This is a genomic window from Brachymonas denitrificans, from assembly GCF_907163135.1.
GTDB lineage: Bacteria > Pseudomonadota > Gammaproteobacteria > Burkholderiales > Burkholderiaceae_C > Brachymonas > Brachymonas denitrificans_A.
Window position 1 is genome coordinate 2,155,049 of sequence record NZ_CAJQUA010000001.1, and the last position, 57,671, is coordinate 2,212,719.

A 57,671-nucleotide genomic window follows, 5' to 3' on the forward strand; every position below is an offset into this window, starting at 1 on the left:
CGGTAGATGCGCATCATCTCCTGCTGCATCTTCTGCGGCTCTTCCTTGTAGCGCTCGCGCAGAGCCTGCACCTTGGGGTTGACGGCCTTCATCTTGGCCATGCTGGCGTAGGCCTTGTGGTTAAGCCAGTAGAAGGCGGCCTTGAGCAGCACCACCAGCGCCACGATCGCCCAGCCCCAGTTGTGCAGGAAGCCGTGCAGGAAAGTGAGCAGCCAGTACAGCGGGCGTGCCAGGATGGTGAGCCAGCCGTAGTCCTTGACCAGGTCCAGGTTGGGTGCCACAGCGTTCATCAGCTTTTCGTCCTGCGGGCCGACGAACAGGGTGCTGGTGAATGTCTTGGTGGCACCCGGAGCGATGCTGCCCAGGTTGAACACCTGTCCGGCCGCATACAGGTTGCCCACCTTGCGCACGAAATTCTCGCGCTGCTGGCCGACCGGCGGCAGCCAGGCGCTGGTGAAGTAGTGCTGGGCCATGGCCACGTAACCGTCCGGTGCATTGCGCTGGAACTTCAGCTCCTTGCCCTTGTCCACGTCGGCAAACTCGACCTTCTGGTACTTGCCTTCGTCACTGTAGAACGCAGGGCCGGTGAAGGTGGAATAGAACATGCTGCCGGCCTGCTTGCTGCCGTCGCGCACGAACTGCTGGTACAGCTGCGGCGTTACGGCCGTGCTGCCGGTGTTGACCACGTCATGCTGCACACCGATGGCATAGCTGCCGCGCGTCAGCGTGTAGGTCTTGACCAGCTTCACGCCACCCACGGGCTCGGATTCGAAGCGCACCTGCATGCTCTTCTGGCCGTCGGCCAGGGCACGTTCAGGAGTGGCGAGCTGCATGGGCGTCAGGTGGCTGGGCAGGTTGCCGCCGGCCAGGCCGGTCTGGGCCAGATACTGGTGGCTGGGCGTGTCCTGCAGCAGCACAATGGGCTGGCTCTTGGCGTTCTTGGAGTCTTCCGGGTACTTGAGCAGCTGCGCGCCCACCAGGGTGCCGCCATTGCTGTCGAAGGTCAGCTTGTAAACGTCGGTGCTGATCTCGGTGCGCTGGCCGGCCGTGACGGTGCCGGCGGGACTGGCTGCGGCAGAAGCTGCCGTGGCGGCGGCCGTGGCAGCCGGAACCGTGCCGCTGGCTGCGCCGGAAGCAGCCACCGCAGGGGCCTGGCTCGGGAAGAAGGTGGCGGGTCGGCCGTTGTGGACCTGCCACTGGTCCCACAGCAGGATCAGCGCAAAGCCAAAGATGACCCACAGAATGGAGCGGCGGATATCGTTCATGAAGAATGCTTGGTTGAAGACAGGGAGTCGTCGGAAGGGACGGCGTCCCCCGTCGCGGGCTTGCCCAGCAGGCTGCTGAACAGGCGCGGTTTGTCGGCGGGCACCGGGTCGCAGCCGCCGGCGCACCAGGGTTGGCAGCGGCCCAGCCGCTTGACGGTGAGGTAGCTGCCCGCCAGTGCGCCATGCTGCTCCAGCGCCTGCAGGGCGTAGGCCGAACAGGTCGGCTCGAAGCGGCACGACGAGCCCAGCCAGGGGCTGAGCAGCAGTCGGTAGGCCTTGACGCCGGAGATCAGGAGCTGTTTCATGGTGCAGCGCGCATTGTGCCAGAAGGCGTTGTCGCCGGTGGATTCGGCGCGCTGGCGGCAGCCGGAGCAGATGCGGCGTGGCCCGGAGCACCGGCCGCATCGGAGGCGGCAGTCCTGGCGCGCGCGCCGGCCGTGTGCAATGGCACCCGGGGCAATGGCCGCAGCTCCTGCCAGGCAACCCGCGCAAACAGCTGTTGCAGCTCGGTGCGCACGGCCACGCGCAGGGCGTCGGACGTGGCGCTGATGAAACGCTTGCGGTCGAACTCGCTGCGCAGGCGGATCACCAGGGCGGTCTGCTCGGGAATCTGCGCCACATGGGCAGCGGCCACGGCGCGCATCTGGCGCTTGATGGTGCTGCGCGTGACGGCGCGGCGCGCCCAGCGCTTGGGCACCAGCACGCCGCAATGGCGGCCCGGCGCAAACAGCGGGCGCTGTACCGGCGCAACAAGGCCGACCCCTTCCTCTGTGGCGGGGGCCGGCTGCCAGTGCAAGGCATGCAAAACAAAATGGGGCGTTCGCCCCACGATGTTGCCCTGCATCACGGCCTGGAACTGGGCGCTGGTCTGCAAGGATTGCATCAACGGCGGCGCAGTGGCGTGGCGGGCGTGGGGATTGCGCAACCGGCGAAGGCGGCAATCCGGCCGGCTGGGATCAGACAGCCAGGCGCTTGCGGCCCTTGGCGCGGCGTGCGTTGATGACGGCGCGGCCGCCCTTGGTCTTCATGCGGACCAGGAAACCGTGGGTACGGGCGCGGCGGGTTTTGGAAGGCTGGTAGGTGCGTTTCATGGGAAAAATCCTCGGGAAGTCGTGTTGTTATGTCGGGGCTGCGAGGCAGCTTGCCAAGTGCGCACAGCGCACCGGCCTGACTGCAGCAGCGCGGCTCACACCGCCTGCCCAGCCCCTGTTCTCCCGTAAAATTTCGGGAAAGCTCGTGATTATCACAAAAATTTCGCGCTTGATCAATCACTTACTGCCCCAGTCACGTATGTGGCGGCAAAAATACCACCCACGGGGCCGCCTGGCCTAGAATGGAAGGTCCCGCTGCCAGTTCCGAACAAGCGTGCAGTCCGGCCTTGCGCCCGGATGCCGATAGCAGCCTGCTTCCCCCCGTTTTTTGCCTTTCCGCGCCCCCATTGCCTCTGATGTCTGCCGAAGCCCTTGAACCCGCCAGTGTGCCTGATACGGCCTTGTGGCAGGCCTGCATGGATGTGCTGGCCCAGGATGTGCCTGCCCAGCAGTTCAACACCTGGATCCGCCCGCTGCAGGCGCGCGCGCAGGGCGAGGCGCTGGTGGTGGAGGTGGCCAACCGCTTCAAGCTGGACTGGATCCGTGCGCAGTACCTGCCGCGCATCCAGCAGATCCTGGACCAGCTGGCCGACCAGCCGGTGGCGCTGGAGCTGACGATTGCCGCGCGCCAGGCGCGCCCTGCCGTGGCCCGCACCGCGCTGCGTGCTGCCGCCATGGCTGCCGCGCCCGCCCCCACGGCCGAGTACCGCAATGGCGGCGCCCCGGCCGCAGCGCCGCAGGGCGCTTATGGCGGCAACGCCTACCAGCACGACATCTGGCAAAGCGTCGATCCCGTCGCCGCCTTGCAGCCGCCCCCCCAGGCCACCCGCCTCGATCCGGCCCGCACCTTCGAGAATCTGGTCGAGGGTAGCGCCAACCGCATGGCACGTGCCGCCGCCATGCACGTGGCCAGCACGCCGGGCCAGCTGTACAACCCGCTGTTCATCTACGGCGGCGTCGGTCTGGGCAAGACGCACCTGCTGCAGGCCGTGGGCAACAAGCTGCTGGAGCTCAAGCCCAACGCCCGCGTGCTCTACACCCACGCCGAACAGTTCGTGTCGGACGTGGTCAAGTCCTACCAGCGCAAGACCTTCGACGAATTCAAGTCGCGCTACCACTCGCTCGACCTGCTGATGATCGACGACGTGCAGTTCTTTGCCGGCAAGGACAAGACGCAGGAAGAATTCTTCAACGCCTTCGAGGCGCTGCTGTCCAAGCGCAGCCATATCGTGATGACCAGCGACACCTATCCCAAGGGCCTGGCCAACATCACCGAGCGTCTGGTGTCGCGTTTCGACTCCGGCCTGACGGTGGCGATCGAACCGCCCGAGCTGGAAATGCGCGTGGCGATCCTGATGAACAAGGCGCAGGCCGAGGGACGCGAGCTGCCCGAGGACGTGGCCTTCTTCGTCGCCAAGAACGTGCGCGCCAACGTGCGCGAGCTGGAAGGCGCGCTGCAGAACATCCTGGCCTATTCGCGCTTCAGCGGCCGCCCCATTGATATTCAATTGGTGCGCGAGGCGCTGCGCGACCTGCTGTCGATCAAGAACCGCCAGATCAGCGTGGAGAACATCCAGAAGACGGTGGCGGATTTCTACAAGATCAAGGTCGCCGACATGCACAGCAAGAAGCGCCCGGCCAACATCGCCCGCCCGCGCCAGATTGCCATGTATCTGGCCAAGGAAATGACTCAGAAGAGCCTGCCCGAAATCGGCGAGATGTTCGGCGGGCGCGACCATACCACGGTGCTGCATGCGGTGCGCAAGATCGGCGGCGAGCGCGCCAACGATCCGGATCTGAACCAGCAGCTGCACGTGCTGGAGCAGACCATCAAGGGCTGATCAGACCTTCGCGCGCCGCTGGCGCCTTCGCAAAGCGCCCATGCATGCGGCAGCCAGACGTGCCAACGCCACAGGTGCGCCCCGGCCGGGGCACATTCGGCTGTCAGGAGCCCCGCAGGGGATTGGGCATGCGCAGCACCACGTCGTCCGAACTGTTGTTCAGGCGCATGCGCAGGAAGGATTTGGCCGGCCAGGGATGGCGCAGGATGGCATCGCGCTCGTCCTGCCAGCGTCGGGGATCCACCCGTGGCTGCAGCCGCATGAACAGGCGCTCCAGGCCCTGCTGCAGCAGGGCCAGATAGGATTGCGCGGACTGCCCGTAGACAGCAGCCAGCGCGCGCGCCAGCTCGATGAGATGGCACAGCAGGAAGGCGTGCATGACCTTGTCGCGTACCGGATGCACCTCCTCGTACAAGGTCAAACCCGCCCGGTAAGGCTGCAGGCGCAAACCTTGAACCTGCAGCGTCGGCGCATGCACGCGTACATCACCGAAATCACGCACCAGCAGCCGACTCGGCTGGCCGCGCGCATCCAGCACGACAAAGCTGTTCTGCTGGTGCGCTTCTAGAGCAATGCCATAGATCAGATACAGCTGCAGTACTGCCTGCAGCGCCATCTCCACATAGGCCAGGTAAAAGGCCCGCGCGCCTTCTGCATGGTCGCCATAGCCCTGCGCCACGGCATCGGTCACCAGCAAGCGCCCGTCGAACGGCGACGGGGCAAACAATGCCCCCACTGGCACGGTCTGCTCGCCAGCGGCGGTCAACGTGACCGGATGACGACGATACAGCACGCTCAGGTGACGGGATACGTCGTCATTGCCCTCGGGGTGTCGGTAATGCAACCCCGCCAACTCATCGACACAGGCCAGGTGCCGGCGAATCTCCGGCTCACGCGCCAGCACATCGCGCAGCAACACGGTCAGGCGTGGCCCCATCACCGTCGACTTGGGTGAAACGGTGCGCTCAGCCGATGTCAGCCATAACGAGACCGGGAGCTTAATGTGCGGTACGGCTGCACCCTGCTCGCAGCTCACGGTACGAAAGGACATGGTCGGCGCCGCTGGCCAGTGCACTTCCTCCAGCAGTATCAAATCCCCTTCTTCCAGCAGGCGGGCAAAGCGCTGGGACACGCTGTACCTGGCTTGCCAGGGATGCAACGGCAAGGGCAGCCAGTCACCGGCACGCATCCCGCGCCGCGCCAGCGCATGCTGCCAGGCTAGGGCGACCTGCGGCCACTGCTGGCCAAACCAGTCCCGGTAATCGGCAATCTCCGGCACCTGTGTCACGTTGGCACGCTCAATGCGCAAGGCGGCCAGCACCAGCGCCAGCCGCGCTCCGAATTCGGGGGACCAAGCCAGCACCTGCTGGGCGGTCAGGCCCCCTTTGGCCTTGTAGGTGGGATGGGTCGGGTGGCCCTGCGTGCCCCACTGTTCCAGCAGCAGCAAGGCGCGGGCAGCATCGATCTCACGCAAGGCACCGAGAAAACGGCTTGACGTCGCCCCGGCATAGTCAGCCCTCAGCTTCCTGCCCCAGCACTTGCGGTGCGCCATCGCCAGCGCATCATTGGCAACACTGTTGTCCAGCTCCAGCTCCAGCCGATCGACGGCAGCTGGATCGATCTTGTCGTGCAAGGGCGCCACCAGCCGCAGCAGCGCGGCTGCGGTTTCCATCGTTACGGCATGTTCATGCCGACTGTGGCAGACCACGGCTTCAGGCGCTTGCCAGAGGTCGTCGCAGGCTGCATTCGGGCGCATGCGGGTCAACTGCAGCGTGCGTGCATCATCGAGCGGCAGCCAGGCTGAACCTTCCCGGTAGGTCAACCGGTCTTGCGGCAACATCCCTTCGCGCAGCATGGCCGCCAGCGTGCGTTGCAGGCAACGCCGGTGTGCCTGCGCCATCCATGCATCGTCCACCGTCGCCCCCTTGCCTGTTCGGCGCCCCCACGCGCCTGATCCACCTTTGTTGCAGAATCGTCGACCATCCTGCTTTGATCCAGGAGATCAACTATACATTCGTAATAATAATCATTATTACATCTTGTTTTATGCGCATTGCCTGTTAAGTAGGAACCTGTTTTGTAGCACGGCAATTCGACGAGCCTGTGTCGGACGCCACCGCGACCTGTGAGGATCTGGAAGGGGCGCCCCTCAGCGGCCGCCGAGAATATCGCCACGGGACAGCCCGTAACGTTCCATCTTCGCGTAGAGCGTGCTCTTGGCAATGCCCAAGCGCCGAGCCGCTTCGGTGAAGTTGCCGTGGCTCGCACGCACCGCGCGCGCGATAAGCACCTCCTCGCTCTCTGCCATGCTGGGTACGATGCGCTCATCTGCCGGCTCAGCGCCGCGGGAAGACGTATCCGTCACAATATCCAGGGAATGGTGGTCGATATCGACGTCGTAGTCGCCCACCGCATCCCGAAGATTCATCAGCACGCTGCCTTCGATCACATTGCGCAACTCACGGACATTGCCTGGCCAAGTGTAAGCCTGCAGTGTCTGCCTTGCACGTACCGACAACTGCCCCGGCACACGCCCATGTTGCTCCAGGCTGCGTTGCAGGAAGCGCTCTGCCAGCAGCACAATGTCGCGAGTCCGCGCCCGCAGTGGCGGGATGCGCAATGTGGTCACGGCAATGCGGTAGTACAGATCCATGCGGAAGCGCCCCGCTGCCACTTCCTGCCGCAAGTCGCGATGCGTAGCCGCAATCAGGCGGAAGCTCGCCTTGCGCGGCGTGGTTTCGCCGAGAGGATAGTATTCACCCTGCTCAAGCACGCGCAGCAGCTGGGGCTGCAGGTCGAGCGGCATTTCGCCAATCTCGTCCAGAAACAGCGTGCCTCCTGCTGCAGCCTCCACCTTGCCCGTCATGCCTCCCTTGCGCGCCCCGGTAAACGCGCCTTCGCCGTAGCCGAACAGCTCACTGACTAACAGCTCACGTGACAGGCCGCCGCAATTGAGCGCCACATAGGGACCATGGCTGGCATGAATGCCCTTGGCAAACTCCTCCTTGCCAACCCCGGTTTCGCCCAGGAGCAGCACTGCCGACCGGGAGCGCGCAAGCAGTTCGGCACGCTCGAGCACCTCCCGCATGCCTGCATCCTCGGTGAGAACATGGGCGAAGTTGTCCGAAGGTGGCGTTCGCCAGGAGTGCGCAGCGTCGGACTGCTGGCCGGTGACAACAGAGCCCCCCGCGGGCGGCAACCAGGACGATCTGGCCGCCGCTGCCTGCGGAATGATCACCAGAGTGCCGATCTTTTTGCCCCCGACCTGCAACGGCTCCAGCCATTCGGCTTTCAGCCAGTCCGGCAACGACGATCGGGCCTGAACCAGCCCCTGTCCAAGCGCCAATGCCGGCAAGCGACGCACGGCCGTCAGGTCCATGGTCCGCCCGCCTTCCAGCACCACGGACTGAGCAAGCTCGTTCGCCTTCACCAGTCCGCCGCGTCGGTCGAACAAGGCGATCGCCGTGCGTCCGTCGGAACGCCAGTGCCCCATCACCTGCTCCAGCAGGCGATAGCGGCGCTCCAGCTCGTTCAGGCGCATGCGGCTTTCGATGCGACTGGCAGTCGTCACCGCCAACGCCAGGCTTTGCGGGCTGTAGCTGCTGCTCAGACCGGAAACGTCCACCACCCCCACGATGTCTCCATCCAGCGGATGCCGCACCACGGTCGCCGAGCAGGTCCAGTTCTTGATGCCGGCGCAGAAGTGCTCCGACGAATGGATTTGCACAGGCTGTTCCACCGCTAGTGCCGTGCCGATGGCATTGGTGCCGCACAGCGCCTCGCTCCAGTTCGCACCGGGCATCAGGTGGATCGAAGCGGCTGCGTCCTGGGTGCGCAGATCCCCTTCGGCATTCAGAATGGTGCCGGAGGTATCCGCCAGCAGCATCATGGACCCGGTTTCCGCCAGAAGGTCGCGTGCCTGCGCCATGATGGGCGCGCTCGCTTCGAGCATGTCGCCCAGATTGGTGCGCAGCAACACCAGGTCGTCATCCGAGACTGGCGTCGGGCCAGATATGCGGTGCGGGTCCACATTGGCCTTGCGGCAGCCCTGCCAGGACATGTCCACCAGGCTGCGCAATTGCTTGCGCCCCTCGGGATCGCCACGTACAAAGGATTCCCAGGCGTTGCGCACCGCGCTTTCCAGTCGCGGGTCGGCAAACAACTGCTCGAACTGGATCACCATATCCTCTCTCCACTCGGCATGCGGGCTGGCCGCAAACCGCCTGCTTTCAAGTGCGTCTCCATACTTGCATGACAACCATAATGAATTGGTAGGGAGTCGATTCTTCAATGAACGTCCCTGCGGGACAATGCCAACTTTCCCTAGCGAAATCGGGCCCATCCGCCGTCAATTCTCGCAATCACTTACACCTCGTTCGATTTTCGGACGCTTCCAAAAAAAAACCGCCCGGGTCCGGGCGGTTGGCCAAGGCAATGCTGGCCCAGTGCGAAGGACGAAAAACTCCCTCAGGCGCGTGCCGGCAACGGCAAATTCACCCACTCCTTGTAGAAGGTTTCGATATCCGGCTCGAAGTCGTGGATCACTGGGTACCAGGGCGTGGGTGCCTCCACGTCGTGCATCGTACCGCACTCGGGACAGTAGTACTCGCGGTAGACCTGCCACTGGGTGTCAGGCGACATCAGTTCGGGGTAGATCTCGCCCATGGCATCCTTGGTCTCGCGCACGTAGACATTGGCCTGCAGCTTCCAGTTCTCGCGGTAGTCACCAAAGCTATGGCCGCAGTCACACTTGGTTTCCCACTTCCTGGTCTTGGCATCGCTGACGATATAAAGGTGCGGACCCAGCGGCAGCACGATCTGATCCTTCATGCCGGTTTTTTCCTGCAAGGCCTTCACATACATCTGAAAGCGCTCGCCATCCTTGGGCATGGAGAGCATGCGCATCGTGGTGTCCCAGTCCAGGCGACCGTCGACCATATTGCTAATTTGTTCCTGTGTGTACTGACTCATGGTTGTCTCCAGAAAATAAGGTGTACTCGAATCTCAGAGGGTGTCCCGGCAGCCGGCGCTGACCTGGAAGCAGGCCGTGCAGGGGATGCGCGACAGCCGGGGCGAGCTACGTGTCCAGCAGGGGCTTATTCCTCTACCAGCGTCACGACCGTCACGTCGGGCATCTTGCTCAGGTCCATGCGGAACTTGGAGCCATAGCTGGGAACATCCAGTTCGCTCTCGTCCAGCACCCACTCGGGCGGCAGCGTCCAGAAGCTGCGGAACTCATCCAGGAACTTGCTGGACAGGCCGAAGCTGGTGGCATACATGTGCTGCACCGGCGTGGCGGCATCTTTGCGCAGAATGCGTTCGCGCTCTGTCTTCATCCACTCCTTCACGGGCTTCGAGCGGGCCACACGCTCCTTGCGCATTTCGGTACGGCGGGCTTTTGTCGCTTCCGCGTCGACATGCCAGATGCCTTTCTCGTCCTGACTGCAGACAGCGCCGTAGACCTTTTCGGCATACTCGGGCAGCAGGCAATCACCATTCAGATCCTTCGCAATTGCATCCACTTCACGATCAATCGGATCGCCAAAACCCGGGCCACCGCGCAAATAGTTCAGGTACAGGTCGTAGTTGTCGTAGCAGTCCTCAGTCGTCATGCACTGGTTGTCGCGCTTGACCACGGCACCGCGGGACAGGTGCTTTTCGTACTCGCCATCGTCCGGATTGCTGTCGCCACCCAGGGGCAGGCTCAGGCCCTTGGCAATGCGGTCCTTCAGGCCGGTCTTGTGCGCTTCGAAGCGGTAGCCAGTGGCAGACGGGTAGCCGCCCATCATGCCCCAGTCGCTATTCATGTAGCCATTGCCCATGAAGAACATGGTCCAGTCCTGGGCGTTCCAAACCATGCGCAGCGTCTCGAAACCGTTGCCGCCACGGTATTTGCCGTAGCCCCCGGAGTTCTTCTTGATGTTGCGCCCCATGTACAGCAACGGTTCCGCCATTTCCCAAATCTCGATATCGCCCATATCGCCTTCGGGATTCCAGATGGCGGCAGCGTGGTTCAGGCCGTCCTTGATGGCACAGGCCCCGGTACCGCAGCTCGAGGCCTCGAAACTGTTTACGGCATGGATTTCGCCATCCTGGTTGATACCGCCGCCCTGCAGCCAGTTCGACGTATTGGCGTTGCCGGCGTTGACCTCTTCCAGATAGCCGCGGCTGAAGTAGGCTTGTCCCAGTCCGCGCCACAGCGCCGACCAGCCGGAAACCAAGAAGTGCCAGGCATAGGCGTGGCCGGTGCGGCGGTCATCCGGATTGCACCAAGCACCCTTGGGCAGGTGGAACTCGGTGCCATAGTAAGCGCCATCGTTGATGCGCTGCGTCGGCACCAGCGTCTGGCACATCATCACCCAGATGCCGGACGTGAAGGCCACCTGGTGCGCGTTGAAGGTATGCCAGCCCCAGCGGTTGGCGCCTTCAAAATCGAGCCGCCACTTGCCATCGCTTCTGATCGTCATCTCGCAGGGCGAGTGCATAATCGAATCCAGCTTGGCAAACGCGTTGGAAGTCTGCACGTCTTCATGCTTGTAGGGCACGTCCACGAACGACACCTTGCGGTACTTGCCCGGCAGCGTCATCGCCTTGATGCGTGTGCCCAGGCCCCGACGACCTTCCTCGCTTACCTCGTGGCTGAACTTCAGGTAGTCCTCCAGCCCTTCTTCCGCCACCACTTCCTCGATCAGGTCACGGATCATGTGGCAGCCGGCGATACGGGTTTTCTCGTCCAGGATCCAGTACTTGGGCGTACGCACCGAACGCTGGGATTCGTGTAGCCAGTCACGGAACGGCTGGTCGTTGGCACCGGTCTTGCGGCAAGTGATCATGTAGCCGTCACCAAAGCGCTGTGCCTGGCCGGTGGACATGGAACCCGGCGTTACAGCACCGGTATCGATCACGTGCGTCACGCCACCGACCCAACCAATCAGCTTGCCCTTGACGAAAATCGGCACGATGGTGGCGATATCGCAGGGGTGCACGTTGCCGATGGCGCAGTCGTTGTTGGTGAACATGTCGCCCGGGTTGATGCCGGGGTTGTTCTCCCAGTCATTCTCGATCATGTACTTGATCGCCGCGCCCATGGTGCCCACGTGGATGATGATGCCAGTGGACGTCAGCACGCAGTCGCCGGCGGCGTTGTAAAGCGTGAAGCACAGTTCGCCTTCCTGCTCCACGATCGGGCTCGCGGCAATCTTCTTGGCCGTTTCACGTGCATGCACCAAGCCACCACGCAGCTTGGAAAACAGTTTTTCGTACTTGATCGGATCGCTCTCGCGCAGTTCCAGCCTGCTCAGGCCATCGTAGTGCCCTGTGTTGGCAGTGCGCTCCAGGATGCCGTCGCGGAATTGCTTGAGGGTCTGGCCGTTGCCCAGCAGGTCGGCAAATTGGGGTTTGAGTACAGCATTCATGATGTGTTGTCTCCTTGTGTTCGATGGTGGGACTTAGTGGCGGGCCTTGCTGCCGGTTTCGCGCAGGTGGAACAGGCGGTGCTTGTCGAGCGTGGTGGCAAAGCCGTCCGGCACGACGAAAGTGGTGGCATCGGATTCGATGATGGCGGGGCCAGTGATTTCGTTGCCAGGCTTGAGGTCCTCCATCTTCCACAGCACGGCATCGACCCACTTCTTGTGGCGATAGAACTTGCGCGTGCCGAGCCTGGCGGCTGCCGGGGGCTCCTTGCCCTCTTCCGGATCTTCCGGCAGCACGGGTTTCTGCGTCACGACGGTGCCGCGCATGATCACGCCGGTCACCGAGAAACCCAGTTCCGGCGAACGCGCCGCACTGGCATACACGCGGGAGTAGGTGTCCTCGAAGGTCTCGACCATTTTGTCCCAGTCGCCTTCGCTGGCTGCCGTGTGGATCGGGGACACGATCTCCAGATCGTTCAACTGCCCCATGTACTGCATGCGGAAGCCCGGGCGCAGAATCACATCTTTGGCCTCGAAGCCATTGATCCTGAATTCCTCCACCACCTTGGCCGCCAGTTCCTCCCAGCCTTGCTGGATGGCACGGGCTGCTTCGCGCTTGTCTTCGGGCGAACCATCCTGTGGCACGGCCAGATCGACGGACTTGTCGTAGCGATACTCGAAATCGGCACAGGCACAGCCAAAGGCGGAGAAGCCCGCCGCCCAGGCCGGCACGATCACGTCCTTGAAGCCGAGCCCTTCGGTATAGCCATAGGTGTGCACAGGGCCGGCACCGCCATAGCTGAAGCAGACGAAGTCGGTCGGGCTATAGCCCTTGGCAGCCACGTTGGAGCGCAGGTACTCACGCAGTTGCAAATCCAGCAGTTCGATCACGCCCGCCGCTGCATCTTCCACGCTCAATCCCAGCGGATCGGCAATCTGCGCCTTGACGTGCTGACGCGCCCGCTCCACATCGAGCTTGATGGCGCCCCCGAGGAAGTTGTCCGGATTGAGGTAGCCCAGCACCACGTGGCAGTCGGACACGGACACGGTATCCAAACCACTATCCGCCCAGCAGGTACCGACACGATAGCCGGCAGAATCCGGGCCTAGCTTGATGGAGTTGCTGTACGGATCAATGCGCACAAACGATCCCGCACCCGCACCCACGGAGTCCATCGTCACCAGCGGCAGCGACAGCACCAGGCGTGCCATGTCCGGATCGGAGGCAATGGCGAAGTTTCCCTTGGTAATCAGCGCCATGTCGAACGACGTGCCGCCAATGTCGGAACAGGCAATGTTGTCGTAGCCCAGCGTCTCCCCGAGCAGCTTGGAGCCGATCACCCCGCCAATAGGGCCCGAAACGATGGTACGCGCCAGTTCGGATGCCTTCCAGGAAATGGTACCGCCATGCGTCGCCATCACGCGCAAGTCGAACTTGGCGCCATGCTTCTTGAAGCGGTCGCTCACCTTCTTCAGCGTCTGGCGCGAAGGCTCGGCCGCATATGCCTCCAGAATGGTGGTGTTCATGCGGTGGCTTTCCTTGCGCGCGGGGTAGTAATCCACGCTGGCAAACACTGGCACCTCAACGTCGAGCTTTTCCAGTTCGCTCTTGACGATGTCGCGCACCATTCGCTCGTTATCGCCATTCTTGTGCGATTGCAGCAGGCAGATCACGATCGCCTTGGCGCCTTCGTCAATCAACTCACGCGTCGCCTTGCGTACTTCGGCCTCGCGCACCGGAATAACCACGGTGCCTTGCACATCGGTGCGCTCGGTCACCCCACGCGTGCGTTTCAGCGGAACCAGTGGCTCGTCGTAGCGGTGCGTATTCAGGTGGATGCGCTCCTCCAGCGCATAGCCCAAATAGCTCTGGATGGCACGACCCATGGAGTGCACATGCTCGAAGCCCTTGTTGCAGATCAGGCCCACATCCAGGCCCTTGCGCTGCACCACCCGGTTGAGCATGGCGGTACCACTGAAAACGCAAGTCACCAGTTCGGGATACACATCATCCACGGTGCGCTTCCAGTGCGCCAGCGCGTCTTCGGACGAATTGAAAATGGCGAGCGATTCATCCTGCGGATTACTCTGCGCCTTGCCCACCACAAAGCGCCCGTCCCCGCGAACGAAGAACGTATCGGTCATCGTGCCCCCGGCATCGATGCCCATCACCTGAACCTTGGTCTCCATAGATGTCTCCTGACTGTTATGTGCGAACACCCCATGTGCTCGCCATTTATCCAGCAGGATGCGTGCCAGTTTTCGAGAACACGCCAAAACCTGTCGCAAGCCATTGATTTGATTGGCACACTAGTGGAAAACCAGAATAAGTCAAACCCCCGGCAGGTGCATGGACATGCGTAGCAAGATCGAACGTTTCGTCCGGGTTGTGCGTCGCAGTAACGACGGATTTATGGACGGACGGCCTGCGCACATCACGGCCGGCCTTCGCAACCGGACCGTCATCTGCAGCAATCTCCCGGACACACGCCCGCCTTTACAATAGCCCCCATGCTCCAAGTCAAACAGGAATTGCTCGCCGCCCTCGCCGCCGAGCTGGAACAACTCAGCCCTGGCGCCGGTGCCAAGGCTGCTTTCGAACAACCCAAGCAGGCCGCGCACGGCGACTGGGCCACCAACGCCGCCATGCAGCTGGCCAAGCCGCTCAAGCAGAACCCGCGCGCGCTGGGCGAACAGCTCAAGGCCGCGCTCGAGGCGCAACCCGCCTACCAGCAGTGGGTGTCTGCCATCGACATTGCCGGCCCCGGCTTCCTCAACATCCGCCTCAAGCCCGAGGCCAAGCAGCAGGTGGTGCGCGAAGTACTGGCCGCCGGCGAGTCCTTCGGCAGCAAGCCGCAGGGTGCCGAAAAGGTGCTGGTCGAATTCGTCAGCGCCAACCCCACCGGCCCGCTGCACGTGGGCCACGGCCGCCAGGCCGCGCTGGGTGACGCCATCTGCAAGCTGCTGGCCACCCAGGGCATACAGGTCTACCGCGAGTTCTACTACAACGATGCCGGCGTGCAGATCGACACGCTGACCAAGAGCACGCAGCTGCGCGCCAAGGGATTCAAGCCGGGCGACGCCTGCTGGCCGACCGACCCCGAGAACCCGGACAGCAAGGCCTTCTACAACGGCGACTACATCCAGGACATCGCCAACGACTTCCTGGCGAAGAAGACCGTACACGCCGATGACCGCGCATTCACCGCCAACGGCGACGCGGACGACTATGACAACATCCGCCAGTTCGCCGTGGCCTACCTGCGCAACGAGCAGGACAAGGACCTGCAAGCCTTCCGCCTGAAGTTCGACAACTACTACCTCGAAAGCAGCCTGTACACCAGCGGCCGCGTCGAATCTGCCGTACAGAAGCTGGTGGCCAACGGCCACACCTACGAGCAGGACGGCGCCTTGTGGCTGCGCACCACCGATTTCGGCGACGACAAGGACCGCGTCATGCGCAAGAGCGACGGCGGCTATACCTACTTCGTGCCGGACGTGGCCTACCACATCGCCAAGTTCGAGCGTGGCTACACCAGGGCCATCAACATCCAGGGCACCGACCACCACGGCACCATCGCCCGCGTGCGCGCCGGCCTGCAGGCCGCCAATGTCGGCATCCCGCAGGGCTATCCCGACTACGTGCTGCACACCATGGTGCGCGTGGTGCGCGGCGGCGAAGAGGTCAAGATCAGCAAGCGCGCCGGCAGCTACGTCACGCTGCGCGATCTGATCGAATGGACCAGCGCCGATGCCGTGCGCTTCTTCCTGCTCAGCCGCAAGCCCGACACCGAGTACACCTTCGATGTCGACCTGGCCGTGCAGAAGAACAACGAGAACCCGGTCTACTACGTGCAGTACGCCCATGCGCGCATCTGCTCGGTGCTGGCGCAGTGGCAGGAGAAGGACGGCGGCAAGCTCGCCGATCTGGCCGGCGCCAACCTGGCCGCCCTCGACACGCCCGCCGCCCAGGCCCTGCTGTTGAAGTTGTCACAGTATCCCGACATGCTTGCCGGCGCGGCTGCCGACTTTGCCCCGCATGATGTAACCTTTTACCTGCGCGAACTGGCGGCCAGCTATCACAGCTACTATGATGCCGAACGCATCCTGGTGGATGATGCCGCTGTGCGCCTGGCGCGTCTGGCGCTGGTGGCGGCCACCCGCCAGGTGCTGGCCAACGGCCTGTCCATGCTCGGCGTCTCCGCGCCCGAGAAAATGTAACGATTTCAAAGAGACCTATGGCTGCAGTCCGTCCCTCTGCCCGTCCCGTCCGCTCCACGCTGCCCGCACGCCAGCGCGGCATCGGTGTGCTTGGCTTCATCGTCGGCATCGTCGTCGGCCTGGCCGTGGCGCTCGCCGTGGCGGTATACGTCACCAAGGTGCCCACGCCCTTCACCGACAAGGCCGTCGGCCGCTCGGCCCAGCAGCAGGCGGAAGAGGATGCCCGCCTGAAGAACTGGGATCCCAACGCCGGCCTGCAGGGCAAGAAGGGCGCTGCGCCCCCGCCCGTGCAGGAATCGCCCAAGGAAGAGCCGGCACCCGAGCCGGACAAGGCACCCGTCGAAGAGCCCAAGGCCCAGCCTACCCCTGAAAAGACCGACAACCACCCTGAAGTACTGGGCGACCGCGAACAGGAGCTGGCCAAGGCGCGTGAAGACGCTGCTGCCAAGGCCCAGGCCGACCTGAAGGCCCAGGAAGAAGCCCGCGCCAAGGCCCGTGCCGAAGCCAGGGCCAAGGCCGATGCCGAGGCAAAAGCCAAGGCCGAGCGCGCCAACGCCTCCACCGACCCGATCGGCGCCCTGGTGGAATCGCGCACGGCCAAGCCGGCCGCGCCCGCCCCGGCACCCAAGCCTGCGGCCACCAGCGGCAGCGAGCCCTTCGTCTACTTCGTGCAGGCCGGCGCCTTCCGCAACCAGAACGAGGCCGACGCCCAGCGCGCCCGCCTGTCCCTGCTGGGCATGAACGCACGCATCACCGAGCGCGACCAGGCCGGCCGCACCATCTACCGCGTGCGCCTGGGCCCCTTCTCCAGCAAGGCCGACGCCGATTCTGCACGCAGCCGCGTGGAAGGCAACGGCATGGAAGCCGCACTGGTGCGCGTGCAGCGCTGAATTCCCTGCAAAGGCGCGCTGTTTGTTACAACCGGGCAGCGCAGCCCTGCAACTTTGCCCTAGCATCGTGGTCTGACTGACATCTGCGCCCCGGGCGCAGTCCGTATTCGACCCTGGAGCATCCGAATGAAACGACGCGAATTCGCTATCGCCGGCGCAGCCGGCACCGCCGCAGTGGCAGGCCTGGCCGGCATGGGCCTGCAGGCCAACGCCCAGCAAGCTCCGGCGCAGGCCGTGGCCGGCAAGGACTACATGGTCCTGAAAAAGCCCGCCAGCACGGATGCCCCCAAGGGCAAGGCCGAAGTCGCCGAATTCTTCGGCTACTGGTGCCCGCACTGCCACAGCTTCGAGCCCGAGTTCAACGCCTGGCTCAAGCAGGTGCCGCCGCAGGTGGTGGTGCGCCGCGTGCCCGTGGCCTTCCGTCCCGAAATGGCACCGCTGCAGCGCATGTTCTATGCGCTGGAAACGCTGGGCTATGTCGGCCTGATGCACGGCCGCGTGTTCGATGCCATCCACAAGCAGCGCATCAACCTGATGACGGACGCCAACATACTGGCCTGGGCGGCCCAGCAGCCCGAACTCAAGGGCCGCTTCGAACAGGCTTACAAATCCTTCGGCATGGACGCCAAGCTGCGCCGTGCCAACCAGCTGGCCATGGACTATGGCATCGAGGGCGTGCCCTCGCTGGGCGTGGCCGGCAAGTTCTACATCGATGGCGAAACCGCCAAGGGCCTGACCCGCGGCCTGCAGATCGCCACGACCCTGGCCCTCCAGGCGGCCAAGGGCTGACCGGCGCTGGCGGCCGCCCCGGCCGCCTCGCTACAATGGCTGCATCCCCTCTTGCCGGTGCCTGTGCACCGGCCCAACGACACTCCATGAAACAAGTCCTGCTTTCCAGCGTCGTCGCCCTGCTGTGCAGCACCATGCTGCTGCCCGCGCACGCCGAACTGGCCGACCGCAACAAGCCCATGAACGTGGAAGCGGACGCCATGCAGTACGACGACCTGAACAAGATCAGCACCTTCACCGGCCGCGTGGTGGCGACCAAGGGCACCATCATCCTGCGCGCCGGCAAAGTCGAGGTAAGACAGGATGCCCAGGGGAACCAGCATACGCTCGCCATCAGTGACGGGAAGCGACCCGTCTTCATGCGCCAGAAACGCGAAGGCCTGAACGAGTTCTTCGAGGGCGAAGGCGCACGTATCGAGCGTGATGAGCTGAGCCAGATCACCCGTCTTATCGGCAACGCCAAGCTGCGTCGCCTGGTCGGCAACACGCTGGCGGATGAAGTGGTGGGCGACACCATCGTCTACAACGAAGTGACCGAGACCTACAACGTGGTGGGCGGCCCGTCCACCGCGGCGGGCGGCGCGGCTGCCGGTGCCGTGCCGGCAGGCCGCGTGCGGGCCACCATCGTGCCAGTCGGCCCGGGTGGCAGCCGCGTCGTGCCCGGCGCCAAGCCGGCGGCCACCGCACCTGCCGCCCCTCGCACCGGCACCACGCTGCGCCCGAGCAGCGCCATCGGGAACCGCCAATGACCGCCGCCGCCGAACTCCGCGAGCCCGCTTTGGCCGCTGCCACCGGCGCGGCCGACGCTCTGACGGCCACCGATACCGGCAGCCAGCTCGTGGTGCGCCATTTGCAGAAGACCTACGGCCGGCGCAAGGTGGTCAAGGACGTCTCGCTCACCGTGCGCAAGGGCGAAGTGGTCGGCCTGCTCGGCCCCAACGGCGCCGGCAAGACCACGTCCTTCTACATGATCGTCGGCCTGATCCGCGCCGATGGCGGCACCATTTCCATCGACGGCGAGCCGATCGAGGACATGCCGATCCACCGCCGCTCGCGCATGGGCCTGTCCTACCTGCCGCAGGAAGCCTCCATCTTCCGCAAGCTCACGGTGGAGGAAAACATCCGCGCCGTGCTCGAACTGCAGGTGGACGAACGCGGCCGCAAGCTGGGCCGCAACGACATCGACAGCCAGCTCAACGCGCTGCTGGAAGACCTGCACATTGCACAACTGCGCGAATCGCCTGCGCTGGCGCTGTCCGGCGGCGAGCGCCGCCGCGTCGAGATCGCCCGCGCCCTGGCCACGCAGCCGCGCTTCATCCTGCTGGACGAACCCTTTGCCGGCATCGACCCGATCGCCGTGCTCGAGATCCAGCGCATCATCCAGTTCCTGAAGCAGCGCGGCATCGGCGTGCTCATCACCGACCACAACGTGCGGGAAACGCTGGGTATCTGCGATCATGCCTGCATCATCAGCGACGGCACCGTCCTGATGGAAGGCACGCCCGAAGAAATCGTCGCCAACCCCGAGGTGCGCCGCGTCTATCTGGGCGAACACTTCCGCATGTAGGACGGCATGAAGCCCGGCCTGCAGCTGCGCACCGCCCAGGGGCTGGCGCTCACGCCGCAACTGCAGCAGTCGATCCGGCTGCTGCAACTGTCCACGCAGGAGCTGCAGCAGGAATTGCAGCAGGCGCTGGCCGAGAACCCGTTTCTGGAGTTGCTGGAAGATGGGGAAGGCTCCCTTCCCGAGTCCGCTTCGGGCGACGATGACACCCAGGCTGAACCGGCCGACGCATTCGCGAGCGGGGATTTCCGCGCGGAAGCAGCGGCTGCTTCCGGGGCCGATGCCTACGACAATGAAACTACCGCCAGTTCCTCCGCGCTCAACGACGCCGCCAGCGTGCTGGCCGATGATGCCGCCCCAGGCAGCGCCGGCCCGGCCGAGGAGGGCGACGAGGCTCTGTGGCAACACGGACAGGATTCCGGCAGCGACGCCCCCGAAACCGGGGATGCAGCCGCCTCCGAATCGCGCGACAGCTGGGAAACCGACACTCCTTACCCCTCCGCCCCCGCCAGCGGCGACGACGACTGGCAGGACCGCCTGCAGGCCGCCACCAGCCTGACCGAGCACCTGGAACAGCAGGCCCACGCCCTACGTCTGGATCCGCAGGAGCAGGCCGCCCTGCAATGCCTGATCGATTCGCTCGACGAGCGCGGCTGGCTGGCCGATTCGCTGGACGAGCTGGCCGACTCCCTGCTGCCGCAGCTGGCGGACGACAGCAGCACCATCGAGGAACAGCGCGAGGAATTGCTGCACCTGCTCACCATGGCACTGCGCCTGCTGCAGGCCATGGAACCGGCCGGCGTGGGCGCACGCGACCTGGCCGAGTGCCTGCGCCTGCAGCTGGCGACGGACCGTCTGGCCGCCCACCCTGCCGCCAGCACCGCGCGCGCCGTGCTGGCGCAGCCGCTGGACCTGCTGGCACGCCGCGACATCCGCAGCCTGGCGCGCCAGACCGGCAGCCCGGCCGATTCCGTCAAGGCCGCCCTGCAGCTGATCGCCACGCTGGAGCCGCAACCGGCGCGCCGCTTCGCCCCGGCCGAGCGCGAATTCATCGTGCCCGATGCCGTGGTGCATCGCCTGCCCGCGCGCGCGGGCATGACAGGCTGGCAGGTGCAGCTCCACGCCGAAGCCCTGCCGCGCTTGCAGGTCCAGGAACGCTATGCCGCCCTGCTGCGCCAGCATCGCGACGGCAGCGCCGAGGCCCTGCAGCAGCAGCTCAACGAGGCGCGCTGGCTGGTGCGCAGCCTGCAACAGCGCCAGGACACGCTGCTACGCGTGAGCGAGGCCATCGTGCAGCGGCAGGCCCGCTTCCTGGCCGAAGGCCCGCTGGCCATGCAACCGCTGGTGATGCGCGAGATTGCCGACACGCTGGGCCTGCACGAATCCACCATCAGCCGCGTCTGCAGCGGCAAGTACCTGTCCACGCCGTGGGGCACCTTCGAGCTGAAGCACTTCTTCGGCTCCGGCCTGGCCAGCGAGGACGGCAGCAGCACCAGCAGCACCGCGGTGCGCACGCTGATCGCGCAATGGATCGCCGAGGAGCCAGCGCGCAAGCCGCTCAGCGACAGCCGCCTGTGCGAGCTGCTGCAGGAGCGCGGCATCCAGTGCGCGCGCCGCACCGTCGCCAAGTACCGCGAGCAGCTGCGCATCCCCCCGGCGCACCTGCGCAAGAGCCTCGATTAAGGTCGCCTGCGGCCTACTCCTGCGTCGTCCGCGGGCTGACAGCGCCTCGCCCTGCTCTCCCACGAAGCGCCCCCGGCTGTGTTTCCACAATGGAGCCCATGCAGCCGGAAAGAGCTGCATGCCCCCCAACCCGACAGGAGATACGCATGAACACCCCCAACAACCCCCATAACGTTCCCGAAACCCCGCAGGACGCCCGGGAAGAAGCCAGCACCGTCGGCATGGCCGGTGGCGCCTTGGCTGGTGCCGCTGCAGGTGCAGCCATCGGCGCTGCGGCTGCCGGCCCCGTCGGCGTGATCGCCGGTGGCGTGATTGGCGCGCTGACCGGTGGCGTGGTCGGCTACACCGCCGTGGATTCGGCCGACCCCAACTATGCCTACTGGGAAGACAGCTACCAGAGCCAGCCCGGCTACCGTGCCGACTACGACTACACGCGCGACTACAGCCCCGCCTACCGTCTGGGCTACCAGGGCCGCGGCGTCTACGCCGGCCGCAGCTGGGACGAATCGGAAGCCGACCTGGCGCGCGACTGGGACACCATCAAGGGCGACTCCCGCCTGACCTGGGAAGAGGCCAAGGCCTCCGCCCGCTCCGCCTGGCACCGTGTCGAGGAAGCCCTGCCGGGCGATGCGGACGGCGACGGCCGCTAAGCCGCACGGCAGCGCCCAATGAAAAACCCCGGCAGGTCATACACCGCGCCGGGGTTTAATGCGGCACCTGGCTATGGTGCGGCTGAAAAAGCTGGCATGAATTCCGCAGCATGCCCTGCGCGCGGGGGCCTGATGGCCCTGCCGCCGCCTCCCTTGGCTGGAAGCGCCTCCTGTGTGACGGAGTGATGTCATCTTAGCGTCGGACATCGCTGCTTCGCCCCGGGAAAGCCCGTAAAACCGGTGCCAGTGTGTGAACACATGTAAAAGCACAGGCCCTGCGGCTTCAGCCAAAAAACTCCCCGCAGCAGGCGCCCCAGCTGCTGCGGTGCACGGCATCGCTGCATGAAAAAACCCTCGCCTGTGCATGACAAGAGCGAGGGTTTGCTTACGCTTTCGGCGCGCCGGTCAGAACGGAATATCGTCATCCATGTCGCCAAAGCCGCCGGCATCCGGGGCCGGAGCAGGGGCCGGGGCACGCTGCGGAGCGGGTGCACGCGGGGCCGGAGCGGCACTGCGCGGGGCACCGTAGCCGCCACCGCCGCCGCCGAAGCTGTCGTCATCGCCATAAGCGCCGCCGGAGCCGCCCATGCCTTCGCGCTTGCCCAGCATCTGCATCTGGTCCACGCGGATTTCGGTGGCGTAGCGGTCCTGGCCAGTGGCCTGGTCCTGCCACTTGCGCGTGCGGATGCTGCCTTCCACATAGATTTGCGAACCCTTGCGCAGGTACTGGCCGGCGATTTCGGCCAGACGGCCGTTGAATACCAAGCGGTGCCATTCGGTGTGCTCGCGCATTTCGCCGCTCTGCTTGTCCTTCCAGCGGTCGGACGTGGCGAGGGTGACGTTGGCGACCTGGTCGCCACTGGGGAAGGTGCGGATTTCGGGATCGCGGCCGAGGTTGCCGACGAGAATGACCTTGTTGACGGAAGCCATGGAATATGTCCTTGGTTGACCCTTGCCAGTTGCGTCTGACGGTGGCACAGGGGGTTGATGAAAGCGGTGCAGACACGCATGCGCTGCAGCGGATACGAATGATACCGCGTGCACGGCACCCTGCATCAGGGTCAGACCCGATGTTGCGTATTTAATACTATTTATTTATATCAGGCGGATGCCTGCCGGCCCGGCGCCGTCATGCCCAGTGCCACCAGCAGCCACAGCAGCGTCAGCACGCCGCTGGCCAGGAACAGCGCCTGCGGACCGGAATGCTTGAGCAGGATGCCACCTACCGCGCCGCCGGCAAACAGGCCGAGTGACTGCAGCGTGTTGTACACGCCCAGCGCCATGCCGCGCGCCTGCGGCGGCGCCTGGCGCGATACCAGGCTGGGCTGCGAAGCTTCCAGCATGTTGAAGCCGCTGAAGAACACCAGCAGCAGCAGGCCCAGCACCCACAGCGAGGGCGCCGCAACCCCGCTGCCGCTCATCCACCACAGGGCCAGTTGCGTCAGGCCCACCAGCACGATGGAGGTGAGGAACACCTGCTTGAGCTTGCCCTTGCGCTCCATGCGGAACAGCACACCGCCCATCACCAGGAAGGAACCGAACACGGCCGGCAGATAGACATACCAATGGTGTTCCTTCAGCAGGCCGGCCTCGACCAGCATGCGCGGCAGCACCATCCACATGGCCAGCTGCACCGCATGCAGCACGAACACGCCCACGTGCAGGCGCAGCAGCGCCGGATGCGCCAGCACCTCGGCCAGCGAGCCGCCCACGGCGTCACGGTGCAGCGCCGGTTCTGGCGGCACCATCACGAAAATCGCCACCACGGCCAGCACCGCCAGCACCGCCACCAGCCAGAACATGCCCGAAAGCCCCACCCAGCCAGCCAGCAGGGGCGAGACGATGAGTGCCAGCGAAAACACCAGCCCGATGCTGGCGCCGATCATGGCCATGGCCTTGGTGCGCACCACGTCGCGCGTCTGGTCGGCCAGCAGCGCCGTCACCGCGGCCGACACGGCACCGGCACCCTGGATGGCACGGCCCCACAGCAGGCCGTCGATGCTGGTGGCCATGGCGGCGATCACGCTGCCCACGGCAAACACCAGCAGCCCGAGCGCAATCAGGCGCTTGCGGCCCCAGCGGTCGCTCGCCATGCCCAGCGGCAGTTGCAGCACGGCCTGCGTCAGGCCGTACACGCCCATGGCCATGCCGATGCTGGCCGGGTTGGCGCCAGCGTAATGGCTGGCCTCCAGCTCGAAAACCGGAACCACCAGGAACAGGCCCAGCATGCGCAGGGCAAAGATCAGCGCCAGCCCCAGGCTGGAGCGGCGCTCGGAAGGCGTCATGCGGGTGCCGGCGGCATCCCCTTGGGTCGAAACTTGCGTCACGGTGCAATTCCTGGCTGGCAACTCGCAGCGCGCTACCAATGCCGCGCTGCACAAGCCGACATTGTGCGGCAATTCGATGCCCTTGCGGCTGCACGCCCTTGTGGCAGCTGACACAGCCCTGTCAACATCGCGCCGGATAATGCGCCATTTTGGCATCGCCCCCCACGCCCACGAGGAGAGCACGCATGGCCACCCTGTACCACCAGCTCCAGATTAAGGCGGCTCCGGCCGTGATCTACCAGTCCCTGACGACGGAAGACGGCATCGGCAGCTGGTGGGACCGGCCGCAGCTGCTGCTGCAGGAAGGCCGCACGCCGGAATGGGCCTTCCGCCCCGGCCCGGGGCATGGCGTGCTCACCATGCAGGTGCTGCAGACGCAGCCCGAACAGATGGTGCTGTGGCGCTGCACCAGCCACCACGCTGCCAGCTCGCCCGCCTCGGCCTGGACCGACACGCTGCTGCGCTTCGAGCTGCACGCATCCAACGGCGCCCCGGACACCACGCTGGACTTCCGCCACAGCGGCTGGGACGAGACCAGCCCCTATCTCGGTTTCTGCAACCACCAGTGGGGCATTGCGCTGCAGGCCTTGCGGCGGCATTGCGAGCAGCAAGGGCTGTAAGCAGGCAGCCCCCCCGCGATCAGATCTCGACCTTCGACCCCAGCTCCACCACCGCATTGCTCGGCAGCCCCAGGAAGTCGGCCGCGCCGCTGGCGTTGTGGTGCATCTGGGCAAACAGCTTCTCGCGCCAGGGCGCCATGCCTTCACCCAGCGTCGGCACCACGCTGTCGCGCGACAGGAAATAGCTGGTCTGCATCGGATCGAGCTTGCAGCCGTGCTGCTGCAGCGGCTCGAGCGCGCGCGGCAGGTTGGGGTCGTCCATGAAACCGTAGTTCACCACCGCGGTCCAGCAGTCATTGCCCATGGGCGCGACCGACAGCCGCTCTTCGGGCTCGACCCAGGGCACCTCGTGGCTGCGCACGGTGACGAACACGTTCTGCCTGTGCAGCACCTTGTTGTGCTTGAGGTTGTGCATCAGCGCATTGGGCACGTTGTCGATGTTGGCCGTCAGGAACACGGCCGTGCCCTCCACGCGGGCCGGCGGGCTGAAGAACACCGCCTCCAGAAAGCTTTTCAGGTCCAGCCCTTCCGACACCAGCTTGCGGTTGAGCAGCGCCCGGCCATCGCGCCAGGTCACCATCAGCAGGAAGATCGAGGAGGCGATCACCAGCGGGAACCAGCCGCCGTGCACCAGCTTGAGCAGGTTGGAGCCCCAGAAGGCGATGTCGACCACGAAGAAGAAGCCGGTGGCGGCCAGCGCCAGCACCAGCGGCATGCGCCAGGCGTAGTGGATGACGAAGAAGGTCAGCACCGTGGTGATCAGCATGTCGGTCGTCACCGCGATGCCGTAGGCCGCCGCCAGGTTGCTGGAGGAGCGGAACAGCACCACCGCCAGCACGATCAGCACGAACAGGCCCCAGTTGACGAAGGGGATGTAGATCTGGCCGGTTTCATGCACGTTGGTGTGCTGCACCTGCAGGCGCGGCAGGTAGCCGAGCTGGATCACCTGCTTGGTGACGCTGAAGGCACCGGAGATCAGCGCCTGCGAGGCGATCACCGTAGCCGCGGTTGCAAGACCGACCATGGGCAGCAGCGCCCATTTGGGAGCCAGCATGAAGAAGGGGTTCTTCACGGCTTCGGGGTTCTCCAGCAGCAGCGCGCCCTGGCCGAAATAGTTGAGCACCAGCGCCGGCATCACGATGAAGAACCAGGAGACGCGGATCGGCTTCTTGCCGAAGTGGCCCATGTCGGCGTACAGCGCCTCGCCACCGGTCACGCACAGCACTACGGCACCGAGGATGATGAAGGTGGTGCCCGGGTAGTTCCACATGAAGCTCAGCGCATAGTGCGGGCTGACGGCCCAGAGAATCTCCGGATGGCCGGCGATGTGCAGCACGCCCAGCGAGGCAATGGCGATCAGCCACAGCACCATGATGGGGCCGAAGAACCTGCCGATGCCATGCGTGCCGTGCTTCTGCACCCAGAACAGCAGGAACAACACCAGCAGGGTGAGCGGGATCACGTATTCCTTGAAGGTGGGTGAGACCACTTCCAGGCCTTCCACCGCCGAGAGCACCGAAATGGCCGGGGTGATCACGCCATCGCCATAGAACAGGCAGGTGCCGAACACGCCCACCAGCAGCATCACCTTGCGCAGCCGGGGCCGGTCCTGCACCGCCTGCGAAGCCAGCGTGAGCATGGCCACCAGGCCGCCCTCGCCGTTGTTGTCGGCGCGCAGCACCAGCGTCACGTACTTGAGCGAGACGATGATGGTCAGCGTCCAGAAGAAGATGGACAGGATGCCGTAGACGTTGTCGATGGTGAACTGCACATGGCCGGATCCGAACACTTCCTTGACCGAGTACAGCACGCTGGTGCCGATGTCGCCGAACACGACGCCGATGGCGCCAAGGACCAGTGCGCCCAGCGTGGACCTGCCGACTTGAGGGTGGTGTTTGTCCAAAGTACTTCGCCCACACATCCCCACCCGCCCGTGTTGCCACGGGAACGGCGCAGAGCGGTCGATGCGTCCTTCTTGTTGTGGATGGTTAACTATGCGCCGGCGCGGGGGCGCTGTCCAGATGCAGATGCGCCCGCCTGTGCATCCTTGCCACATTGCTGCGGCGCCGGTGCCAGTGTAGCCGGCCGCGGAGACGCCCTCACGCGCCGGGAGCGTTTTCTTCGGGTGGCGGCACCGAGTGGAAGCGCACCGAGAACAGCGCCCCCTTGCGGCGCGCACGTGGCTGCGCGTCTTCCAGCGTGATGACGGCATCGTGCCGGCGCGCGATCTCCTGCACGATGGGCAGGCCCAGGCCGGAGCCGTCGGCATCGGTGCCCAGCGTGCGGTAGAAGGGCTTGAAAATCTGGTCGCGCTCGCCCGGCGCGATGCCGGGGCCGTTGTCTTCCACCTGCACGATCAGCACCTCGCCATAGGCATCGGCGAGCACGCGCACCGTCACCATGGCCGGCATGCCGTCGGCACTCGAAGGGGTGTAGTTGATGGCGTTGTCGACCAGATTGCGCAGCATCTCCTGCAGCAGGATCGGGTTGCCCAGCACCCAGACGCCGGCGTCGTGCGCATAGGCGCCCTCGTAACCCAGGTCCACGCGCTTGGCCAGTGCGCGCGGGAAGCAGTCCTGCACCACCTCCTGCACCAGCCGCGGCATGTTGCAGTATTCGCGCACCATGGTGCCGCCCTCGGCGCGCGCCATGGCCAGCAGCTGGTTCACCGAGTGCGTGGCGCGCACGCTGGACAGGCCGATCTGCTGCAGCGAGCGCTTGAGGTCATCGGCGCTGGCATCGGTGCGCTGGGCCAGGTCTGCCTGCATGCGCAGCCCGGCCAGCGGCGTCTTGAGCTGGTGCGCGGCATCGGCCAGAAAGCGCTTCTGGTTTTCGGCGACCTGTTTCTGGCGTTCCATCATCTCGTTGACCGAACCCACCAGGGGCGACACTTCCATCGGCACGGCCATCTGGTCGAGCGGGCTCAGGTCGTCGGGGTTGCGCGCGCGGATGCGCTCTTCCAGTTCGCTCAGCGGGCGGATGCCGCGCGCCAGCGCCAGCCAGATCAGCAGCACGGTGATGGGCAGGATGATGAACTGGGGCAGCATCACGCCCTTGATGATCTCGGTGGCCAGCACGGAACGCTTCTCGCGCGTTTCGGCCACCTGGATGGTGACGGTCCGGTCGGCGCGCTCGCCGGGCGTGGCGTAGGGGCCGAGCGTGTATTCGCCGGCCAGCACGCGCAGCATCACCACGCGCACATCCAGCGTCTGGCCCTGGGCCGTGCGCAGGGTGTCGTCGCGCAGCACGTAGTCCTGCTCCGTCGGTACCTCGTAATCGATGCGGTTGGCCGGGAACAGGCGCTCGCCGCCCAGCAGTTCGCCGCGCGGCCCCATGACCTGGAAGAACACCTGGTCGGTATCGTCGGCGCGCAGCATCTCGCTGGCCTGTTGCGGCAGCGAGAGCTGGATCTTGCCGTCGCGCATCTGCACCAGTTGCGCCAGCGCCTGCGCGTTGTAGACCAGCGCTCGGTCGAACGGCTTGTTGGCAATGCCCTGCGCCACCAGCCAGGTCAGGGCCAGGCTGATCGGCCACAGCAGCAGCAATGGCGTGAGCATCCAGTCGAGGATCTCCCCGAACAGCGACCGTTGCTCGCGCCGGAAAATGCCCATGGCGTGCGTGCGGCCTCCTCAGCCGGGGATTTTCTCGAGGCAGTAGCCCAGGCCGCGCACGGTGGCGATGCGGATCGGACCCTTTTCGATCTTCTTGCGCAGGCGGTGGATATAGACCTCGATGGCGTTGTTGCTCACCTCTTCGCCCCACTCGCACAGGCGCTCGACCAGCTGGTCCTTGCTGACCAGGCGGCCGCTGCGCTGCAGCAGCACCTCGAGCAGGCCGAGTTCGCGCGCCGACAGGTCGATCATCTTGCCGTCGATGGTGGCGACGCGGCCGGTCTGGTCGTAGCTGAGCGGGCCGTGGCGGATCACGGTGCTGGCGGCGCCCATGCCGCGGCGCACCAGGGCGCGCACGCGCGCTTCGAGTTCCTGCAGACTGAAAGGCTTGGCCATGTAGTCGTCGGCGCCGTAGTCCAGCCCCTTGACGCGCTCTTCCACGCTGTCGGCGGCGGTGAGGATCAGCACCGGCAGGTTGGAGCCGCGCGCGCGCAGGTTCTTGAGCACATCCAGACCATGTAGGCGCGGCAAGCCCAGATCGAGGATGAGCAGGTCGAACTCCTGGCTGGTGAGCAGGGCGGCCTCGGCTTCGCTGCCGGTACTGACATGATCGACTGCTGCACCGGCAGCACGCAGGCTGCGCATCAGCCCGTCGGCCAGTACATGGTCATCTTCCGCAATCAGGATCCGCATGCCTTCCACTCCCGTGTGGCCCATCTCCGGGGCCAGTGCTTGATTCAGGCATTGTAAGCTGCCCGCAAGGACGTCGCAGGCCGGGAAAGCGCGCAGGCAGGCGGCTTGCAGGGGTGTCGGTCGCAAAAAAGGCTCCGCAAGCGGAGCCAATTCGGAGGTTGGACCATGTTCGCAACCACCTTGGAGACCTGGGGGCCGCCAAGCCGCCACCGTGCAGCGGCTGCGCGGCGCAGATTCAGGCGCGCCGTATCAGGCGCAGCAGCAGGATCAGCACGATGGCACCGATGGTGGCCACGATGATGGAGCCGAGCATGCCGCCGCCGGCAGACAGGCCGAGCGAGTTGAACAGGAAGCCGCCGAGGAAGGCGCCGAGCACGCCCATCACCATATCCCCCACGATGCCGAAGCCGCCGCCCTTGACGAGCAGCCCGGCCAGCCAGCCGGCGATCAGGCCGATAAGCAGGAAGTAGAGCAGTTCCATGATGTTCTCCCGTTGTTGGTCTGTCTTCATGCCCGGGCGCCTGGCACGCGGGCCGCACATTGGCATGCAGACAGTATCGGGCAGTAGCAGGGGCTCGCCTGTAGGACAGCAGCGATTTCTTCGGCCGCCTTGCCGGAACCGGGAAGCAGAAACGGGAATGCCCTGAATGCGGCGGAGAAAACTGGTACCGACTTGCATGATTCGGAAACCTGTGTCTTGCTTCTGCAGCTATCAGCCGTTATCGATCAGCATCTTGGCCGGACTTCCGATCTTGTGAAGCAGCGTCCCTATCCTCAGAAGATGGTGTGCTTCGATCCTCCGTCCCCGTTGGCCTTGCTGGTCGTGGCTGCAATTGCAGGGCATGACTGGCTTTCCAAGCATGCGTTGGTCCGTCTTGACGGCCTTGCATTCAGGGCACGACTTCACTGTATGCCTGCTGCAGGACTGTGTGCATAGGACTTTCCCGCATTGGCGTGTCGGCGTCGTCCTACGCGCCTCGCGGGAGCCGGCGGCGGGTTGCCGTGCTGCCAGCAAAACGGTTTTTCCCGGTGGCCGCAACAGGGCTTGCCGCCCTTGTGTCCGCCTTATGCCTGCTGCGCAGCCGCCAGCGTGGTGCGGGTGTGCTCGGCTTCCTGGCGCGCGGCTGCAGCGAAATCGTCGCCCGAAGATGCGTAGAGGATGGCGCGCGAGGAGTTGACGATGGCAAAGCCGCTGCTCTGCACCTTGCCGTCCGCCGTGCGCGTGCCGCGCCAGCCGGAGCTCACGGTGGCAGCCGCGTCGCCGCCCTGGGCTCCCACGCCGGGGATCAGCAGCGGCACGGTCGGCGCCAGTTCGCGCACGCGGGCCAGTTCCTGCGGGTAGGTGGCGCCCACCACCAGGCCGAGCTGGCCGTTCAGGTTCCATGGGCCTTGCGCCAGGCGGGCGATATGCTCGTACACCAGCGGCTGGCCTTCCACGTCGCGCAGCGGCTGCGCCTGCAAGTCGTTGCCGCCGGGGTTGGAGGTGCGGCACAAGAGGAAGGCCCCCTTGCCGTGGCGGCGCAGATAGGGCTCGACCGAATCGAAGCCCATGAAGGGCGACAGCGTGACCGCATCGCAGCCGTAGCGCTCGAAGGCCTCGATGGCGTACTGCTCGGCCGTGCTGCCGATGTCGCCGCGCTTGCTGTCCAGGATCACCGGCACGTGCGGCGCGACCTGGCGCATGTGCTGCACCAGGCGTTCGAGCTGGTCCTCGGCACGGTGGGCGGCGAAGTAGGCGATCTGCGGCTTGAAGGCCAGTGCCAGATCCGCCGTGGCCTCGACGATGGCCGCGCAGAAATCGAAAATGCGGCCGGCATCGCCCTGCATGGCGCCGGGAAAACGTTTCGGATCGGGGTCCAGCCCCACGCACAGCAGGGACTGGTTGCGCTGTTCCGCCGCGCCAAGCATGTCGAGGAAAGTCATGCCCGAATTGTAGGCGCTGGCGCCCGTTGCGAGGGGTTTTCAGGCCGCCACATGCGAGGCAGCCAGACACAGGTCTTCCCAGGCGCGCGCCTTGGCGGGCGGGTTGCGCAGCAGGTAGTCCAGCGGGTAGCTGACGATGACCGGGACCGGTGCCAGCAGCGGCTGCAGGTCGGCTTCTGCCTCCGGCACGGCGATGTGGTGCAACTGCCCGCGCAGCTGGCCGAGCGGTTCGGTGCGCTGCAGCAGGCTCCAGGCGGCGTTGCGGCCCAGGGCCACCACCACCTGCGGGCGCAGCAGCGCGATTTCGCGGCGCAGGAAGGCGGCACATTGCGCCACTTCGGGCAATGTGGCCGGCCGGCCGGAAGGCGCGCAGCGCGTGGCGTGGCTGCGCAGCACCTGCGCCGGCTGCAGCCGGATGGCGGCGGCCATGTTGACCAGCAGCGTGCCGGCCTCACCCTGCAGCGGCTGGCCCGTGGCGTTTTCGGCGGTGCCGGGAGGGTCGAGCACGAACAGCCAGCGCGGCAGGCCGTCGGGCTCGCTGGCGGCACTGGCATCCCACACGCTGTGCTGGCGGCCACTGTGCAGGGTGCACGCAGTGCAGCTGGCCGCAGCCTGTTGCAGGGCGGGCCAGTTCAGGCGGGTGAGGGACAGGGCTGGTGCGCCTGCGGTGTCCTGGTGCGGCGCTCGGGGCAGCGCTTCCGGCTCCGTCGAGGCAGTCATCGGCTGGGGCGGTGTACCACGCGGCTGCGGGGCTGCTGCCATCGGCTGGACCACCGGCGGCGCCTCGCGCTCTGCCTGCTGCTCGGCAATTTCTGCGGCAGTGCTGGCAGCGGCATCCGGCACCCGGGCGCCCGCAAAACGCGCTGGCGCAGTGCGGATCGGCGCCAGCGGCTCTGCCTGTGCTGCCTGCACAGCCTGCGCCCCCGCATCCACCACAACAGGCACCTCCTTCGGCGCTGGCAACCAGACGCGCACGCCCATCTCCGCCAGCATGGCGCGGCGGCGCGCATCGAGGTGCAGCGTCATGGCAGCAGGCCGCAGGCAAGGCGGCAGGAAGAATCGGTCCGGATCGGCATGGAAGGGCTATTGTCGCAAAGAACCGGCCCAGTTGCCGGCCGCATCCTTGAGCCGCAGGCACATCACCTCGGCATGCTCGCGCCCGCCGCCCACAGCCGGGTAGTAGTTCTTGCGCAGACCCATCAGGACGAAGCCGAAGCGCTCGTACACCTGGCGCGCATGCGGATTGCTCAGGCGCACTTCGAGCCAGATCTGCTCGGCGCCCTGGCTCATGGCCCACAGCCGCAGCTGTTCCAGCAGCAGACGCGCCCAGCCCTGCCCCTGGTATTGCGGATGCACTGCCACGTTCAGCAGATGCGCCTCTTCCACCCCGAGCAGGGCAACGAAGTAGCCCGCCAGCTCCCAGCGGCCGCCGGCCTGCTGCAACTGCAGCAGCTGCATGCAGTAGCGGCCGGTCTGGTCCAGCAGGATGTCGCGGAAGTTGCCCGGAGTCCAGGGCAGGGGGTAGGCGGCCTGCTCCAGCGCCATGATGGCGTCCACGTCGTGCACGGTGGCGGGCTGCAGGCGCGCCAGCGGGCCGCCCGTGGCCGGCAGCACGGGAGCGCCTTTCATGGCTGCCGGGCCTGCGCAGCCTGCAATTTGGCTTGCTCGCGCTCTTCCGTGGTCTGCGCCACCTTGTCGCGCACGTAGCGCGGCAATGCCAGGGCCGGATCGATGGCGGCGCCGTCCTGCAACAGAGCCGGCGCCAGCCGCAGCATGGCACTGGCGCTGGGCATGGCGGCCGCCACGGTAACCGGCAGGCGCTCGCCATACACGGGCTGCACATTGCCGGCGCAGACGGCATCCGGCGTCAAGCCGGGCACCTGCAGCAGGTCTTCCGGGCGTGCCAGCACGGCCGGCTGCGCCAGTTCCCAGGCCGGCATGCCGCCGCGCGGCTGCCAGCGCCAGCCGGCGACGTAGATCTCGTCCATGCGCGCATCGAGCAGGGCCCAGACGAGGGTACCGCGCTCCAATGCCGGCTGGCGGCTGCGCCAGTCTTCGGCCACGGCCAGCAAGGTGTCCATGGGCAGCACCTGGCGCTCCGCGCCGAGGGCCAGCCCCTGTGCCACTGCACAGGCGGTGCGCAGGCCGGTGAACGAGCCCGGCCCCGCACCGAACACGATGGCATCGAGCTGCGCCAGGCCCAGCCCGGCCTCGTCCAGCAGGCGCTGGACGGTGGGGATCAGCGTGGCGGAGGATTGCGCTGCGCCCGCGCCGGTGTAATCCCGCTGCTGCGGGGCAGCGCCCTGTGCGGCAGCCCCCGCAGGCCAGCGCCCTGCCGCGACCGACATTTCACTGGTGCTGGTATCCATGGCCAGCAGGTGCAGGGCGGCATCCGGCCGCCAGGCGACGGCAGGCGCACCGGCATGCGGCGCAGGGATGCTGGCGAGGGAAGAATCAGGTGAAATTTCGGGCTGGCTTGCAGACATGGCAGCATTGTTCCACAAGCCGTTCACAGATGGATGCAAATCCCGAGGGGTGTCTGCGACGCGCTGCAGTAGACTGCTCGCCTGCCTTCCTGCCACCGTCCATGCCCGCCCCTCTCCCCCCATCCCTGTTTGCCCGCCGCGCCGGCTGGCCTGCCCTGCTGCTCGCGCTGAGCCTGTCCACCCTGACGGCCTGCCAGAAATCCGGCACGCCCGAGGAGGTGGCCTCCGGCGCCGGCCTGACATCGACGGCCGACAGCGCCGCCTCCAGCCCCGTGGCCGCCGCATCGGCGCTGCTGGCAGAGCCGCGCGACCCGACGCCGTCGCTGGCCACCCAGGCCGCCAGCACCACCATTCCGCCCATCGTGCAGCAGGAACTGGACAAGGCCAAGGTCTCGCCCGAGCACGTGGCGCTGCTGGTGGTGCCGGTCGATGGCGGCCCGCCGCTGGTCAACCACCGCACGGCCGAGCAGATGAATCCGGCCTCGGTGATGAAGCTGATCACCACGGCCGCCGCGCTGGACCTGCTCGGCCCGTCCTACCGCTGGCATACCCGCATCTGGACCGACGGCACGCTGCAGAATGGCACGCTTAACGGCAATGTCTATGTGCAGGGCCGCGGCGATCCCAAGCTGGTGGTGGAGCGGCTGTGGCTGCTGATGCGCGAACTGCAGCATGCCGGCATCCGCCGCATCGGCGGCGACATCGTGCTGGACCGCAGCGCCTTCGACGTGCCGCCGGTCGATCCCGGCAGTTTCGACAACGACCCGCTGCGTCCGTACAATGCGCGCCCCGACGCGCTGCTGGTGAATTTCAAGGCATTTACGCTGCAGATAACGCCCGATGAGAGCCAGAAGCTGGCACATGTCGGCCTGGAGCCGCCGCTGGAAGGCGTGACGCTGCCGCCCAGCCTGCCGCTGGCCGAAGGGAAGTGCGCCCCCTGGCTCAACAAGCTCGCAGCGGACACGCTGAAGGACCGCAATCTGGTGCTGCCGGCCGATCCCTATCCCGCCAGTTGCGGCATCCAGCAACTGACACTGGCGCACCCGGCTCCGGAACAGTTCGCACCACGCGCCGTGGCCGGCATGTGGAAGGCGCTTGGTGGCGAGCTGCAGGGCAGCATCCGCGATGGCGCCGTGCCCGAAGCGGTGCGCAAGCGCCGCCCGGTGGCCGACAGTGCCTCGCCCACGGTCGCCGAGGTGGTGCACGACATCAACAAGTTCAGCAACAACGTGATGGCGCAGCAGGTGTTTCTGACGCTGGGGCTGGAGCATTCGGGCGTGGGCAGTCTGGCCAGTGCCAACGAGGCGCTCACCCAGTGGTGGCAGCACCGCCTGGGCGATACGCCGCTGCCGGCGGTGCAGAATGGTTCCGGCCTGTCGCGCGATGGCCGCGTGAGTGCCTCTTCGCTTGGCGCCATGCTGCAGCGCGTGTGGCGCACGCCGGGCATGCCGGAGTTCGTCGCCTCGCTGCCGATTGCCGGCGTGGATGGCACTTTGCGCCACACGCACACCGCGTACAAAGGCAACGCCCATCTCAAGACCGGCACGCTCAAGGATGCCTCGGCGCTGGCCGGCTATGTGCTGTCCGACACGGGCCGGCGTTACGTGATGGTGGCGATGGCCAATGGTGCCAATGCCCAGTCGGCGCGGCCGGCCTTCCAGGCGCTGATGGAGTGGATCATCACGCAGCCGGTGGCATCGAGCGGCAGCAAATCCTGACCCGGCGTTTGAGAGGATTTCACGCAGCGGTCCCTGCCCGATCCGGCACGGGCTGCTAGACTGCGCACTGCCCTGCTCCGCCGTCACCATGACTCTCCCCACCCTGCTCAGTCTCAAGCCCCTGATCACGCTGCTGGCGCTGGTCAATCCGCTGGCGATCCTGCCGTTCTACATCCACTACACGCAAAGCTTCAGCGACGAGCAGCGCATGCGCACCATCCGCGCCGCCACGCTCACGGTGCTGACGGTGCTGGCGACGGGCGCGCTGCTGGGCATGCAGATCCTGGAATTCTTCAATATCTCCCTGGCCAGCTTCCAGGTGGGCGGCGGCATGCTGCTGCTGATCAGCGCGCTGCAGATGCTGAACGCACAGCCGGCCGAGGCGCGCACCACCGCCAGCGAAACCTCCTACGCGGCGCGCCAGGCCAGCATCGGCGTGGTGCCGCTGGGCATTCCACTGCTCACCGGCCCGGCCACCATGTCGACCATGGTGATCTTTGCCGAACGCACGGCCAACTGGGTGCAGATGGCACAGCTGATCGGCTATGCCGTGATCGTGGCCATGGCGGTGTACGTGAGCTTCATGGCCGCGCCGCGCATTGCCCGCGCCATGGGCCAGACCGGCATCAACGTGATGACGCGCCTGATGGGCCTGATCCTGGCCGCGCTGGGCGTGGAGGTGATGAGCGAGGGGCTGAAGAAGATTTTTCCGGTGCTCGGCGGGTGAAGCTGGCAAGCTGCTGCCTTGCTGCTTGCGTACTGTGCTCACACGCGCCCCATGGATAGCCCGGGGGCGAGCTGAATAGCGGGCGAGGGCGAACTGAATATGGCGCGAATCAGGCTGCCGCGCGGCGCAGGCGGTCTGCCACGCCGGCCCAGGCGGCGCTGGTCGGTACGCTTTCGATCCAGATTTCCTGCGCGCCAGCGTCATCGAAGGCACGTAGTTGGGCGAACAGCATCTTCGCGGCCTGTTCGGGATCGGTGGGCATGGCGTGGAGGGTGGCTGCAGACGCGGCGCTGCGCAGGGGCGTCCGGCTCCAGACGGCGACAGGCGGGGGCTGGTGCGCCGTGCTCGCCTGCGTCAGCGCATCCAGCGCTGCCTGCAGAGCCTCGGCCGTCATCAGTCGCACCCTGGCGCGCGGTGCATAGTGCGATTCCAGCGTGCCCGAAGCGCGCGGCGCCGCCTTCTTTTCAGTCACTTCTGCCGGCAACAGCACCGAAATCCCCGTAACTTCGGCAATCTTCTCGATACTGATCATGCCGGGTCGCAGCAGCACCGGCTGGCCGCGGGTGCAGTCCACAATAGTGGATTCGATGCCGACCTGACAGGCGCCGCCATCGAGCACGGTCAGACTGTCGCCAAACTCCTGCGCCACGTGCTGTGCCGTGGTCGGGCTGATACGGCCAAACGGGTTGGCGCTCGGCGCTGCCACGCCGGGCACCCCCAGGGCGGCGGCGGCGCGCAGCACGGCCAGCGCGACCGGATGCGAGGGGCAGCGCAGGCCGACCGAATCCTGGCCTCCTGCGGCAGCCGCGCCCACGCCCGGGCGGCGCGGCACGATCACCGTGAGCGGCCCGGGCCAGAACGCATCCATCAGGCGCGCCGCATGGTCCGGCATCTGCTGCAGAAAGCCCTCGGCCACGAACTGCTCGGCCCCGGCGCGATCCGGCACATGCACGATCAGCGGATGGTCGGCCGGGCGGCCCTTGGCGGCGAAGATTTTCGCCACCGCAGCGTCCTGGTCGGCGCGGGCGGCCAGGCCATAGACGGTTTCGGTGGGCAGCCCCAGCAGTTCGCCAGCTGCCAGCAGGCGTGCACCTTCGGCGATGGCGGCATCGCGCGTGGCATCGGTCGCCCAAAGTGTGGCATCCAGCAGCATCCTGACTCCATTTATCCGTATCTCCGCACATCCTCCGTGCGGAGAAACCTGTCGAAAACGCCCCCCGCATCCGGCAAGGGGCGAGGTCTTCAATTTCTCACAATGAGCGCCCTGCAGGCACTCTCACGCCACGGCAAGCCGCTCGAACGGCAGGCGCAGCAGTTGGGCCACCTGCGCCGCCTTGTCCTGCAACTCGTCCACCGTGGCTGCGGTGATGGTCACATGCCCCATCTTGCGCCCCGGCTTCACATCCTGCTTGCCGTAGAGGTGCAATTGCACACCCGGCAGTTGCTGGATCTGCTCCCACGGCGGGATGATGCGCTCGCCATGCCGGAACCAGGCATCGCCCAGCAGGTTGAGCATGATGGAGGGGCTGTGGTGGCGCGGTTGTACCAGCGGCAGGTTCATGGTGGTGCGCACCTGCAGGTCGAACTGGCTGTGCTCGCAGGCGTCGATGGTGTAGTGACCGCTGTTGTGCGGGCGCGGCGCCATCTCGTTCACGACCCAGCTGCCGTCCTGCAGCACGAAATATTCGACGCAAAGCACGCCCACATACTCCAGCCCTTCGGCGATGCGGCGCGTGGCCTCGACCAGCGCATCGGCCAGCGCGACCGGCACGGCGCCGGCAAAGGCGTAGGTGGTGGCCAGAATGCCGCCATGGTGCACATTGCGCTGCGGCTGGAAATTGACGATCTGGCCGTCGGCTCCGCGCGCCACGATCACCGAACACTCCAGCGCCAGCGCCAGCTTCTGCTCCAGCACGCAGGCGACGCGGCCCATGCCGTCCCAGGCCTGGCGCAGCTCGTCGGCCGTGTGGCACACGGCCTGGCCCTTGCCGTCATAGCCCAGACGCGCCGTCTTGAGGATGCCGGGCAGCAGCGCCGCGGCGGCTTGCAGGTCGGATTCCTGCTGCACCGCCAGCCAGGGCGCACAGCGCACGCCGCAGGCCGTGAAATGGCGCTTTTCCTCGATGCGGTCCTGCGCCTTGGCCACGGCCTGCGCCGGCGGCGATACCGGCTTGCGCGCGGCCAGATACTCCAGCGCCGCAGCGGGCACGTTCTCGAATTCGGTGGTCAGGCCATCGCAGGCGTCGGCCAGCTGGTCCCAGCCGGCCTGGTCATCGTAGGCGGCCACGATCTGATTGTGGCTGGCCTGCCCGGCCGGGCTGTCGGGCGCCGGATCGAGCACCACGGTGGCATAGCCCATGCGCTGCGCGGCATGCACCAGCATGCGGCCGAGCTGGCCGCCGCCGAGCACGCCCAGCGTGGTATGCAGGCTGTCGGTATCCGTAGCGGAGCGGACGGTGTGCAGCGCCGGCGCTGCCGATGTTGGCGCTTCCTGCATCAAGCCGCTCCCGCTTCGTTCACGGGCAGCGTCATGCCGCGCGCGGCCTCGGTCTGGCGGGCGCGGAAGTCGATCAGCTTCTGGCGCAAGGCCGGGTCGTTGTTGGAGAGCAGGGCCACGGCAAACAGCGCCGCGTTGGCCGCACCGGCCGCGCCAATGGCGAAAGTGGCCACCGGCACGCCCTTGGGCATCTGCACGATGCTGTGCAGCGAATCAACGCCCTGCAGGTGGCGGCTGGCCACCGGCACGCCCAGCACCGGCACCGGCGTCTTGGCGGCGACCATGCCCGGCAGGTGGGCAGCACCGCCGGCACCTGCGATGATGGCCTGCAGGCCGCGCTCGGCCGCGGTTTCGGCGTAGGCGAACATGTCGTCGGGCATGCGGTGGGCCGATACCACGCGCGCCTCGAAGCGCACGCCAAAGCCCTGCAGGATCTCTACCGCGTGCTGCATGGTGTCCCAATCCGAATTCGACCCCATGATGACGCCGACTTGCACCTCTGCCATGAGCGTGTTCCTTTTCCTTGAATGTGTGAGGGGTTGCGGCAACGCGCAACCGGCGGCGCGCCCCGCACGGAAGCGCCCGCCTTGAAATATCTGCTTACGGCCCAACAAAGGATGGAGAGCCGGCAATGCTGGTATTGTAAGGTTCGGCCCGCCAGCGGCCAACCATTCCACCGAATACGCACCACACCGACATGATCGACATCACCGCAGCCAATTTCGAAATCGACGTACTCCAGGCCTCTGCCACCACCCCGGTGCTGGTGGACTTCTGGGCCCCCTGGTGCGGCCCGTGCAAGTCGCTCGGCCCGGTGCTGGAAAAGCTCGAAGCCGAATACGCCGGCCGCTTCATCCTGGCCAAGATCAACTCCGACGAGGAGCAGCAGATTGCCGGCATGTTCGGCGTGCGCAGCATCCCCACCTGCGTGCTGATGGTCAATGGCCAGCCGGTGGACGGTTTCATGGGCGCCCTGCCCGAAGGCCAGGTACGCGCCTTCCTCGACAAGAACCTGCCCAGCCCCGAGCAGGTGGAAGCCGCGCAGGAAGAAGACGAGGCCCAGCAGGCGCTGGAAGCCGGCGACACCGACACCGCGCTGGAAAAGCTGCAGCATGCCGTCGCCACCGACCCGGCCAATGACGACATCCGCTTCGACTATGTCAAACTGTTGCTGCAGCTCGGCCGCACGGACGATGCCAAGGTGGCGTTTGCCCCGGTGATCGCCAAGGCCGCCGGCGTGCGCCGCCTGGATAGCCTGCAGCGCTGGATGGACGCCATCGACGCCAGCGACAACGTCGATCTGGCCGCGCTCGACGCCGCCATCGCCGCCAACAAGCGCGACTTTGCCGCCCGCTTTGCCCGCGCTCAGGCGCTGATGGCACAGCAGCAGTGGACGGACGCCATGGACGAACTGCTCGAAATCCTGATGCGCGACAAGAGCTGGAACGAGGAGCAGGCACGCAAGACCTATATCGCCATCCTCGACATCATGGAGCCGCCCAAGGTGGCCGTGGCCGAAGGCCAGATTCCACCCGAGGACCCCGTCATCGCCACCTACCGTCGCCGCCTGAGCAGCGTGGTGCTGAGCTGAGCGGACGAAGCGTCCCCGCTGCTGCGCGCCGGCCCGGTGGCGCGCACGGGGCAACACGCAGCAAGCACCGCCGATGAATACGGTGATCCCCTTTCTGCCCGCCAGCTGGCCGCCGCTGCACACCGCCGCGCTGTTCGGCCTGTTGCTGCTGATCGGCACGCTGGGCGGGCTGCTGGCCAAGCGCGTGCGCTGGCTGCCCACCATTACCGGCTTCATGGCGGTGGGGGCATTGATGGGCCCGAGCGGCCTGGGCCTGCTCAGCTACGACATGCTGGGCCAGACGCAGGTGCTGGTCGATGTGGCCCTGGGCCTGATCCTGTTCAAATTGGGCACGGCGCTGCACCCCTGGATGGTGATCCGCACGCCCAAGCTGATCGTCACCAGCCTGGCCGAGAGCCTGCTCACCTTCGCCAGCGTATTCGGCCTGATGGTGTGGCTGGGCACCAGTCCGCTGGCCGCGGTGATTGCGGCGGCGATTGCCGTGTCCTCCTCGCCCGCCGTGCTGATCCACGTGGCGCACGAACTGCATGCGCGCGGCTTCGTGGTGGATGCGGCCAAGGCGCTGGTGGCGCTCAACAACGTGTTCGCCTTCGTGCTGTATTCGCTGGCCATGCCGGTGGCGCTGTGGAACAGCGAAACCAGCTGGCTGGTGGCCATCGGCCTGCCGGCCTACCAGATGCTGGGCGCCATGGTGCTGGGCCTGCTGGTGGCGGTGCTGGTGACCAGCATCGGCCGTTTCACGCAGAGCGACGATGCGCACTACCGCTTTGCGCTGATCGTGGGCGCGGTGATGCTGGTGCTGGGCCTGTCAGTGGCGTTTGGCGTATCGCCACTGTTTGCCAACCTCACGCTGGGCATCGCCTGCCGCGGCCTGCAGCGCCGCGCGCGCCTGGCCAATACCGACCTGGGCAGCGGGGCCGACCTGTTCTTCATCGTGCTGTTCGTCTATGCCGGGGCCAAGCTCAACATCACCGACGTGATCCGCTATGCGCCGTTTGCGCTGGCGCTGGTGGCCGTACGGAGCCTGAGCAAGGGCGTGGGCGTGGTGGCGGGGGCGCGCTATTTCGGCTATCCGTGGAACCAGTCCTTCGCCATCAGCCTCACGCTGATTCCCATGGCCGGGCTGGCCATCGGCCTGGTGCAGACCACCAATGCGATGGCCCCGCATATCGCCACCGAGGTCAGTGCCATTGTGCTGGCGGCGGTCGCGATCCTGGAAACGCTGGGACCACCGCTGGTGGCCTATGGCCTGCGGCTGGGCGATGCGGTGCCGCCGCCGCAAGGGCCGGAGGTGCGGGTGCACACCTTCAGCCCGCCGGCGGACTGATCGCCATGGGGCGGGCCAACATCCTGCCCCCGCACCGGCGTTGCAGACCGGCTCAGCGCGGCTTGACGCGCAACAGGCGGCCCTCGCTGCTGTCGGTCACCAGATAGAGCCAGCCATCCGGCCCCTGGCGCACGTCGCGCAGGCGCTGGCCCACGTCGGGCAGCAGCTTGTGCTCGGCCACCACCTTGCCATCCTTCAGCTGCAGGCGCGCCAGGTACTGGAACTTGAGCGCTGTCACCATCAGGTCGCCCTTCCAGCCCGGATAGCGCTCGCTGGTGACAAAAGCCATGCCTGAAGGGGCAATCGACGGATCCCAGTAGTACAGCGGCTGCTCCATGCCCACCTGTATGCGCAGGCCGCGGCCGATGGTGGCGCCGCTGTATTCCTTGCCGTAGGTGATGACCGGCCAGCCGTAGTTGCGGCCGGGTTGCGGCAGGTTGATCTCGTCGCCGCCGCGCGGGCCGTGCTCGTGCGTCCAGAGCCTGCCATCGGGCGCCAGCGTGGCGCCCTGCACGTTGCGGTGGCCGTAGCTCCAGATGTCGGGCAGCGCGCCGGGCTTGCCGGCGAAGGGGTTGTCTTTGGGGATGCTGCCGTCCTTGCCCACGCGCACGATCTTGCCGTGGTGGTTGTCCAGCGTCTGGGCGTCGTCGCGCCGGCTGAAGCGGTCCCCCAGCGTGAGAAACAGCGTGCCATCGGGCTTGCCACCCACCTTGCGCTCGACGATGCGGCAGCCGAAATGGGCGCTGCTGGCGTACTTGGGTTTCTGGCTGAACAGCACGCGCAGCTGCTCCAGGCTGCGGCCGTCATTGGAGAGCCTCGCGCGTGCCAGCGCCGTGCTGTTGCTGCGGCCCGGGCCGGGTTCGGCGTAGCAGAAGTAGATGGTGCGGTTGCGGGCGTAATCGCTGTCGGTGATCACGTCGAGCATGCCGCCCTGGCCGCCGGCGGCCACCTCCGGCACGCCCTGCAGCGGCGGGTTGATGCGGCCATCGGCCTGCACGATGCGCATGCGGCCGGGGCGCTCGGTGACGAGGAAGCGACCTTCGGGCAAGAAGGCCACGGCCCAGGGGTGCTCCAGGCCGGTGGCAACGGTTTCGGCGACGGCGGCCTGCGGCGCGGGCACCGGGGCAGCGAGCGTTTGCGCTTGCGCTACGCTGGCTCCGGACAGCAAGGCGGCACCGGCAAGCAGCTGGACGGCCCGGGGGCGATCAGGACGGAAAGGGGGAGGCATGGCAATCTCCTCGTGTCTGGCAGACTCCTGCAGAGCATACCCCGCACCCGCCCGTGTTGCCAGCAGTCGTCAGACTGCGACCGGATTCCAGACGGGGTAGTCGGTATAGCCTTCGGCGCCACCGCCGTAATAGGTCTTGCGGTCCGGCTGGGCCAGCGGCCAGCCATTGCGCAGACGCGCCACCAGATCGGGGTTGCTGATGAAAGGCTGGCCAAAGCCGACCAGATCGAGCACGCCGGCTTCGAGCAGGCGGTTGCCGGTTTCCAGCGTCATGTTGCCGGCCAGGATCAGCGCGCCACGCGGATAGGCGGCCCGCATGAGCTGCAGAAAATCCAGGTTGATGCCCGGCGCATCCTCGCGGCCCTTACCCAGGTGCTGGTCCATCAGGTGCACATAGGCCACCTCGCGGTTGGCCAATTCACCGGCCAGATAGAGGTAGGTCTGGGCGGTTTCGTCGTAGGGCGGCATGTCGTTGAAGTTGCCCCAGGGCGAAAAGCGGATGCCGGTGCGCTGCGCGCCAATGCGCTCGATGATGGCATCCACCACCTCGAGCACGAAGCGGCAGCGGTTCTCCTGCGTGTCGGCGCCGTACTGGTCGGTGCGGTCGTTGACGTGCGGGTTGAGAAACTGCTCCAGCAGATAGCCGTTGGCACTGTGGATCTCGATGCCGTCAAAGCCGGCTTCGATGGCGTTGGCGGCGGCCTGGGCGAAGTCCTGCACGGTCTGCTGCACCTCGGCCGTGGTCATGGCGCGCGGGGGCGTGGCGGGCACGAAACCGGGCTTGCCTTCGGCATCCAGGGCGAAGGTCATGATCTTGTCGGAGGCCTGGCTGGTGGAGCTGAGCGGGGCCTGGCCATTGGGCTGCAGCGAGGCGTGCGAGGCGCGGCCCACGTGCCAGAGCTGGGCAAAGATGGTGCCGCCTTCGGCATGCACGGCTTCGGTGACTGTGCGCCAGCCGGCGATCTGCGCGGGGGTGTAGAGGCCGGGGACATACAGCACGCCGTGCGCTGCGGGCGATATCGGCACACCCTCGGTCACGATCAGGCCGGCGCTGGCGCGCTGGCTGTAGTAGGTGGCGAGCAGCTCGTCGGGGACGTGGCTGGGGGAGCGGGCGCGGGTCATGGGGGCCATGACGATGCGGTTGGGGAGGGTGCGGCCTGCTAGGGGGTAGGTGTCGAAGAGTTGGGGCATGGGGTGGAGAATCGATCAGGGGTTGCTGGAGTAGGCACCGCGTCGCGACTGCGACTGGTTGTTGCCGCCTAGGAGGGATTCTCGGTCATTCCGGCTTTCCGGTGTGCGCTGGGGCTGATTGAGCTGGGTGGGGGGCTTGTCGCCTTGTTTGTTGGTGTTATTGGCGACCTGGGCGGTGTTGGGGGGTGCTTGGTGGCGGAAGTTGGGGTTTTGGACACGGTGTCTCCTTCAAAACAGTTGATTGACAAACCTACCCTAATGGAATCTACGCTCAGCATCTGCTTTTTTCTACCTGTTCGGTAATACAAAGTGCGCGAACAGGCTGAGGGGCATTCGGCAAATCGCTTTGATCAAATGCATGAGCCCGCATAGGGCGCGACCGGCCTGGCCTACCGTGAGCCACATGCGCAACTTCGAGTTTCAATCCACGCGCCCGCACGGGGCGCGACGGACGCCACGCCACCGGCGGCCAGGATGTGCTGCTGTTTCAATCCACGCGCCCGCACGGGGCGCGACCGGTCACGCACCATTGCCATCGGCGGGTAGTGGCCGAGTTTCAATCCACGCGCCCGCACGGGGCGCGACTCTATGCCCCTACAAGTAACGGACTGGCGCAGCATGTTTCAATCCACGCGCCCGCACGGGGCGCGACACCGATTGACATCCGAGTAGCCGGCGTATCGTAAGCGCGCGGTGATCCCATGTTGACCGCCACCGGCGGACGTGGCTGAGACTTAGATGGCGCCTGGTTGCCAGCGGTGCGGCAAGAGTTCGTCGATGCGACTGGCTTTGTGCGTGTGCAGCCGCGTGAGCACTTCCTTGAGGTAGGCATACGGGTCGTGCCCGTTCATGCGCGCCGACTGGATCAGGCTCATGACGGCGGCGGCCCGCTGGCCCGCGCGCAAACTACCGGCAAACAGCCAGTTGTTGCGACCGACGGCAATGGGCCGGATCTGGTTCTCGATCCAGTTGTTGTCCACGGGCAGTTGTCCGTCACCCACGAATCGGGTCAGCGCATCCCATCTTCGCAGGCTGTAGTCCAGCGCCTTGGCGGTTGCCGATCCGTCGGGCACCTGTCGCCGTTGCAGTGTCATCCACTCGTGCAGGGCATCCAGGATGGGCCTTGTCTGCTGCTGTCGAACGATTTGCCGTTGTTCGGCGCCCAGATCCTTGACCTCGCGCTCGATGTCATAGACCCGGGCGAACTGTTGCAGGGCGAGCTCGGCGATCTGGCTCTGGTTGGCCGCGTGCAGATCGTAGAACTTGCGCCGGGCATGCGCCAGGCAACCCACCTCGGTCACGCCGCTGGCGATCAGGGCCTTGTAGCCACTGAAGTCGTCGCAGGTCAGACTTCCCTTCCAGGCCTTGTCGGTGCCATGGCCCAGGAAGCGCCGGGCATGCTCGCCCGAGCGAGACTCGCAGAAGTCGTAGACCACGGCCTTGATGTCTTCAAACGCCCCCGGCGCATAGGCCCAGAGGTAGGCGCGGTGCGTCTTGCCATCACCGGGCTTGAGCATGGCCACCGGAGTCTCATCGGCGTGCAGCACCCGGTGGCTGAGGATCTCGTCCTTCAAGGCATCGACCAGCGGCTGCAACCGCACGCCGCAGGTGCCTACCCATTGCGCCAGGGTCGAGCGCGGGATGGCCAGGCCGGCGCGGCCGAAGATCGCCTCCTGCCGGTACAGCGGCAGGTGATCGGCGTACTTGCCCACCAGCACCTGGGCCAGCAGGCCGGCGGTGGGGATGCCTTTGTCGATGACGTGCGCGTCGACCGGCGCCTGTTGAATGCTCTGGCACTGGGCGCATGCCCACTTGCCGCGGATGTGGCGTTCGACGCTGAACACGCCAGGCACGTAGTCCAGCTTCTCAGCCACGTCCTCCCCGATGCGTTTCATCTGGCAGCCACACGAGCAGGTGGTGGACGCGGGCTCGTGGCGGATCTCGCGACGTGGCAGGTGGGCGGGCAGTGGCAAGCGCTTGGCTTGTTTCTTCTCGGGGGTAGTCGGCGTTTGCGCCTGCGACAGCCCGTCGATCTCGCTGGCCACGGCCGCCAGGTCCGCTTCGATCTCGTCGTCGAGCAGGCTCTTCTGCTCAGGGCTGAAGCGCTCTGACTGGGCGGCGAACTTCATGCGCTTCAAGAGCGCGTTCTCGTGCGTGAGCTTGTCGATGAGGGTCTGCTTGAAGGCCAGTTCCTGGTCCTTGGCAGCAGCGGCTTGCAGCATGGACAGCAGCGCCGAGCGCAGTTGCTCGGGACTCAGACTATCAAGGGATTGCGGCTCGACCACCATGGGCATGACTGTGCCAGCGCCGGCAACGCCACGCCATTGGCACATGCACCGATTGGCAGGCAGCAGGCCTGCGATCAGATTCAGAGCATGGTGATGACGCCACCATCGCCCAGGCGCTGCCAAGGCAACCCGAGCACCAGAGCGTCGAACTGCGAGCGGCTGAGATTGGCGATCAATGCCCCCTCACGCGGCCAGACGAATTTGCCGCTATTCAGGCGCCGCGCCGCCAGCCACACACCAATACCATCGTGCACCAGAACCTTCATGCGGTTGGCTCTCCGGTTGGCAAACAGGTAGGCGTGATGCGGGCGTGCAGCACCGAAGACCGCCACCACGCGGGCCAGAGCCGATTCCGTTCCGGCGCGCATGTCCAGCGGCTCGGTGGCCAGCCAAAGGGCATCAATACGGATCATCGCAGCAACTCACGCAGTGCCTGGGCGCATTGAGCAGCCACCGTCACCGGCCAGGTAATCGTGATGGTGGCGCCGGTACGCTGCAGTTCGATACGAATGAACTCGCCCTCCGCGCCCGAGGCAGCCCCTGCCGTCTGAGCAACGCGAACATCGCTGACGCCCGTCGGAACAGGTAGGGCAACGAAGGCCGGCGGTTGCTGCTGGACGTGTGTACCCGTCAAGCGCTCTTCGCGTAACCAGCGGTGCACCATATTCGGGTGCAGGCCGTGACTCAAGGCTACACCGGCCACAGATGCACCCGGCCCACGGGTTTGAGCCAACACCAGCGCCTTGAAATCAGCGCTGTACTCGCGCCGCAGTCGGCGCTGTCCATCGATCAATCGTTCCATCGTCCCCACGATCTCCTTCGTGGGGACGATCGTCGATTACCGTCCTCGACTCAAGATGGGTTCACCGAACGCATACGGCGTATCGCATGTTTCAATCCACGCGCCCGCACGGGGCGCGACAAGAAGTTAGCCGCGACACGCGCGATTACGACACCACTCAACGTTTCAATCCACGCGCCCGCACGGGGCGCGACGTCCCGGCTACGTGGCCGGATCGGAGGTGAGCGAGTTTCAATCCACGCGCCCGCACGGGGCGCGACGCCTGCTGTGCCGTGCAGGGTGCCGTCGTGGCGTGGTTTCAATCCACGCGCCCGCACGGGGCGCGACCACCGTCAACAGCAAAGTTTTGTGGGTGACGCAAGTTTCAATCCACGCGCCCGCACGGGGCGCGACGGGTGCTCGTTGCATGTCGCGTACCTCTCTAGCTGTTTCAATCCACGCGCCCGCACGGGGCGCGACGATGGTTTTTTTGGTTTGATAGATCAGTTCGATGTTTCAATCCACGCGCCCGCACGGGGCGCGACCCGAGGCCGACGGCTGGCTGCTGATGATTGTCCTGTTTCAATCCACGCGCCCGCACGGGGCGCGACCGCAGCGAGAACCGTTCCCGCTTCGGCATCGGCTTGTTTCAATCCACGCGCCCGCACGGGGCGCGACGAGGTGCGCGACACCATCGATGTTCTTGATGCAGTGTTTCAATCCACGCGCCCGCACGGGGCGCGACCCGATGCGACACGCGAGGTGGCAACCGATGCCATCGTTTCAATCCACGCGCCCGCACGGGGCGCGACCCGGTACCGCATCGTGCCGTCCAAGAGCTCGCCAGTTTCAATCCACGCGCCCGCACGGGGCGCGACGGTGACAGTGGCGATCATCCATGCCCCTTCGCGTGTTTCAATCCACGCGCCCGCACGGGGCGCGACGTACAGGCGGTCTTCGCAGTCAATCGGCAGGATCGGGTTTCAATCCACGCGCCCGCACGGGGCGCGACGTGCGCACATGGCAAAGCCTGACATCGAAAAGCTGTTTCAATCCACGCGCCCGCACGGGGCGCGACCATCGTGCTGTCCCCATCGATTAGCAGGCGCTTGTTTCAATCCACGCGCCCGCACGGGGCGCGACATGCTGCGGACAGAGAGCGCGGCGAGGGAGGGGGAGTTTCAATCCACGCGCCCGCACGGGGCGCGACCGAAGCCGCCCATCACTGCCGTTCTGGCCAAGAAGTTTCAATCCACGCGCCCGCACGGGGCGCGACGAACAAGGCGCACTACCGAAACAGCGCCGACTACGTTTCAATCCACGCGCCCGCACGGGGCGCGACCGCGATGATCTTGGAGCTGGCCCACGTGATCGTGTTTCAATCCACGCGCCCGCACGGGGCGCGACAGGCCAGGCGACTTCGTGGCAATGGTGTAGCCATTGTTTCAATCCACGCGCCCGCACGGGGCGCGACAGTGCAATGAGCCCGGCGCATTGGCGCTGGCGTAGTTTCAATCCACGCGCCCGCACGGGGCGCGACCGGAGTCATGACGATGCATTTGCCCTGCGGCAGTGGTTTCAATCCACGCGCCCGCACGGGGCGCGACGTCCGCTTGGCTGTAACTCACATCGGCGCGGACCGGTTTCAATCCACGCGCCCGCACGGGGCGCGACCGCCAAATGCCTTGCCGTAGTTCGCCATGAACGTGCCGTTTCAATCCACGCGCCCGCACGGGGCGCGACGGTCAGCGGGGAGCGCTTCTGCGCCCTCAGTCGCTGTTTCAATCCACGCGCCCGCACGGGGCGCGACCTCTATCGACACGCCGAAAACGGACATTGACGGATCGTTTCAATCCACGCGCCCGCACGGGGCGCGACGCGGCAGCATAGCGCCAGTCCTTTGAGCCACTGGCGTTTCAATCCACGCGCCCGCACGGGGCGCGACGGGTGCCGACGCCATCCGCAACGGTCAGTGGTGGTTTCAATCCACGCGCCCGCACGGGGCGCGACTGATGGTCGGACTGTTCATGTCCAGACCATTGCGGTTTCAATCCACGCGCCCGCACGGGGCGCGACTGGCGGTGCCGCTGCGCCACCTTTCAGCGGCAAAAGTTTCAATCCACGCGCCCGCACGGGGCGCGACAACCTTCCCGCCGTCTCTCCGGGATGTGCGTAATCGTTTCAATCCACGCGCCCGCACGGGGCGCGACGTACACCTTGCCCGCATCGCGGCCTGCGGTGGCGTGGTTTCAATCCACGCGCCCGCACGGGGCGCGACAATCTGGTTCACAAAGTCCATGCCGGATGTGATGTGTTTCAATCCACGCGCCCGCACGGGGCGCGACCGCCGTCTGCGCACGCTGGTGCAGTATCTTGATGCAGTGTTTCAATCCACGCGCCCGCACGGGGCGCGACAGGCAGCTCTCCATCTCAAGCACGAGCACGAGGAGCAGGTTTCAATCCACGCGCCCGCACGGGGCGCGACAGAACCTTCGTCGGCGACTGTTGGTATGACCAGAGGTTTCAATCCACGCGCCCGCACGGGGCGCGACATGTCAATCAGGTTCATGATTTCTCCGTAGAAATGTTTCAATCCACGCGCCCGCACGGGGCGCGACTTGAGCTTCATGGTGGGTCTGTCCTTTCCGGAACAAGTTTCAATCCACGCGCCCGCACGGGGCGCGACATGGCTTCAAGACGCTGCGCGAGTATGCTTCTGGGTTTCAATCCACGCGCCCGCACGGGGCGCGACTGGCGTAAGGGGCGATATGGCGACATTCTCATGGTTTCAATCCACGCGCCCGCACGGGGCGCGACACCGCACCATCGAAGAAGGCTACCAGTCCGCAACGTTTCAATCCACGCGCCCGCACGGGGCGCGACCTTCGCCCACGTCACCGAGCAGCGGCTCAAACGAAATGTTTCAATCCACGCGCCCGCACGGGGCGCGACGGGTACGCTCCCCAAGCCGATCGCCATCATGCGCGGTTTCAATCCACGCGCCCGCACGGGGCGCGACCGATGCGAACAAGGCGCTGGGCATTGATGTCACCGGTTTCAATCCACGCGCCCGCACGGGGCGCGACCCGGCCCATCAACAATTTGTCGGAGGCATACGCGGTTTCAATCCACGCGCCCGCACGGGGCGCGACCTGGTAGCTCGACCACGGCAGGGCCGCAGTAAATGCGGTTTCAATCCACGCGCCCGCACGGGGCGCGACGACGGCTGCCGCCTTGGCCTCGTCGGTGGTTGCACCGTTTCAATCCACGCGCCCGCACGGGGCGCGACGGCCTCTCCGGTGTGTTCGACATACCGCAGTTCAGTTTCAATCCACGCGCCCGCACGGGGCGCGACCACCGGGGAGTACGAGGAAAAGAGCTACCACGAGGTTTCAATCCACGCGCCCGCACGGGGCGCGACACCATCAACATCTATGGCGCCCCTGGCCAATCCGTTTCAATCCACGCGCCCGCACGGGGCGCGACCCCTTCTGTTTACGGATCGTGGCTGCTGGGCCATGTTTCAATCCACGCGCCCGCACGGGGCGCGACCGGCGGCGATCTGTTCATCTTCAACGGCCAGACGTGGTTTCAATCCACGCGCCCGCACGGGGCGCGACTGGTCGATGCTTTGGCACGCTCCCACGCCCGAATGTTTCAATCCACGCGCCCGCACGGGGCGCGACGCCGAGCGCAGATACAAACCCGGTTGTCAGATTGTTTCAATCCACGCGCCCGCACGGGGCGCGACATCTGGTTCACAAAGTCCATGCCGGATGTGATGCGTTTCAATCCACGCGCCCGCACGGGGCGCGACAGGTCTTCGCCGGCCTGCTCGCCGCCGTCCTGGCTGTTTCAATCCACGCGCCCGCACGGGGCGCGACCTGCGCAGGGCCTTGCCGGGCAGGGCGTTCGCCCAGTTTCAATCCACGCGCCCGCACGGGGCGCGACGTGCGCAACTCTGCAGGCACTGCAGTGTCTGGCAGTTTCAATCCACGCGCCCGCACGGGGCGCGACAAGCATGGCGATCGAAGCTGGAGCAGCGCTGGAGTTTCAATCCACGCGCCCGCACGGGGCGCGACCCTGTCATCTTACCTACACGTATAACAACGCCAATATCCACCCCAAATGCGATTACCCCGCATGACCTGATCATCAACGCAACCAAGACAACTCAATTTCTGAAATTTTTAATGATCACAAGATGTTGGCGCCGCGCGAACCGCCTAGGAACAGCTCGATCGCTTTAGGTTCGCGCATCAAAGAACCAAGGGGCCCTCTAGGTCCAAGGTTGCCTTGGCTCCCACATGCTCCACTTTTCCGTGCCACTTCGCGCCGAGGTGGTAGAAACGCAAACTGTCAGCGGACTCATCAATCAAGCCACAAAGCTGCTCTCGCACATGTGTCCACAGAGCGGGATCAACGTGAAGTTCAAACACAGAAAATTGGACTCGCTGCCCGTAGTTCTGGCAAACACGGGCAATGCGGCGAAGGCGCCGCGCTCCTCCAGGATCGCTTGTGTGCACGTCATAGCTGACAAGGACCATCATGCGCAAATCTCACTTCCAAAGAAAAGGCGGGTACGCGTCAAAATCACCGCGTAAGTGACGCGCCAGTAGCTGAGCTTGCACAAAGGGCAGCAAACCAATGTCAATTTTCTCCTCGATAAACGCATGAAGCAGCTGATCGCGCTTTCGCTCTTGATACGCGACCAGAACTTTCTTCCTTCCTTCATCCGTCAGGTACACCGCCCCTCCGTCGGCAACACGAAAATCCTTCTCCCCCACTTGCCGCAGGTTAACCAGCGACAAAGCAAGCCGGTCACCTAGCAAGGCGCGAAACTCCTCTGCAAGATCAAGCGCAAGACTCGGTCGCCCCGGCCTGTCCCGGTGAAGAAAACCAACTGCCGGATCAAGTCCCACCGTTTCCAGGGCAGATCTGCAATCGTGCGTCAGCAGCGTGTACAGAAACGACAACAAGGCATTGAAAGCATCTTGCGGAGGTCTGCGCGTACGGCCGGAAAAATGCAGCGCTGGGGTCTCTGTACGAATCAGCTGATCCATTACGCTGAAGTAAGCCAAAGCCGCTTCACCCTCGAGTCCTCGAAGAAAATCCGTGCTGATTTCTGCCTCAAGCATGCGAAGAGGGATGCGCTTCAAGCGTGCCACTGCGTGCTCATATTTCGCGGGGTCCGGCAGAACTCCCCTGTGATCCCGCCACCCCCGTGCCAGGACGGCATGCTGGTTATGGATTTTCCCTGCGAGGAGATTTCGCACGATGGCAGTTGTCGCGGAGGGATCATCGCTGCGCCGATACTGCTCCTTCCGCAATAACACATTACCCGAAACCGGCCCTTCAACTCTTGCCAGAAACCTGCCGTTCTCGGTCAGAAAGCAAATGGTGATGCCGTTTTGCGCGCAATAACCAAGCAGCGCCGGAGAAGCCAGAATCCGCCCTATACACACGATGCTCTCCAGCATGTGCAAAGGTAGCCGGGCCCGCTCCTGATGATCAATCTCCATCACGACATTGAGACCATCTCGACGCAACCACGCTCCTTCGGTCGTGACATACAAGGTATTGAGCTGCCGCCTCATTACTCACTGCTCCATCGCGTGCATCAGCCAGCCCTGTACCGATCGTTGTCTGGTCAGGCACTGCGGCATACAAAGATCGGCCAGGGAACACGAGTCACATTTCTTGGATTCATATACTGCACGTGGTGTTTGTCTGCTCTCCAGCATGGAGCGCGTTTCCTGAATCACTTTCAGTGTGAGTTCCCGCAGCTCCCCATCAAACACCACATCTTTACGTCGTCGCGTTTGCCCATAGAACAATGCACCGCAGGGCACCGGCTTCCCGTACATATCTTCCAAACACAGCGCCTGCGCGCAAAGCTGAACTTCATCCGCTTGATGCGCCTTTGGCCGGCCCCGCTTGTATTCGACGGGGAAGGGGCATTCACCCCCAGACCCTTCAGAATGGAACTCGACAACATCTGCCTTCCCGATCAGGCCGAAAGCTTCGTGCGACAAAGCCATTGCAGTCGCCACACGAACACCTTTTCGCGTTCCGGCACCCGGCAGGTCTGCTCGCTCGTGCAGAATCCTGCCTTCCGCCGTTTCCCTGCTTTCCGCCCATAGCTGCTCCAAGTGGATCAGTGCACACTGCCGGGGGCAGTAGAGAAAATGCTGGAGAGCGGAAAGAGGAATAGCGTCCATGCAGCATGGTTAGATCAATTCGGTGACAGATACGCCCTGCGGCAAGTTCTCGTCAATGGTCACCTGATAATCCGCGTAGCTACGCGCCGGAGTATCCGCTTCTCCGTCGACGCGAGACACCTTGACCTTGTCGAACAACACATGTGCAGGTGCGTTGCCCATGGCGCTTTCATGCTTGAAAACAATCAGCTTGCGTGCTGCCATTTCGCCACGCGCGGCAGAGCGATCATGTTCGAACATGTTGGTTAGCGCCTGCCAGAACAGAGCCAAGTCGGCGTCCGAAAAGCCGGTGCGTTCCGCAAGCTTTGCCGAGATGAAGCCGTGTGCACGATACAGGCCATAGGGAATGATGTGCTTTCTGCCCATGGTGCGGTTGTCACCGCTTTGCGCTTCAGCTTCTTTTTCCGTCGTTACAGCCATCCTTGTGATCGAAATTTCCAACGGCACGACAGGATCAATGGATGTAGCAAAAGCCATTTGCACTGGCCCGCGAACCTGACCGGCATTGACGCCCGTAGTCATGACGGCGCCGAAGGTGCGCACGTCGAAGAAATTGCTGCACATCCAAGCGGTAATAGCCCGCGCCTTGGCCTCATCCTTGGGCAGTTTTTTTTGCTCTTCCTTGGTCTCTTCTTCAAGCCCTACTGCTTTTCGGCCCAAAGCATGCTGATTGTTCAAGATCGCTCTCTCTGCCATATAGATGGCATAGCCGGAAGCGTCTTCCTTGTCCAAGCTGACAAAGTTGCGAACCTTGCGCTTCAAGCAAACATCGGTCACAAGACCACGGTTGGTTTCCGGATCCAGGCGCGGCAGGTTGCCTGCATCCGGATCCCCATTGGGGTTGCCGTTAGTGATGTCGAACAGATAAACAAATTCATAGCGATGTGCAATAGCACTCATGATGGGTCTCCTTGTGCAGGTTATTCGGCTTCTTGAGATTTCGTATCGTCCGCAGGAGTCGATTCTTCATCGCCAGACTTTGCGAACCGGCTTTGTGATTGATGGTAGTAGCCGATGGCAAAGCGCCCCTGCTCTTCAATACGAAGGCTGCGAGGAAAGCTGTCAGACAAACCTTCAACGATTTCGCGGATATCCTTCTCCAGCACAACAGCCAGCCCCGGCTTTTCCTTGCGCAGTTTGCCCAGATGGTTCTGGGTATTGCGCAGCAACACAGGGAAGACCGACGCTGGTGTCGCGGATGCCGCTCCGTAATACCGGTCACGGATGGTGGCATTCACCTGTCCGCCCAATGCTCCGCGCTGAGCTGCCTCCAAGACAGCAAACAAGCGGCCCAGCAGATAGCCGGGGCTTTTCGATTCCTTGTCGAGACTCACAAGCACCTCCTCTGATTGATCGTCATTTTGAAAACCTAGCCTCTGGTCACGCGCCAGAACTCCCTTACAGATGGCCGCGCGCATACCAGACAGGTTGCCGTCGGAACGGATTCGCATCAAGGTGTTCACCAGCAAGCTGCGGGGATAGCGCCGACCGCTCAGCACTGACCGCATGAATTCACCTACTAGGTTGTTGAAAGCATCGTCCATCTTGGGCATGGCGCCTTCGCGGTGAGGTACAGTTGCGAGCAACACTCGGCGCGCTGCAGGCTCGGTCTTCCACGGCACCGGTTCAATATAGAAATCACGTGCATGCCAAGCGAGGCGGTCTGCAAAAAGACCCAGCGTTCCAACCTCCCAGAAGCGGATGGATAGGCGGGAAGCATTGGGAGCCAGGCCCAGCACGTACATGCGCGTGCCTTCCTGAAGTTTCGGGTTCAGTTCGCTCAATGGCCTGCCTTTCGCGACCTTTTCGAGCATCTGGCGAACCTGAGCTGCTTCCGTTTCATCATCTGCCGGCGGATTGAGCAAGGCCTCAAACGCCAGTTCGGCTGCCTCAGCCTCTTCCGTGTCCGCCGCTTCCGCCCAGAACACTACACTGGCATCACCAATCTGGATGCGCTGGCGATTGTGCTCGCTGCGGCGCAGTAGATAATTGAGCACCGTGGTGTAGGCAAACGCTGCCTGCTCTGAAACAGGCGCGTTATCGCCCTGCTCCTTCCCGTAAGAAGTGAACGACTCCTGATTGAATGCAACAATTGACGCACCGGATGTCTGGGCGCCAAACACGCCTTTGATTGCGGGATGTAGTCGCGCGATAGGCAGCTGCTCACCTAGTACCAAGCATTCACTCTGGCTAGGCTTTCCCTCGGCATCACCGCCCCCATCCAGTTGAGCCCGAGCTGCCTTCGCTGCAGCCCGCTCGTGCAAATACTGCTTTTCACCACTGAGTCGAAAAACAACATTGGTGTCCAACATTTCTGGCACGAATCGAGGTGCAACGAACTGCTCTGGAGTCCATTGCCTCAAAAAAGCCAGCAGTGCTTTGAGTCCCACGTCATCAGCGGTTGCCAAACAATTTTGATGCAAGACCTTGAAAGCCTCATGCTCTTTATCTGCTCGTTTGCTGGTAGCACTGACTCCCAGCACATAGCTGGTCTTGTCCCAGAGAAAACAAGGCGCAATATTGCTAGCTCGTTTGGGTGGCTGAGGAACATTCATCAACCGCGGCAAAGTCTTCTTGCCGGACGTGTCCCGAATGTCATTCACATCCAACACTTGTCCATCTGAGGCCAACAAAATTTCGTAGCTAATCTTTTCCGGGCTATACCCGAACGGTGCCAGCTCTTCTTCGCCGCGCGTCAGCAACCGCTGGTAAAGGCCATTCAGCGCCTGGAGAATCATGCCTTGACCTCCTCACTCTGCCAAGGTGGAACATTGATCACGCCATCCACCATCTGAGCCCGGAAAAAGCGTGGCGTCATACCATTCTCGAAATCAATGTCATGCAGCATCCAGCCCAAGTCGCGCGTACCACTCAGACTCACATCGGGAATAGGCAATTCTTGCCCCTCTTCCAGTAGCTCAAAGTAGGCAGGAAATTCCCGAACACCCATGCATGGCGCATGAAAACACTGGCCCCTGCGAGCACGTCGATTGAAGATGTCCAAGTGCTTGCCCACCGAGTCATCTGCGCCTGCTGCTCGCGTCAACTCGAAGTGAGCGTCAATCACATACGCCACATCGCGCAAAATGGTGGCCGCACGCTGCTGCCTGTCTTCATCCACATAAGTAGCCAGCCCCGCGGTGCTGCCCGCGCGCATGGCCTTGGCCACGTTGGCCGATGAGAGCTTGCCGCCGACTTCATTGCGCCGAATCGACTCAAAGCGAATCGGCTTCAGAACATGGATGCGATCAATCTGCCAACGAATGGCAGGTTTCCAATGCACCGCCTCCAAGATGCCGCGCCCCGCCGATGGCGTGATGACATCGTAGGAGACTCGCTCCACTTTCATTTCCGGGCGCGTAAAGCATGCGCGCGCGCCCCATACGTGCAAACGCACTCCAAAAGCCATTGCATCCTCCCTTGAGCTTCGAGACTTGGCCCTCTCGATAGCTCCAACACATTGCTTTGGTTTTCAACGAACTTAATTTATAGCGTCTTTTGGCGCCCTTCTTAGATATTGAATTAAATTATTGTGCTTGTCGTTTCCATGAAGGTCGGGTCATCCCATCCCAGGCCGACACTGTGGTCATAAATTTCTTGGTTGACCAGTGCCATGAACTGGTCACCCCACTTTTCGAACGCTACAGCCTGCACCGCGCCCGCCTTGAACAGCGCATCAAACCCTCTTTGGGGCAATTGCACCAGGTATGGCTGCAGTTGCCGGGCAATCCCGCCACATCCTTCAGCAAACTCCAAGTCACGCAGCAGCTTCTTGGCCGTATCGTCATACGGCACGATGACCGGCCTTTGCACACTATCAATCAGGCGGAACTTGGCCTCCAGGGTTTCGAACGGCAGGCTATCCACTCGACTTTCTTTCAGCAACCCCAACAGGTCGGGCAAATCAAGCGCCTTACTGCCCTTCTGCCAATACAACAACTCGAAATAGCGCCGGATGGATTGGGGAGACAGCGGGCTTTCCTCACCAATTTCGCGCATGACTTCACGCGCGACCTGCGCGTAACGCTTCAATTCCGGAGGCGGTGCCCATTCTTCGTTTTCTGTGATGAAAACAAGTACCTCACTTTCCGCCAAGGCGCGCTTGCCCTCCCGGTTACAACGACCCGCGGCCTGTGCAATGGAATCCAGGCCTGCCTCTGCCCGTAACACAGTGGGAAAATCGACGTCCACCCCCGCTTCGATCAATGAGGTCGATACCAGTCTGCAAGGCTTCCCTTCCTTCAGCAACTGCCTTACCTCACTCAATACCTCGCTACGGTGCTTGGCGCACATCAGCGTGGTGAGGTGTCTTGCTCCAGGCAGGTCATTCATGGCCTCGTACACTGCGCGTGCATGGCGCCTGTTATTCACAATGCACAGAACCTGATCGCGCGCTCGCATCTCGGCAGCGAGCGCTTCATCGCTCAACATGCCCACATGACGCACATGGACACGCTCCAGAGCTTGAAATAGCTTGGTGGGCGCAGGCGCTAGTTCACGGACACTTTCCTTTTCCAACCCCCCTTCAAAATCGGGGGCTTCTAGAGCGGGCTGTGTGGCGGTACATAACACCACGCTGGTGCGGTAGTTCCGCGCCAGCTCGTCGATGGCAGCCACGCACGGGCGCAACAGCTTCAACGGCATGGTTTGGGCTTCATCCAGCACAACCACACTACCTGCTATGGCGTGCAGCTTGCGACACTGCGCCGGCCGCGCTGCAAACAGGCTCTCAAAGAATTGGACAGCCGTTGTGACCACAATAGGCGCATCCCAGTTCTCCATCGCCAGGCGCAGCTTTTCAGTTGCTTCATAGCGATCGGGATCATTACGCGGAGTTTTTTCCGCTACGAACGCACTGTGATGCTCCAGGACTGCCGCCTCACCCTGCGCACCCAGAGCCTTGCGAAAGACCCGCGCAGTCTGCTCGACAATGCTGGTGAACGGTATTACGACAATGACGCGACGCAAGCCGTGTTCAATCGCATGATCCAATGCGAAGGCCAGAGAAGCCAATGTTTTCCCCCCGCCTGTGGGTA

At 64.7% G+C, this 57,671-nt stretch carries 47 protein-coding genes and 1 CRISPR repeat array (2 of these 48 running past the window's edge); of the genes, 13 read left to right on the forward strand and 34 right to left on the reverse strand.

The annotated features are described in order from the left end of the window. The 4 genes from yidC to rpmH all read right to left on the reverse strand — a co-directional run. A protein-coding gene (gene yidC / locus KKQ75_RS10090) for a membrane protein insertase YidC (protein WP_213362012.1) crosses the window boundary here: on the reverse strand, positions 1–1,265 show its 5' portion. Its footprint begins 376 nt before the window's first position; 1,265 of the gene's 1,641 nt are visible here — the first part of the coding sequence; the start codon lies at positions 1,263–1,265; its stop codon lies off the left edge, out of view. Beyond that, positions 1,262–1,570: a membrane protein insertion efficiency factor YidD gene (yidD, locus tag KKQ75_RS10095; RefSeq protein WP_213362013.1), complete on the reverse strand. Its 309-nt coding sequence runs from the start codon at positions 1,568–1,570 to the stop codon at positions 1,262–1,264. Before yidD ends, yidC begins: the two co-directional genes overlap by 4 nt. Then, complete coding sequence (locus KKQ75_RS10100; RefSeq protein ID WP_213362014.1) at positions 1,567–2,148, reverse strand: ribonuclease P protein component; 582 nt, start codon at positions 2,146–2,148, stop codon at positions 1,567–1,569. Before KKQ75_RS10100 ends, yidD begins: the two co-directional genes overlap by 4 nt. A 73-nt stretch (positions 2,149–2,221) precedes the next feature. Then, positions 2,222–2,356 (reverse strand): 50S ribosomal protein L34, encoded by a 135-nt coding sequence (gene rpmH / locus KKQ75_RS10105; RefSeq protein ID WP_012207856.1) that lies wholly within the window; start codon positions 2,354–2,356, stop codon positions 2,222–2,224. 356 nt (positions 2,357–2,712) lie between these two features. Between rpmH and dnaA the strand changes: the two genes are divergently transcribed. Then, on the forward strand, positions 2,713–4,197 hold the full coding sequence (gene dnaA, locus KKQ75_RS10110) for a chromosomal replication initiator protein DnaA (protein ID WP_213362015.1): 1,485 nt from the start codon (positions 2,713–2,715) through the stop codon (positions 4,195–4,197). A 103-nt stretch (positions 4,198–4,300) separates the two neighbouring features. Here dnaA and KKQ75_RS10115 read toward each other — a convergent pair whose 3' ends face one another. From KKQ75_RS10115 to KKQ75_RS10135, 5 genes are all read right to left on the reverse strand, one after another. Further along, complete coding sequence (locus tag KKQ75_RS10115; RefSeq protein ID WP_213362017.1) at positions 4,301–6,112, reverse strand: IucA/IucC family protein; 1,812 nt, start codon at positions 6,110–6,112, stop codon at positions 4,301–4,303. A 234-nt stretch (positions 6,113–6,346) separates the two neighbouring features. Next, positions 6,347–8,539 (reverse strand): sigma-54-dependent Fis family transcriptional regulator, encoded by a 2,193-nt coding sequence (locus KKQ75_RS10120; protein WP_250131064.1) that lies wholly within the window; start codon positions 8,537–8,539, stop codon positions 6,347–6,349. 125 nt (positions 8,540–8,664) lie between these two features. After that, entirely contained in the window at positions 8,665–9,168 is a 504-nt protein-coding gene (locus KKQ75_RS10125; RefSeq protein ID WP_213362019.1) for an acetone carboxylase subunit gamma, read from the reverse strand. A gap of 125 nt (positions 9,169–9,293) precedes the next feature. After that, positions 9,294–11,612, reverse strand: coding sequence for a hydantoinase B/oxoprolinase family protein (locus tag KKQ75_RS10130; RefSeq protein WP_213362021.1), 2,319 nt, complete (start codon positions 11,610–11,612; stop codon positions 9,294–9,296). Between the two features lie 33 nt (positions 11,613–11,645). After that, positions 11,646–13,799: a hydantoinase/oxoprolinase family protein gene (locus KKQ75_RS10135; RefSeq protein ID WP_213362023.1), complete on the reverse strand. Its 2,154-nt coding sequence runs from the start codon at positions 13,797–13,799 to the stop codon at positions 11,646–11,648. Positions 13,800–14,120: 321 nt separating this feature from the next. Between KKQ75_RS10135 and argS the strand changes: the two genes are divergently transcribed. The 7 genes from argS to KKQ75_RS10170 all read left to right on the forward strand — a co-directional run bounded on the left by argS (position 14,121) and on the right by KKQ75_RS10170 (position 21,406). Beyond that, entirely contained in the window at positions 14,121–15,830 is a 1,710-nt protein-coding gene (gene argS, locus KKQ75_RS10140; protein ID WP_213362024.1) for an arginine--tRNA ligase, read from the forward strand. 17 nt (positions 15,831–15,847) lie between these two features. Next, positions 15,848–16,720, forward strand: coding sequence for an SPOR domain-containing protein (locus KKQ75_RS13150; protein WP_213362025.1), 873 nt, complete (start codon positions 15,848–15,850; stop codon positions 16,718–16,720). 126 nt (positions 16,721–16,846) lie between these two features. Then, positions 16,847–17,509: a thiol:disulfide interchange protein DsbA/DsbL gene (locus KKQ75_RS10150; RefSeq protein ID WP_213362026.1), complete on the forward strand. Its 663-nt coding sequence runs from the start codon at positions 16,847–16,849 to the stop codon at positions 17,507–17,509. Positions 17,510–17,595: 86 nt separating this feature from the next. After that, positions 17,596–18,258, forward strand: a complete 663-nt coding sequence (gene lptA / locus KKQ75_RS10155) for a lipopolysaccharide transport periplasmic protein LptA (protein WP_213362027.1) — start codon at positions 17,596–17,598, stop codon at positions 18,256–18,258. Then, a complete protein-coding gene (gene lptB, locus KKQ75_RS10160) occupies positions 18,255–19,076 on the forward strand; it encodes an LPS export ABC transporter ATP-binding protein (protein ID WP_213362028.1) in 822 nt (273 codons plus the stop codon). The genes lptA and lptB overlap by 4 nt, the downstream gene beginning before the upstream one ends. Positions 19,077–19,082: 6 nt before the next feature. After that, positions 19,083–20,756: an RNA polymerase factor sigma-54 gene (gene rpoN / locus KKQ75_RS10165; RefSeq protein WP_213362029.1), complete on the forward strand. Its 1,674-nt coding sequence runs from the start codon at positions 19,083–19,085 to the stop codon at positions 20,754–20,756. A gap of 146 nt (positions 20,757–20,902) precedes the next feature. Further along, a complete protein-coding gene (locus tag KKQ75_RS10170) occupies positions 20,903–21,406 on the forward strand; it encodes a hypothetical protein (RefSeq protein ID WP_213362031.1) in 504 nt (167 codons plus the stop codon). A gap of 405 nt (positions 21,407–21,811) precedes the next feature. On the opposite strand, the gene ssb is transcribed toward KKQ75_RS10170, so the two are convergent. Then, positions 21,812–22,336 (reverse strand): single-stranded DNA-binding protein, encoded by a 525-nt coding sequence (ssb, locus tag KKQ75_RS10175; RefSeq protein ID WP_213362032.1) that lies wholly within the window; start codon positions 22,334–22,336, stop codon positions 21,812–21,814. A 170-nt stretch (positions 22,337–22,506) separates the two neighbouring features. Beyond that, positions 22,507–23,691, reverse strand: a complete 1,185-nt coding sequence (locus tag KKQ75_RS10180; protein ID WP_213362771.1) for an MFS transporter — start codon at positions 23,689–23,691, stop codon at positions 22,507–22,509. 227 nt (positions 23,692–23,918) lie between these two features. Here KKQ75_RS10180 and KKQ75_RS10185 point away from each other — a divergent pair, with 227 nt between their 5' ends. After that, on the forward strand, positions 23,919–24,353 hold the full coding sequence (locus KKQ75_RS10185) for an SRPBCC family protein (protein WP_213362033.1): 435 nt from the start codon (positions 23,919–23,921) through the stop codon (positions 24,351–24,353). Between the two features lie 19 nt (positions 24,354–24,372). Here KKQ75_RS10185 and KKQ75_RS10190 read toward each other — a convergent pair whose 3' ends face one another. From KKQ75_RS10190 to tsaB, 8 genes are all read right to left on the reverse strand, one after another. Next, complete coding sequence (locus KKQ75_RS10190) at positions 24,373–26,256, reverse strand: potassium transporter Kup (RefSeq protein ID WP_250131065.1); 1,884 nt, start codon at positions 26,254–26,256, stop codon at positions 24,373–24,375. Positions 26,257–26,452: 196 nt separating this feature from the next. Next, positions 26,453–27,964, reverse strand: a complete 1,512-nt coding sequence (locus KKQ75_RS10195) for a sensor histidine kinase (protein ID WP_213362035.1) — start codon at positions 27,962–27,964, stop codon at positions 26,453–26,455. A gap of 18 nt (positions 27,965–27,982) precedes the next feature. Continuing rightward, the gene (locus tag KKQ75_RS10200; RefSeq protein WP_213362036.1) at positions 27,983–28,657 is read right to left on the reverse strand and encodes a response regulator; all 675 of its coding nucleotides are present in this window, start codon (positions 28,655–28,657) and stop codon (positions 27,983–27,985) included. A 235-nt stretch (positions 28,658–28,892) separates the two neighbouring features. Then, on the reverse strand, positions 28,893–29,138 hold the full coding sequence (locus KKQ75_RS10205) for a GlsB/YeaQ/YmgE family stress response membrane protein (protein ID WP_213362772.1): 246 nt from the start codon (positions 29,136–29,138) through the stop codon (positions 28,893–28,895). A gap of 584 nt (positions 29,139–29,722) precedes the next feature. Beyond that, entirely contained in the window at positions 29,723–30,580 is an 858-nt protein-coding gene (gene pyrF, locus KKQ75_RS10210) for an orotidine-5'-phosphate decarboxylase (RefSeq protein ID WP_213362037.1), read from the reverse strand. A gap of 39 nt (positions 30,581–30,619) precedes the next feature. After that, positions 30,620–31,606 (reverse strand): uracil-DNA glycosylase, encoded by a 987-nt coding sequence (locus KKQ75_RS10215; protein WP_213362038.1) that lies wholly within the window; start codon positions 31,604–31,606, stop codon positions 30,620–30,622. A gap of 57 nt (positions 31,607–31,663) precedes the next feature. After that, positions 31,664–32,209: a ribosomal protein S18-alanine N-acetyltransferase gene (gene rimI, locus KKQ75_RS10220; protein WP_213362040.1), complete on the reverse strand. Its 546-nt coding sequence runs from the start codon at positions 32,207–32,209 to the stop codon at positions 31,664–31,666. Continuing rightward, entirely contained in the window at positions 32,206–32,964 is a 759-nt protein-coding gene (gene tsaB / locus KKQ75_RS10225) for a tRNA (adenosine(37)-N6)-threonylcarbamoyltransferase complex dimerization subunit type 1 TsaB (protein WP_213362774.1), read from the reverse strand. Before tsaB ends, rimI begins: the two co-directional genes overlap by 4 nt. A gap of 203 nt (positions 32,965–33,167) precedes the next feature. On the opposite strand from tsaB, the gene dacB reads away from it, so the two are divergent. Both dacB and KKQ75_RS10235 read left to right on the forward strand, forming a co-directional pair. Then, positions 33,168–34,784: a D-alanyl-D-alanine carboxypeptidase/D-alanyl-D-alanine endopeptidase gene (dacB, locus tag KKQ75_RS10230; protein ID WP_213362042.1), complete on the forward strand. Its 1,617-nt coding sequence runs from the start codon at positions 33,168–33,170 to the stop codon at positions 34,782–34,784. 88 nt (positions 34,785–34,872) lie between these two features. Beyond that, entirely contained in the window at positions 34,873–35,511 is a 639-nt protein-coding gene (locus KKQ75_RS10235; RefSeq protein WP_213362044.1) for a MarC family protein, read from the forward strand. A gap of 109 nt (positions 35,512–35,620) precedes the next feature. Here KKQ75_RS10235 and KKQ75_RS10240 read toward each other — a convergent pair whose 3' ends face one another. The 3 genes from KKQ75_RS10240 to purE form a co-directional block, all read right to left on the reverse strand. Further along, entirely contained in the window at positions 35,621–36,664 is a 1,044-nt protein-coding gene (locus KKQ75_RS10240) for an L-threonylcarbamoyladenylate synthase (protein ID WP_213362045.1), read from the reverse strand. Positions 36,665–36,787: 123 nt separating this feature from the next. Then, entirely contained in the window at positions 36,788–38,008 is a 1,221-nt protein-coding gene (locus KKQ75_RS10245) for a 5-(carboxyamino)imidazole ribonucleotide synthase (RefSeq protein WP_213362046.1), read from the reverse strand. Beyond that, positions 38,008–38,514, reverse strand: coding sequence for a 5-(carboxyamino)imidazole ribonucleotide mutase (gene purE, locus KKQ75_RS10250; protein WP_213362047.1), 507 nt, complete (start codon positions 38,512–38,514; stop codon positions 38,008–38,010). The genes KKQ75_RS10245 and purE overlap by 1 nt, the downstream gene beginning before the upstream one ends. Positions 38,515–38,705: 191 nt before the next feature. Between purE and trxA the strand changes: the two genes are divergently transcribed. Further along, positions 38,706–39,599 carry a thioredoxin gene (trxA, locus tag KKQ75_RS10255; protein WP_213362048.1) on the forward strand — a complete coding sequence of 298 codons (894 nt, stop codon included), beginning with the start codon at positions 38,706–38,708 and terminating at the stop codon, positions 39,597–39,599. Between the two features lie 73 nt (positions 39,600–39,672). Then, complete coding sequence (locus KKQ75_RS10260) at positions 39,673–40,926, forward strand: cation:proton antiporter (RefSeq protein WP_213362049.1); 1,254 nt, start codon at positions 39,673–39,675, stop codon at positions 40,924–40,926. A 52-nt stretch (positions 40,927–40,978) separates the two neighbouring features. Here KKQ75_RS10260 and KKQ75_RS10265 read toward each other — a convergent pair whose 3' ends face one another. The 12 genes from KKQ75_RS10265 to cas3 all read right to left on the reverse strand — a co-directional run. Beyond that, on the reverse strand, positions 40,979–42,154 hold the full coding sequence (locus KKQ75_RS10265; protein WP_213362050.1) for a PQQ-dependent sugar dehydrogenase: 1,176 nt from the start codon (positions 42,152–42,154) through the stop codon (positions 40,979–40,981). Positions 42,155–42,223: 69 nt separating this feature from the next. Then, positions 42,224–43,345 carry an alkene reductase gene (locus tag KKQ75_RS10270; protein ID WP_213362052.1) on the reverse strand — a complete coding sequence of 374 codons (1,122 nt, stop codon included), beginning with the start codon at positions 43,343–43,345 and terminating at the stop codon, positions 42,224–42,226. Between the two features lie 734 nt (positions 43,346–44,079). After that, positions 44,080–45,633, reverse strand: a complete 1,554-nt coding sequence (tnpC, locus tag KKQ75_RS10275; RefSeq protein ID WP_213362775.1) for an IS66 family transposase — start codon at positions 45,631–45,633, stop codon at positions 44,080–44,082. An 80-nt stretch (positions 45,634–45,713) separates the two neighbouring features. Next, complete coding sequence (gene tnpB, locus KKQ75_RS10280; protein WP_213362054.1) at positions 45,714–46,046, reverse strand: IS66 family insertion sequence element accessory protein TnpB; 333 nt, start codon at positions 46,044–46,046, stop codon at positions 45,714–45,716. Then, complete coding sequence (gene tnpA / locus KKQ75_RS10285; RefSeq protein WP_213362055.1) at positions 46,043–46,435, reverse strand: IS66-like element accessory protein TnpA; 393 nt, start codon at positions 46,433–46,435, stop codon at positions 46,043–46,045. Before tnpA ends, tnpB begins: the two co-directional genes overlap by 4 nt. 88 nt (positions 46,436–46,523) lie before the next feature. Continuing rightward, positions 46,524–50,496: a CRISPR direct-repeat array (repeat unit 32 nt; unit sequence GTTTCAATCCACGCGCCCGCACGGGGCGCGAC). A gap of 177 nt (positions 50,497–50,673) precedes the next feature. Beyond that, positions 50,674–50,964, reverse strand: coding sequence for a CRISPR-associated endonuclease Cas2 (gene cas2, locus KKQ75_RS10290; protein ID WP_213362056.1), 291 nt, complete (start codon positions 50,962–50,964; stop codon positions 50,674–50,676). A gap of 9 nt (positions 50,965–50,973) precedes the next feature. Then, positions 50,974–52,011, reverse strand: a complete 1,038-nt coding sequence (gene cas1c, locus KKQ75_RS10295) for a type I-C CRISPR-associated endonuclease Cas1c (protein WP_213362057.1) — start codon at positions 52,009–52,011, stop codon at positions 50,974–50,976. Positions 52,012–52,014: 3 nt separating this feature from the next. Next, entirely contained in the window at positions 52,015–52,635 is a 621-nt protein-coding gene (gene cas4, locus KKQ75_RS10300) for a CRISPR-associated protein Cas4 (protein ID WP_213362058.1), read from the reverse strand. 9 nt (positions 52,636–52,644) lie between these two features. Beyond that, on the reverse strand, positions 52,645–53,535 hold the full coding sequence (gene cas7c / locus KKQ75_RS10305; RefSeq protein WP_213362059.1) for a type I-C CRISPR-associated protein Cas7/Csd2: 891 nt from the start codon (positions 53,533–53,535) through the stop codon (positions 52,645–52,647). 20 nt (positions 53,536–53,555) lie between these two features. After that, complete coding sequence (cas8c, locus tag KKQ75_RS10310) at positions 53,556–55,373, reverse strand: type I-C CRISPR-associated protein Cas8c/Csd1 (protein WP_213362060.1); 1,818 nt, start codon at positions 55,371–55,373, stop codon at positions 53,556–53,558. Beyond that, positions 55,370–56,044, reverse strand: a complete 675-nt coding sequence (cas5c, locus tag KKQ75_RS10315) for a type I-C CRISPR-associated protein Cas5c (RefSeq protein WP_213362062.1) — start codon at positions 56,042–56,044, stop codon at positions 55,370–55,372. Before cas5c ends, cas8c begins: the two co-directional genes overlap by 4 nt. A gap of 113 nt (positions 56,045–56,157) precedes the next feature. Further along, a protein-coding gene (gene cas3, locus KKQ75_RS10320) for a CRISPR-associated helicase Cas3' (RefSeq protein ID WP_213362064.1) crosses the window boundary here: on the reverse strand, positions 56,158–57,671 show its 3' portion. 751 nt of this gene lie beyond the right edge of the window; 1,514 of the gene's 2,265 nt are visible here — the last part of the coding sequence; its start codon lies off the right edge, out of view; it ends in the stop codon at positions 56,158–56,160.

Bases quoted from the DNA above. Each gene is read 5' to 3' on its own strand.
- yidD (WP_213362013.1), bottom strand. From the start codon at position 1,570: ATGAAACAGCTCCTGATCTCCGGCGTCAAGGCCTACCGACTGCTGCTC.
- KKQ75_RS10100 (WP_213362014.1), bottom strand. From the start codon at position 2,148: ATGCAATCCTTGCAGACCAGCGCCCAGTTCCAGGCCGTGATGCAGGGC.
- rpmH (WP_012207856.1), bottom strand. From the start codon at position 2,356: ATGAAACGCACCTACCAGCCTTCCAAAACCCGCCGCGCCCGTACCCAC.
- dnaA (WP_213362015.1), top strand. From the start codon at position 2,713: ATGTCTGCCGAAGCCCTTGAACCCGCCAGTGTGCCTGATACGGCCTTG.
- KKQ75_RS10120 (WP_250131064.1), bottom strand. From the start codon at position 8,539: ATGGGCCCGATTTCGCTAGGGAAAGTTGGCATTGTCCCGCAGGGACGT.
- KKQ75_RS10125 (WP_213362019.1), bottom strand. From the start codon at position 9,168: ATGAGTCAGTACACACAGGAACAAATTAGCAATATGGTCGACGGTCGC.
- KKQ75_RS10130 (WP_213362021.1), bottom strand. From the start codon at position 11,612: ATGAATGCTGTACTCAAACCCCAATTTGCCGACCTGCTGGGCAACGGC.
- KKQ75_RS10135 (WP_213362023.1), bottom strand. From the start codon at position 13,799: ATGGAGACCAAGGTTCAGGTGATGGGCATCGATGCCGGGGGCACGATG.
- argS (WP_213362024.1), top strand. From the start codon at position 14,121: ATGCTCCAAGTCAAACAGGAATTGCTCGCCGCCCTCGCCGCCGAGCTG.
- KKQ75_RS13150 (WP_213362025.1), top strand. From the start codon at position 15,848: ATGGCTGCAGTCCGTCCCTCTGCCCGTCCCGTCCGCTCCACGCTGCCC.
- KKQ75_RS10150 (WP_213362026.1), top strand. From the start codon at position 16,847: ATGAAACGACGCGAATTCGCTATCGCCGGCGCAGCCGGCACCGCCGCA.
- lptA (WP_213362027.1), top strand. From the start codon at position 17,596: ATGAAACAAGTCCTGCTTTCCAGCGTCGTCGCCCTGCTGTGCAGCACC.
- lptB (WP_213362028.1), top strand. From the start codon at position 18,255: ATGACCGCCGCCGCCGAACTCCGCGAGCCCGCTTTGGCCGCTGCCACC.
- rpoN (WP_213362029.1), top strand. From the start codon at position 19,083: ATGAAGCCCGGCCTGCAGCTGCGCACCGCCCAGGGGCTGGCGCTCACG.
- KKQ75_RS10170 (WP_213362031.1), top strand. From the start codon at position 20,903: ATGAACACCCCCAACAACCCCCATAACGTTCCCGAAACCCCGCAGGAC.
- ssb (WP_213362032.1), bottom strand. From the start codon at position 22,336: ATGGCTTCCGTCAACAAGGTCATTCTCGTCGGCAACCTCGGCCGCGAT.
- KKQ75_RS10180 (WP_213362771.1), bottom strand. From the start codon at position 23,691: ATGACGCCTTCCGAGCGCCGCTCCAGCCTGGGGCTGGCGCTGATCTTT.
- KKQ75_RS10185 (WP_213362033.1), top strand. From the start codon at position 23,919: ATGGCCACCCTGTACCACCAGCTCCAGATTAAGGCGGCTCCGGCCGTG.
- KKQ75_RS10195 (WP_213362035.1), bottom strand. From the start codon at position 27,964: ATGGGCATTTTCCGGCGCGAGCAACGGTCGCTGTTCGGGGAGATCCTC.
- KKQ75_RS10200 (WP_213362036.1), bottom strand. From the start codon at position 28,657: ATGCGGATCCTGATTGCGGAAGATGACCATGTACTGGCCGACGGGCTG.
- KKQ75_RS10205 (WP_213362772.1), bottom strand. From the start codon at position 29,138: ATGGAACTGCTCTACTTCCTGCTTATCGGCCTGATCGCCGGCTGGCTG.
- pyrF (WP_213362037.1), bottom strand. From the start codon at position 30,580: ATGACTTTCCTCGACATGCTTGGCGCGGCGGAACAGCGCAACCAGTCC.
- KKQ75_RS10215 (WP_213362038.1), bottom strand. From the start codon at position 31,606: ATGACGCTGCACCTCGATGCGCGCCGCCGCGCCATGCTGGCGGAGATG.
- rimI (WP_213362040.1), bottom strand. From the start codon at position 32,209: ATGAAAGGCGCTCCCGTGCTGCCGGCCACGGGCGGCCCGCTGGCGCGC.
- dacB (WP_213362042.1), top strand. From the start codon at position 33,168: ATGCCCGCCCCTCTCCCCCCATCCCTGTTTGCCCGCCGCGCCGGCTGG.
- KKQ75_RS10235 (WP_213362044.1), top strand. From the start codon at position 34,873: ATGACTCTCCCCACCCTGCTCAGTCTCAAGCCCCTGATCACGCTGCTG.
- KKQ75_RS10240 (WP_213362045.1), bottom strand. From the start codon at position 36,664: ATGCTGCTGGATGCCACACTTTGGGCGACCGATGCCACGCGCGATGCC.
- KKQ75_RS10245 (WP_213362046.1), bottom strand. From the start codon at position 38,008: ATGCAGGAAGCGCCAACATCGGCAGCGCCGGCGCTGCACACCGTCCGC.
- purE (WP_213362047.1), bottom strand. From the start codon at position 38,514: ATGGCAGAGGTGCAAGTCGGCGTCATCATGGGGTCGAATTCGGATTGG.
- trxA (WP_213362048.1), top strand. From the start codon at position 38,706: ATGATCGACATCACCGCAGCCAATTTCGAAATCGACGTACTCCAGGCC.
- KKQ75_RS10260 (WP_213362049.1), top strand. From the start codon at position 39,673: ATGAATACGGTGATCCCCTTTCTGCCCGCCAGCTGGCCGCCGCTGCAC.
- KKQ75_RS10265 (WP_213362050.1), bottom strand. From the start codon at position 42,154: ATGCCTCCCCCTTTCCGTCCTGATCGCCCCCGGGCCGTCCAGCTGCTT.
- KKQ75_RS10270 (WP_213362052.1), bottom strand. From the start codon at position 43,345: ATGCCCCAACTCTTCGACACCTACCCCCTAGCAGGCCGCACCCTCCCC.
- tnpC (WP_213362775.1), bottom strand. From the start codon at position 45,633: ATGGTGGTCGAGCCGCAATCCCTTGATAGTCTGAGTCCCGAGCAACTG.
- tnpB (WP_213362054.1), bottom strand. From the start codon at position 46,046: ATGATCCGTATTGATGCCCTTTGGCTGGCCACCGAGCCGCTGGACATG.
- tnpA (WP_213362055.1), bottom strand. From the start codon at position 46,435: ATGGAACGATTGATCGATGGACAGCGCCGACTGCGGCGCGAGTACAGC.
- cas2 (WP_213362056.1), bottom strand. From the start codon at position 50,964: ATGATGGTCCTTGTCAGCTATGACGTGCACACAAGCGATCCTGGAGGA.
- cas1c (WP_213362057.1), bottom strand. From the start codon at position 52,011: ATGAGGCGGCAGCTCAATACCTTGTATGTCACGACCGAAGGAGCGTGG.
- cas4 (WP_213362058.1), bottom strand. From the start codon at position 52,635: ATGGACGCTATTCCTCTTTCCGCTCTCCAGCATTTTCTCTACTGCCCC.
- cas7c (WP_213362059.1), bottom strand. From the start codon at position 53,535: ATGAGTGCTATTGCACATCGCTATGAATTTGTTTATCTGTTCGACATC.
- cas8c (WP_213362060.1), bottom strand. From the start codon at position 55,373: ATGATTCTCCAGGCGCTGAATGGCCTTTACCAGCGGTTGCTGACGCGC.
- cas5c (WP_213362062.1), bottom strand. From the start codon at position 56,044: ATGGCTTTTGGAGTGCGTTTGCACGTATGGGGCGCGCGCGCATGCTTT.